50 protein-coding genes, 2 pseudogenes and 1 other annotated feature (2 of these 53 only partly in view) are annotated in these 57,671 nt (G+C 46.9%); of the genes and pseudogenes, 25 read left to right on the top strand and 27 right to left on the bottom strand.

Features of this window, described 5'->3' with window-relative positions; translation table 11 throughout:
- The 4 genes in view from ABR335_RS14680 to ABR335_RS14665 are tightly spaced (at most 15 nt apart) and all read right to left on the bottom strand, a layout consistent with a single transcriptional unit that may run on beyond the window.
- Positions 1-581, bottom strand: the 5' portion of a protein-coding gene (locus tag ABR335_RS14680; protein WP_035182477.1) for an ABC transporter permease. 97 nt of this gene lie to the left of the window's left edge; the window shows 581 of its 678 coding nt (coding positions 1-581); its start codon is at positions 579-581; its stop codon lies beyond the left edge, outside the window.
- 11 nt (positions 582-592) lie between these two features.
- Positions 593-1,501, bottom strand: a complete 909-nt coding sequence (locus ABR335_RS14675) for an osmoprotectant ABC transporter substrate-binding protein (protein ID WP_350346310.1) — start codon at positions 1,499-1,501, stop codon at positions 593-595.
- A 15-nt stretch (positions 1,502-1,516) separates the two neighbouring features.
- A complete protein-coding gene (locus ABR335_RS14670) occupies positions 1,517-2,170 on the bottom strand; it encodes an ABC transporter permease (RefSeq protein ID WP_014096131.1) in 654 nt (217 codons plus the stop codon).
- 11 nt (positions 2,171-2,181) lie between these two features.
- Complete coding sequence (locus tag ABR335_RS14665) at positions 2,182-3,327, bottom strand: betaine/proline/choline family ABC transporter ATP-binding protein (protein ID WP_350346309.1); 1,146 nt, start codon at positions 3,325-3,327, stop codon at positions 2,182-2,184.
- A gap of 184 nt (positions 3,328-3,511) precedes the next feature.
- Here ABR335_RS14665 and ABR335_RS14660 point away from each other — a divergent pair, with 184 nt between their 5' ends.
- A complete protein-coding gene (locus ABR335_RS14660) occupies positions 3,512-4,057 on the top strand; it encodes a GbsR/MarR family transcriptional regulator (protein ID WP_350346308.1) in 546 nt (181 codons plus the stop codon).
- Between the two features lie 14 nt (positions 4,058-4,071).
- On the top strand, positions 4,072-4,632 hold the full coding sequence (locus tag ABR335_RS14655; protein ID WP_013858384.1) for a maltose acetyltransferase domain-containing protein: 561 nt from the start codon (positions 4,072-4,074) through the stop codon (positions 4,630-4,632).
- Between the two features lie 273 nt (positions 4,633-4,905).
- On the opposite strand, the gene ABR335_RS14650 is transcribed toward ABR335_RS14655, so the two are convergent.
- The 3 genes from ABR335_RS14650 to ABR335_RS14640 form a co-directional block, all read right to left on the bottom strand.
- Positions 4,906-5,943, bottom strand: a complete 1,038-nt coding sequence (locus ABR335_RS14650) for an SDR family oxidoreductase (protein ID WP_110134284.1) — start codon at positions 5,941-5,943, stop codon at positions 4,906-4,908.
- A 351-nt stretch (positions 5,944-6,294) separates the two neighbouring features.
- Positions 6,295-6,588 (bottom strand): hypothetical protein, encoded by a 294-nt coding sequence (locus ABR335_RS14645; protein ID WP_013858390.1) that lies wholly within the window; start codon positions 6,586-6,588, stop codon positions 6,295-6,297.
- 150 nt (positions 6,589-6,738) lie between these two features.
- A complete protein-coding gene (locus ABR335_RS14640) occupies positions 6,739-7,311 on the bottom strand; it encodes a cupin domain-containing protein (protein ID WP_350346307.1) in 573 nt (190 codons plus the stop codon).
- Positions 7,312-7,743: 432 nt separating this feature from the next.
- On the opposite strand from ABR335_RS14640, the gene ABR335_RS14635 reads away from it, so the two are divergent.
- The 3 genes from ABR335_RS14635 (at position 7,744) to ltrA (ending at position 11,782) form a co-directional block, all read left to right on the top strand.
- Positions 7,744-8,559: an SGNH/GDSL hydrolase family protein gene (locus tag ABR335_RS14635; protein WP_350346306.1), complete on the top strand. Its 816-nt coding sequence runs from the start codon at positions 7,744-7,746 to the stop codon at positions 8,557-8,559.
- Between the two features lie 623 nt (positions 8,560-9,182).
- Positions 9,183-9,899, top strand: a complete 717-nt coding sequence (locus tag ABR335_RS14630) for an MBL fold metallo-hydrolase (protein WP_035182475.1) — start codon at positions 9,183-9,185, stop codon at positions 9,897-9,899.
- A gap of 440 nt (positions 9,900-10,339) precedes the next feature.
- On the top strand, positions 10,340-11,782 hold the full coding sequence (ltrA, locus tag ABR335_RS14625) for a group II intron reverse transcriptase/maturase (RefSeq protein ID WP_350346305.1): 1,443 nt from the start codon (positions 10,340-10,342) through the stop codon (positions 11,780-11,782).
- 348 nt (positions 11,783-12,130) lie between these two features.
- Here the strand turns inward: ltrA and ABR335_RS14620 are convergent, their stop codons facing one another.
- Positions 12,131-13,609, bottom strand: coding sequence for a carboxylesterase/lipase family protein (locus ABR335_RS14620; RefSeq protein WP_350346304.1), 1,479 nt, complete (start codon positions 13,607-13,609; stop codon positions 12,131-12,133).
- A gap of 150 nt (positions 13,610-13,759) precedes the next feature.
- Between ABR335_RS14620 and ABR335_RS14615 the strand changes: the two genes are divergently transcribed.
- The 3 genes from ABR335_RS14615 (at position 13,760) to ABR335_RS14605 (ending at position 16,548) form a co-directional block, all read left to right on the top strand.
- Positions 13,760-15,337, top strand: a complete 1,578-nt coding sequence (locus ABR335_RS14615; protein WP_071452371.1) for a YifB family Mg chelatase-like AAA ATPase — start codon at positions 13,760-13,762, stop codon at positions 15,335-15,337.
- Positions 15,282-16,256 (top strand): Rpn family recombination-promoting nuclease/putative transposase, encoded by a 975-nt coding sequence (locus ABR335_RS14610; protein ID WP_014096120.1) that lies wholly within the window; start codon positions 15,282-15,284, stop codon positions 16,254-16,256. The genes ABR335_RS14615 and ABR335_RS14610 overlap by 56 nt, the downstream gene beginning before the upstream one ends.
- A 127-nt stretch (positions 16,257-16,383) precedes the next feature.
- A complete protein-coding gene (locus ABR335_RS14605) occupies positions 16,384-16,548 on the top strand; it encodes a hypothetical protein (RefSeq protein WP_013858399.1) in 165 nt (54 codons plus the stop codon).
- A 203-nt stretch (positions 16,549-16,751) separates the two neighbouring features.
- Here ABR335_RS14605 and ABR335_RS14600 read toward each other — a convergent pair whose 3' ends face one another.
- From ABR335_RS14600 to nadB, 4 genes are all read right to left on the bottom strand, one after another.
- On the bottom strand, positions 16,752-17,834 hold the full coding sequence (locus ABR335_RS14600; RefSeq protein WP_168985885.1) for an iron-containing alcohol dehydrogenase family protein: 1,083 nt from the start codon (positions 17,832-17,834) through the stop codon (positions 16,752-16,754).
- A 235-nt stretch (positions 17,835-18,069) separates the two neighbouring features.
- Positions 18,070-19,167 carry a quinolinate synthase NadA gene (gene nadA / locus ABR335_RS14595; RefSeq protein WP_350346303.1) on the bottom strand — a complete coding sequence of 366 codons (1,098 nt, stop codon included), beginning with the start codon at positions 19,165-19,167 and terminating at the stop codon, positions 18,070-18,072.
- Entirely contained in the window at positions 19,164-20,015 is an 852-nt protein-coding gene (gene nadC / locus ABR335_RS14590) for a carboxylating nicotinate-nucleotide diphosphorylase (RefSeq protein ID WP_350346302.1), read from the bottom strand. Before nadC ends, nadA begins: the two co-directional genes overlap by 4 nt.
- Positions 19,984-21,576 carry an L-aspartate oxidase gene (nadB, locus tag ABR335_RS14585; RefSeq protein ID WP_348658272.1) on the bottom strand — a complete coding sequence of 531 codons (1,593 nt, stop codon included), beginning with the start codon at positions 21,574-21,576 and terminating at the stop codon, positions 19,984-19,986. Before nadB ends, nadC begins: the two co-directional genes overlap by 32 nt.
- Positions 21,577-21,659: 83 nt before the next feature.
- On the opposite strand from nadB, the gene ABR335_RS14580 reads away from it, so the two are divergent.
- The 5 genes from ABR335_RS14580 to ABR335_RS14560 all read left to right on the top strand — a co-directional run bounded on the left by ABR335_RS14580 (position 21,660) and on the right by ABR335_RS14560 (position 26,948).
- Positions 21,660-22,787 carry an IscS subfamily cysteine desulfurase gene (locus ABR335_RS14580; RefSeq protein WP_168985889.1) on the top strand — a complete coding sequence of 376 codons (1,128 nt, stop codon included), beginning with the start codon at positions 21,660-21,662 and terminating at the stop codon, positions 22,785-22,787.
- 86 nt (positions 22,788-22,873) lie between these two features.
- A complete protein-coding gene (locus ABR335_RS14575; protein ID WP_187287743.1) occupies positions 22,874-23,029 on the top strand; it encodes a hypothetical protein in 156 nt (51 codons plus the stop codon).
- Positions 23,030-23,159: 130 nt separating this feature from the next.
- Positions 23,160-23,699 carry an NYN domain-containing protein gene (locus ABR335_RS14570; protein ID WP_014096110.1) on the top strand — a complete coding sequence of 180 codons (540 nt, stop codon included), beginning with the start codon at positions 23,160-23,162 and terminating at the stop codon, positions 23,697-23,699.
- A 684-nt stretch (positions 23,700-24,383) separates the two neighbouring features.
- Positions 24,384-25,172, top strand: a complete 789-nt coding sequence (locus tag ABR335_RS14565) for a formate/nitrite transporter family protein (RefSeq protein WP_014096109.1) — start codon at positions 24,384-24,386, stop codon at positions 25,170-25,172.
- A gap of 492 nt (positions 25,173-25,664) precedes the next feature.
- Positions 25,665-26,948, top strand: coding sequence for a methyl-accepting chemotaxis protein (locus ABR335_RS14560; RefSeq protein WP_350346301.1), 1,284 nt, complete (start codon positions 25,665-25,667; stop codon positions 26,946-26,948).
- 187 nt (positions 26,949-27,135) lie between these two features.
- On the opposite strand, the gene ABR335_RS14555 is transcribed toward ABR335_RS14560, so the two are convergent.
- Positions 27,136-28,446, bottom strand: coding sequence for a transposase family protein (locus tag ABR335_RS14555; RefSeq protein WP_014096942.1), 1,311 nt, complete (start codon positions 28,444-28,446; stop codon positions 27,136-27,138).
- Positions 28,447-28,699: 253 nt separating this feature from the next.
- On the opposite strand from ABR335_RS14555, the gene ABR335_RS14550 reads away from it, so the two are divergent.
- Positions 28,700-29,017, top strand: a complete 318-nt coding sequence (locus ABR335_RS14550; RefSeq protein WP_350346300.1) for a hypothetical protein — start codon at positions 28,700-28,702, stop codon at positions 29,015-29,017.
- A gap of 134 nt (positions 29,018-29,151) precedes the next feature.
- Here ABR335_RS14550 and ABR335_RS14545 read toward each other — a convergent pair whose 3' ends face one another.
- The 9 genes and pseudogenes from ABR335_RS14545 to ABR335_RS14505 all read right to left on the bottom strand — a co-directional run bounded on the left by ABR335_RS14545 (position 29,152) and on the right by ABR335_RS14505 (position 41,114).
- Entirely contained in the window at positions 29,152-29,991 is an 840-nt protein-coding gene (locus ABR335_RS14545; RefSeq protein WP_350346299.1) for an energy-coupling factor transporter transmembrane component T family protein, read from the bottom strand.
- Entirely contained in the window at positions 29,942-31,690 is a 1,749-nt protein-coding gene (locus ABR335_RS14540) for an ABC transporter ATP-binding protein (protein WP_350346298.1), read from the bottom strand. Before ABR335_RS14540 ends, ABR335_RS14545 begins: the two co-directional genes overlap by 50 nt.
- 20 nt (positions 31,691-31,710) lie before the next feature.
- Positions 31,711-32,269 (bottom strand): annotated as a pseudogene (locus tag ABR335_RS14535) (ECF-type riboflavin transporter substrate-binding protein).
- Positions 32,270-32,281: 12 nt separating this feature from the next.
- Complete coding sequence (locus tag ABR335_RS14530) at positions 32,282-33,136, bottom strand: SAM hydrolase/SAM-dependent halogenase family protein (RefSeq protein ID WP_014096103.1); 855 nt, start codon at positions 33,134-33,136, stop codon at positions 32,282-32,284.
- Positions 33,137-33,184: 48 nt separating this feature from the next.
- Positions 33,185-33,448, bottom strand: a binding site (T-box leader).
- Positions 33,449-33,674: 226 nt separating this feature from the next.
- Positions 33,675-34,445 carry a 3-hydroxybutyrate dehydrogenase gene (locus ABR335_RS14525; protein WP_014096102.1) on the bottom strand — a complete coding sequence of 257 codons (771 nt, stop codon included), beginning with the start codon at positions 34,443-34,445 and terminating at the stop codon, positions 33,675-33,677.
- Positions 34,446-34,470: 25 nt separating this feature from the next.
- Positions 34,471-35,898, bottom strand: coding sequence for a GntP family permease (locus ABR335_RS14520; protein WP_168985892.1), 1,428 nt, complete (start codon positions 35,896-35,898; stop codon positions 34,471-34,473).
- Between the two features lie 249 nt (positions 35,899-36,147).
- Positions 36,148-37,605, bottom strand: coding sequence for a CoA-acylating methylmalonate-semialdehyde dehydrogenase (locus tag ABR335_RS14515; protein ID WP_014096101.1), 1,458 nt, complete (start codon positions 37,603-37,605; stop codon positions 36,148-36,150).
- Positions 37,606-37,997: 392 nt separating this feature from the next.
- Entirely contained in the window at positions 37,998-39,194 is a 1,197-nt protein-coding gene (locus tag ABR335_RS14510; RefSeq protein WP_350346297.1) for an iron-containing alcohol dehydrogenase, read from the bottom strand.
- Between the two features lie 141 nt (positions 39,195-39,335).
- The gene (locus ABR335_RS14505) at positions 39,336-41,114 is read right to left on the bottom strand and encodes a sigma-54-dependent Fis family transcriptional regulator (protein ID WP_017551925.1); all 1,779 of its coding nucleotides are present in this window, start codon (positions 41,112-41,114) and stop codon (positions 39,336-39,338) included.
- Between the two features lie 241 nt (positions 41,115-41,355).
- Between ABR335_RS14505 and ABR335_RS14500 the strand changes: the two genes are divergently transcribed.
- Positions 41,356-43,722, top strand: a complete 2,367-nt coding sequence (locus ABR335_RS14500; protein WP_026104659.1) for a TIM-barrel domain-containing protein — start codon at positions 41,356-41,358, stop codon at positions 43,720-43,722.
- Positions 43,723-43,867: 145 nt separating this feature from the next.
- On the top strand, positions 43,868-45,829 hold the full coding sequence (locus tag ABR335_RS14495) for a DUF2339 domain-containing protein (RefSeq protein ID WP_251459671.1): 1,962 nt from the start codon (positions 43,868-43,870) through the stop codon (positions 45,827-45,829).
- 385 nt (positions 45,830-46,214) lie between these two features.
- Here ABR335_RS14495 and ABR335_RS14490 read toward each other — a convergent pair whose 3' ends face one another.
- Positions 46,215-47,438: an IS110 family transposase gene (locus ABR335_RS14490; RefSeq protein WP_013858393.1), complete on the bottom strand. Its 1,224-nt coding sequence runs from the start codon at positions 47,436-47,438 to the stop codon at positions 46,215-46,217.
- Positions 47,439-47,670: 232 nt separating this feature from the next.
- Here ABR335_RS14490 and ABR335_RS14485 point away from each other — a divergent pair, with 232 nt between their 5' ends.
- A complete protein-coding gene (locus ABR335_RS14485) occupies positions 47,671-48,408 on the top strand; it encodes a class I adenylate-forming enzyme family protein (protein ID WP_350346296.1) in 738 nt (245 codons plus the stop codon).
- A gap of 90 nt (positions 48,409-48,498) precedes the next feature.
- Here the strand turns inward: ABR335_RS14485 and ABR335_RS14480 are convergent, their stop codons facing one another.
- Both ABR335_RS14480 and ABR335_RS14475 read right to left on the bottom strand, forming a co-directional pair.
- Positions 48,499-49,494, bottom strand: a complete 996-nt coding sequence (locus tag ABR335_RS14480; RefSeq protein WP_035182439.1) for an MBL fold metallo-hydrolase — start codon at positions 49,492-49,494, stop codon at positions 48,499-48,501.
- Between the two features lie 72 nt (positions 49,495-49,566).
- Positions 49,567-50,151, bottom strand: coding sequence for a TetR/AcrR family transcriptional regulator (locus ABR335_RS14475; protein ID WP_035182438.1), 585 nt, complete (start codon positions 50,149-50,151; stop codon positions 49,567-49,569).
- 189 nt (positions 50,152-50,340) lie between these two features.
- Between ABR335_RS14475 and ABR335_RS14470 the strand changes: the two genes are divergently transcribed.
- Positions 50,341-52,332 (top strand): FAD-dependent oxidoreductase, encoded by a 1,992-nt coding sequence (locus ABR335_RS14470; protein ID WP_035182437.1) that lies wholly within the window; start codon positions 50,341-50,343, stop codon positions 52,330-52,332.
- A gap of 154 nt (positions 52,333-52,486) precedes the next feature.
- Here the strand turns inward: ABR335_RS14470 and ABR335_RS14465 are convergent.
- Positions 52,487-52,773, bottom strand: a pseudogene (locus tag ABR335_RS14465) (ISLre2 family transposase); the annotation flags it as partial.
- A 171-nt stretch (positions 52,774-52,944) separates the two neighbouring features.
- Here ABR335_RS14465 and ABR335_RS14460 point away from each other — a divergent pair.
- The 7 genes from ABR335_RS14460 (at position 52,945) to ABR335_RS14430 (ending at position 57,166) form a co-directional block, all read left to right on the top strand.
- Positions 52,945-54,030 (top strand): M42 family metallopeptidase, encoded by a 1,086-nt coding sequence (locus ABR335_RS14460; protein ID WP_026104662.1) that lies wholly within the window; start codon positions 52,945-52,947, stop codon positions 54,028-54,030.
- A 334-nt stretch (positions 54,031-54,364) separates the two neighbouring features.
- Positions 54,365-54,769 (top strand): DUF5082 domain-containing protein, encoded by a 405-nt coding sequence (locus ABR335_RS14455; RefSeq protein WP_017551937.1) that lies wholly within the window; start codon positions 54,365-54,367, stop codon positions 54,767-54,769.
- 3 nt (positions 54,770-54,772) lie between these two features.
- Positions 54,773-55,060, top strand: coding sequence for a hypothetical protein (locus tag ABR335_RS14450; RefSeq protein WP_017551938.1), 288 nt, complete (start codon positions 54,773-54,775; stop codon positions 55,058-55,060).
- A 27-nt stretch (positions 55,061-55,087) separates the two neighbouring features.
- The gene (locus ABR335_RS14445; RefSeq protein WP_350346295.1) at positions 55,088-55,537 is read left to right on the top strand and encodes a T7SS effector LXG polymorphic toxin; all 450 of its coding nucleotides are present in this window, start codon (positions 55,088-55,090) and stop codon (positions 55,535-55,537) included.
- A 15-nt stretch (positions 55,538-55,552) separates the two neighbouring features.
- The gene (locus ABR335_RS14440; protein WP_258436656.1) at positions 55,553-55,855 is read left to right on the top strand and encodes a hypothetical protein; all 303 of its coding nucleotides are present in this window, start codon (positions 55,553-55,555) and stop codon (positions 55,853-55,855) included.
- A gap of 87 nt (positions 55,856-55,942) precedes the next feature.
- On the top strand, positions 55,943-56,689 hold the full coding sequence (locus tag ABR335_RS14435; protein WP_061086500.1) for a hypothetical protein: 747 nt from the start codon (positions 55,943-55,945) through the stop codon (positions 56,687-56,689).
- Between the two features lie 18 nt (positions 56,690-56,707).
- Complete coding sequence (locus tag ABR335_RS14430) at positions 56,708-57,166, top strand: hypothetical protein (protein ID WP_350346294.1); 459 nt, start codon at positions 56,708-56,710, stop codon at positions 57,164-57,166.
- A 111-nt stretch (positions 57,167-57,277) separates the two neighbouring features.
- On the opposite strand, the gene ABR335_RS14425 is transcribed toward ABR335_RS14430, so the two are convergent.
- A protein-coding gene (locus ABR335_RS14425; protein ID WP_260832243.1) for an IS1634 family transposase crosses the window boundary here: on the bottom strand, positions 57,278-57,671 show its final stretch. It continues 1,292 nt past the right edge of the window; only the last 394 of its 1,686 coding nucleotides appear in the window; the start codon falls outside the window, past its right edge; the stop codon is at positions 57,278-57,280.

Genomic DNA, 57,671 nt, shown 5'->3' with positions numbered 1-57,671 from the left:
ATCAAGGCAGTCGGAATGGCACCGGCTAAAATAATCGATGTGCCATTTGAGACGCTGGTTCCGCGGACGATGATATCTCCGAGTCCGCCTGCGCCGACAAATGTGCCCATGGCTGCAATTCCGATCGCAACGACGAGTGCGGTCCTGAGGCCGGCCATAATGACAGACAATGCAAGTGGAAGTTCCACCATCCGCATGATCTGGAACTTTGTCATCCCCATTGCCTTGCCGGACTCAAGCAAAAATTGATCGACGCTGAGGATGCCGGTATACGTATTTTTTAAAACCGGCAAAAGCGAGTAAAGAAACAGGGCAAGCACGACCGTATTGGTGCCGAGTCCCATAACGAGCATCAACATGGACAGCATCGCCAACGACGGGACCGTTTGGATGATATTGGCAAGTGTGAGAATCCAGGCGCTTAGCTTGCGGCGGCGGGCCATGAAAATCCCGAGCGGAATCGCGACGACCGCTGCAAACAGAACACCATATGCCGACATCAGGAAATGGCGGTAAAATTGTACCCATACATAGTTGCCGTTTTCCCCGTAATAATGAAGTACGCTCCTGATCGTTTCCATGATCACCCCTCCTATTCAAAGTAATGATGTTTTTCTAGAAATTCTTTTGCCACCGTCGACGGTTCTTTCATTTCGACGTCACTTTCATAATTCAACTGCTGCATTGTTTTCGTATCAATTTTTCCAACAAGCTTTTGTAAAACTTTCCTGAGTTCAGGATGTTGTTTTAACGTGTCGTCGCGTACGACAGGGGAGGCGTCATACGGCGGGAAAAAGTGTTTGTCGTCTTTCAGCATAACGAGGTTGTATGCATTGATTCTTCCGTCGGTTGAATAGGCAAGCACAACATCCGCCTTTCCGCTTTTGACGGCTTTATAAACAAGCCCGAGTTCCATCGGGTACGTTTTTCCAAATGTAAATCCGTACGTTTTCACAAAACCGTCGTAACCGTCGCCTTTCCGTTTCAGCCAGGAGTTATCCACGCCAAGCCGCAAATCTTTTGCCACTGGTTTTAATTGGGAAACTTTTGTCAAGTGGTCTTTGTCTGCTAAGGATTTGGTAACAGTAAAGGCATAGGTGTTGGCAAATCCGAAAGAGTCGAACCATGTTTGGTGGAACCGTTTTTCAAACTGTCGTTTGACAATTTTTAACGCTTTTTCCGGGTCGGTCACCGGTTCCATGCCGAGTGCGCCTGCTAGATCCGTCCCGGTGTAGCGGACAGCGGAAATATTGATCTGCCCGCTTGTCATCGCTTTATGGAGCACAATCGAGGAACCAAGATTGTTGACCATATCGACTTTTATATTGGTATAATGTTCGATCATATCTTTTTCCATATAACCGATAATTTGTGTTTCCGTTGAGTTGGTCATGCCGATTTTTACGGACTGGCTGTCTGCGGCACTTAGGCCTGGCAGCGTACAGCCGCCCGCAAAGATGCTTAAGCAGAAAACAAGCAAGAGGGCTGCTAATTTTTTCATGTGCCGTCATCCTTTCTAAGCGGCCTGTTTTTGTTTCCGGATGCCTTTTGGAGTAGCAATCGTTTCAAGCTTTCCAAACAGGTAGTCCACGATAAGCGCCAAAATGGTTACCGGTACTGCGCCGGCCGCGATCATTTCCGGCTGGTACAAATTGAGGCCGCTGAAAATATAGTCTCCGAGGCCGCCTGCACCGATAAAAGAGGCAAGGGTTGCCCAGCCGATTAAATAAACAGTGGAAAGGCGGATACCGGCCATGATCACAGGGATGGCAAGGGGAAGTTCCAAATGGATGACTCTTTCCCATCCGGTCATCCCCATCCCGCGCCCTGCTTCCACCAGTTTCGGGTCGATCCCCTTTACGCCGGTGTACGTGTTCCGCAAGATAGGCAGGACCGAATAGAAAAACAACGCCGCAATGGCGGGAAGCTTTCCAATACCGAAAATCGGAATGAAGAAGGCTAAAATGGCAAGGCTTGGGAAAGTTTGGATAACGCCCGCAATGCCCATCACAATATTTGCTGCCCGCCGGTATTTTGTCAACCAGATGCCAAGCGGAACAGCGACAACGATGCCTAAGATGACAGCCGTGATGGAGATATAGAAATGCTGCCATGTTTTGAACAACAGTTCGCTCCAATTGGCTTCCATAAACTGCATGAAGGCTTCCATGATTTTTCCTCCTAACTGATGATTTCAGATACGGGTTCCTCTTCGCCCCAGATGGAGTCGTAAACGATATCGACAAGGCTTGCTCTCGTGACAATGCCAACAAGCCGGTGTTCATGGTCGACAACAGGCACGTATTTAATGCCCCGTTTTAAAATTTTCCGGACGGTATCGCGGATGAGGGTATCTTTTTCCACTGCGATTAAATTCGTTTCCACCATGTCTTTGACAAGAACCGGTTTCCTGCGGTTTCGGTCGATGATTTCGACATCGATATAGCCGAGGAGCACTTTCCGGCTGTCCACGACAAGCAGGGAGTCAACCCGCCGTTCTTTCATGATTTGGATGGCTTCTGTTAATGTTTTATCGCCTGTGACTGTAACGGCTTTCGGACTCATGATTTGTTCAACGGTCTGGATATTCGGCCGGGCCTGAAGCAGCCGTTCTTTGCCGATAAACGCTTCCACAAATTCGTTGGCCGGTTCGCGGAGAATTTCATCCGGCGTGCCAGTTTGGACCAGTTTGCCGTCGCGCATGATGACAATCTGGTCGGCAAGTTTAATTGCTTCATCCATGTCGTGGGTGACAAATACGATGGTTTTGCCAAGTTCCTTTTGCAGCTTTTTCAGTTCGTCCTGCAGGCTGTCGCGTGTAATCGGATCGAGCGCGCCAAACGGTTCATCCATTAAAATGAGCGGCTGGTCTGCCGCCAGTGCCCGCAAAACGCCAATACGCTGCTGCTGGCCGCCGCTCAATTCATGCGGGTAACGGTCCAAAAATTCTTCAGGCATATCTACGAGCTGGAGCAGTTCTTTGGCCCGCTCCCGTTGTTTTTCTTCAGGCCATTTCAGTAATCGCGGGACAAGAGAGATGTTTTGCTGGATTGTCATGTGGGGGAATAAACCGATTTGTTGAATCACGTACCCGATTTCTCTTCTGAGTTTGACGGGGTCCGTATTTTTGATGTTTTTGCCATTGATATAAATGGTACCCTCTGTTGGTTCAATCAACCTATTGATCATTTTCATCGTGGTCGTTTTACCGCAGCCGCTCGGGCCGATAAAAACGATAAAGCGGCCGGATTCGAATTCGAGATTCAAATCGTCCACGGCGCGTTTGCCGCCCTTATAAATTTTCGAGACGTGGTCAAACTTTAACAATTTTCGCACCTCCAGTTTGTTTTGGTTAAAGATTGGTTACAATATTAGTATAACGTAAAATTTGTAAAATGAAAAGTTTACGTATTGTACTTATTATATAGATGATATATATTGTAATTGAAGGCAATTGGTTCATCATTTTTTACAGTACTTCGGCAAAGCGGCCAAAAGGAGCATTTCTGGAATGGAAGAAAAAACGTTGGACAAAGTTGTCCGGGCGAAAGAACAATATATTGAAAAAATTGCGGACCATATTCGTGCTTTCGGCATCCCGCCAACCGTCGGGCGTGTCCTCGGCATTATCTACATAAATCACCGGCCGATGACGCTCGATGAATTGTCCCAGGCAACAGGCATGAGCAAGACAAGAATGAGCCAGGTAGTCCGCGAAATGGTCGATATGAATATCGCGGAAAAAGTGTTTGAAAAAGGGGTCCGGAAAGATCTTTACAATGTCGGCCTCGATTTTTACGACACTTTTGTTGCCATTTTTACGTCCAATTTGCGGAAAATCATTCATCGCAACAAATTCTTCGAAAAAAAATTTGCGCGTGAGTTGGCAGAACTAAAGGACAATGAAGAGCTGCCGCCGGAAATGGAGAAGCAGCTGAATCATTTTTTAAATGAGCTTTTCAATCTTGCAGAATATTACGATTGGCTTTCGCGGCTTGTCGATTTTTTTGAGAGCGGAAAAATTTTTGAATATGTACCGAAGAAAAAACAGGGATAAACGGAGGCTGGCCCATGAGTACAGAAAAAGAAAAAATGATTGCCGGGAAGTTGTACAATGCGGGAGACCCGGAACTCGCGCAGGCGAGGCTTAATGCAAGACGCCTCGTCCGTACGTTCAATGAAACGGACGAAACCGATTTGGAAACCCGGACAGCATTGTTGAAAAAATTATTCGGTTCGACGGGGGAACGCCTCTTTATCGAATCTGATTTCCGCTGCGATTACGGGTTTAACATTCATGTCGGAGAGAATTTTTATGCGAATTTCGATTGTGTAATTCTCGACGGGGGACCGGTTGAAATCGGGAAAAACTGCATGCTGGCGCCGGGTGTCCATATTTATACGGCAACACATCCGCTTGATGCAAAAACGCGCGTGTCCGGCCTGGAGTTGACCAAACCGGTGAAAATTGGCGATAACGTCTGGATCGGCGGACGCGCGGTGATTAACCCGGGCGTTACGATCGGCAACAACGCGGTGATCGCTTCCGGAGCCGTCGTGGTCAAAGATGTGCCCGACAATGCAGTCGTCGGCGGAAACCCGGCGCGGATCATCAAGATGGCGGAATCATAAGGGAGGCGGCGCCTTCCTTTTTTGTCAATGCAAGAAGGGATGCAAGCCTGGTATCAACGAAACGCCATGGGAAACCCGGGAAGTTGGGAAAAACCGGGAGAGCAGTTAAAGCCAGGGAAAAGAGAGGACGTGGAAAAAAACACTCTCAAAATTGGGGTTATGTAAACATAACCTATCGAGTGACCAGAATCAGTGAAAACTGGCGGCCATCAGTAAAAAAACAGCGGAACGCCAACCATAACAAGCCACCCTGCGGTCAAGGTGGCTTGCCCCTTAATCTTTTTGCCTGGGTGAAACGGCAGCCCAGAGCGCTGCCCCGACAAATGCAGCTATGGCGGCTGATGCAAGCGGATATTTGCTCATCTTGACATAATAACTGTTTCTGCGCATCCAGCCTTTATTCGTGCCCCGTTCATGCAGGCCGTAACCCGGATGGTAGAGGGCGCTGTCCGCTTTCGACTTTGACGGCCGGTCGCTGTGCTGCGTCCGGTACATGGTCAGCTCCATTAATTTATCCATGAACCGTGGCAAGAAGCGGCCTAAGACTGCGACCATTTTTGCCTGCGATCCGACATACATATCCCGCTTCGGGTGCTCGGCTGCAAACAGGATGGCTTCCGCGACGGCTTGAGGCGGGTAAATCATGGACATATAATGCGCCGGTTGTTTCTTAAGGTAGCTGCGCGCATGCTCATTATACGGCGTATCGATCCGGCCGGGGTGAACGAGCGTAATCGATACGGGCGCATGCTCTTTTTCGAGTTCCATCCGGATACTTTCTGTAAAACCGTGCAACGCAAATTTAGAGGAAGCATAGGTGGACTGGATGACGGTTCCGCGGTCGCCGAACAGGCTGCCGATATTGATCACAGCACCGGGCACGCCGCGGCTTTTGTAGTGATGGACGGCTAATCTTGTCCCGTATACGGCTCCCCAGAAATTCGTGTCATACATGCGCTTCATATCTTCAATGCTGACGTCCATCGCTTCGCCGAAAATTGAAACGCCGGCATTATTCACCCAAGTGTCAAAGCCGCCGAACGTTTTGATGGCGGTTGCCGCAATATGCTTCACATCTTCCTCACGCCCGACATCCGCCTGCACCCAGACGGCGGAACCGCCATTGTCTTTTAACTCATTGACAAGGATTTTCAATGCATGCTCATTCCTTGCTGCGAGTACAAGCCGTGCGCCGCGGGCTGCAGCCATTCTTGCGGTGGCAAGCCCGATCCCGCTCGAAGCGCCGGTGATCACGATGACCTGGTCTGCCAGTTTTTTCAGTGATAATGGTTTTTCCATACTGGCATCCATACTGCCGTTGCCTTGTTGTACATAAGATTGGTCCAATGTATGCCCTCCTTGAAGTTTTTTTGCTGTGTTTCGTAATATATCTATACCCTGATTGCGGTTATTTTTGCAGCAGCAGGATTTGGAAATGGGAGGTTCCGGAATTGAAAAAGCAGGGAAGGCGCGGTTGGGCTTTTTTTTAAGGGATGCATGGGAGAAATTGCTGAAACCGCGATTGCGGAAATCATTTGGAGAGTATTGGCTTCCTTGGCCAAAATCGTTGCCCGGTTCGCGCTACATGGATGGAATAACAGAAAAACCTTGGAAAATCCAAGGTTTGAATGGAGCACGATGCTGTTTTTAAAAATCTGCCTTTTAAAATGGATCATTATTTTCCGTTCCAGAGAAAGACTCAATGGCATGCTCAAGGGCGTTGTATGCCTGGCCGAATGCGCCTGCCGCCGAATCAGTACCTGCATGGCGGTGTTCCGGGATCGAATGCTTCGCCTGTTCGATCGCCGTAATGGCATCTTCAATCATCGTCCCTTTGTCCCCGTACTGCTGGCGGGCATCCTGAAGCTGCCGGATGCAGGCATCTAAATCTGCTGAATCGGGATGATTATAAGCGTTTTCGAGCTTTTCCTTCACTTGTTCCAAAATTTCCTTCATGATTCACACCCATTTCTGTAAAGAATACAAGGCTAGTCTTTCAAGTTTGGTTTCATTTTATGCAATATGGAATGCAAACTAGAAAGAAATTTCATCTTTTGCGCTGGAACCAGCCTGCCCTGGCGGCCGTTTCTGCCCGCGAACTGCCGCTCATCCTGCTTTGCCGCCCGGTTCACGGGTCCAATAGGAAAAAAGCGGCCCGTTTTTTCCAAACACGGGATCGGTTTCCGGCATGCCGGTTTTGCGGATATTTTCGCGCAAGGTTTCATCTGCCCTCATTTGGGTATCATAATCCTGCCCGCCCGGATAACCCCCTGTCACCGCGAACCCGCCTCCTGACTCAATCCGTTTATGCCCGGTTCCGGCCGGCAACAGCACACAATCACCTTTAGATATTGTAAAGATTTTGCCTTTAGGGCCGCCAAGCTGCACTTTGGCATAACCGCTTCGTACCGCAATCACTTCATGGGAATTGCTGTGGAAATGATGGTAAGGGAAAATGGTCCATACCCAGTTGTTTCCCCAATTGTTTTTTTGAAACACTTTCTCAATTTCGTCTGTCCGTCCTTTAAAAACACCGTGGTAAATGAGTACAGGGAGGAACGGATTATTCGGAATCCCGTCGTTCTCCTCAAAATAAAATGCAGAAACATGATCGTTTGCTGCTGTCCCCCCTGCATTTTTGCCATCTGAAGCTGCCATCAATGGAAGCATCCGTTTCATTTTTGTTTTCCCTCCTCCTTCAATTAAGTTTCATGATTTTCCGGCTTCTCGTTCATTCTATCCGAATGCGTTACTCGACCGCCATAGTTATAGGCAGAATTTTCTTGCCTGGTTAAGTTCTATTCTTATCATTGTTTTTCCCTGTTTCTCCTATAGGAAACTTTCACTTTTTACCAAAAGTCCATGGGCTTTTTCTCAAAGTCATTCATCTTGTAAAGCTTGCGGCAACGTTAGTTTAGGATAGACGTCCATGCCACGATGAATGGAGCGTCATTAGGATAGACGACCATGCCACAATGAATGGGACATTAGCGGGAGAAAAAAACAGCCGCGCCATTTTTTAGGTTAGGATACTCCACATCATCTCCTTTTTCCCCTCTAACGCGCAATCTTGTATAATAGTTTAAGAAACCATTTCAGGAGGACGGCAGTTTGGGAAAAAAAGGATGGCTCGTTGTTTTATTGTTTTTCATTACGGTTGGCGTGCTGGGGACCGGTAACTGGTATTATCAGGCGAACACCGGAAAAACGATTGAAAAAGCACAGCAGCAATATAAAAAAGACTTGGCAAAAGAAAAGAAGCGCAGCCTGGAGGCAAAGGCAGCAAAGGAAAGCGCGGCAAAACAGATTTACGAAAAACATAAAGGGAAAGAACTGGTGTATTTGCCGGTCGGCTCCAGCCTGACAGCAGGGGATTTTGCAACGAAAAAAAGCAAAACGTATGCCGCTTTGTTGGCTGCGCGCATTCACCAAGGCCTTGGATATAAAGTGAAGACCATCAATGGCTACGGCAAGAGCGGGGCCGGCCTGAAGGAACATGGGGCAGACAGTCTTCCCCATATTATTTTCAATCATCCTGATCTTGTGACGATTGAGTTCGGTACGTTTGATCTGAACCGGAATGCCAAAAATACTTATGTTTCTACTGGCCAATTTAAGAAAGATCTTGAAAATTTTGTGGATGAAATCAGAAAGGGTACCGGTAAGAAAACAAAAATCATTTTGATCACCACCTGGAACAGCGGCCAGTTGTCCTTCACTTATGACCACGCCATTGAAGAGGTTGGGAAGGCAAAAGGGGTTCCTGTTGCCAATATTGAATCTGTTTGGCTAAACCGTTCCGATACACACGGCCCGAACGGAGAGAAAGCGGCCACGGGCAAAAGCGACGGCTGGCTCGCCAATGACAAAGGGCATAAAGAAATTGCAAATACGGTGTACAAAAAAGCGTATGGGCTGTTAAAGTAAAATACTGGCTGCTTTTCGGAAGGGCAACCCTCGGTCTTTTGGCAGGCGCTCAAGGATTGTGAATATATCGCCCTGTCTTTCAGAAGGCTATCTCTGAAAGACAGGGCTTTTTGCTGTTTTCGGATAAATCACCTCAGTGAAAAACGAATTGTTCGTAATATAAAACAATTTGTTCTTAATATATTTTTAAAAAGCAAGGAAAACAAAGGAATGTTGCGAAAAAGAAAGTATTTTGTTCGTTATTACGAAAAAATGGCGTCGCTTTCAGCTGCATTTATTTTGAGAGACAGTTGATGCAATGCCCATTGTAATTCGTTATCAAGAACTATCGAGATGCAAAAGGTTAACATGCCGTTTCCAATTGTGGTTTTATAAAGTTGGCGTTGCCGGCGTGGCCGGGAGTTCTTCACCGAGAAACGGATTTAGTACGGTGCTGCCTAATACGGCCACCCATGTTTTTAACGTTCTCGTGCCAGGAGTCCTCCTTTTTCTTATTGGTGCAGCGATGGCGCGCACCAGCGCCATAAGCTCCAGCTTCGGAAGGAATAGCGAAAGGCAGCAGAATAGGGCTGTCTGTTTTTTGTGATAAAATGGAAAAGACAATGCAGATGGGAGGGATTCAATTGAAAAAAATTGCCGAGGGCGTTGCGATGCTGGAAATCAACCTGAACCATTTTATCATTCACCCCACTTTGATCTGGGATGAACAGAAAGCGGTTTTGGTAGATGCCGGCATGCCGGGTTCGCTTGATTTGATCCATGCAGAAATGGAGAAGGCGGGCGTGCCGTTTGAAAAATTGGACGCAGTTATTCTGACGCACCAGGATATGGATCATATTGGCAGCGTGCCGGAAATATTGGCAGAGTCCGGCCATTCCATTACGGTGTACGCACACGGGCTGGACAAGCCATATATCGAAGGGGAGAGGCTTCTGATCAAAGCGGATCCGGAAAAGATCGATCCGGCAAGATGGGAATCGATGCCGGAAGAAATGAAACAGATGTATTTGAATCCGCCGAAAGCGAAAGTGGACAAAGTGATCGGGGATGGAGAAGTTCTGCCTTTTGGCGGCGGAATAGAGGTGATTTTTACACCGGGGCATACGCCTGGCCATTGCTGCCTGTATCTTAAAAAGAGCAAAACATTGATCGCTGCGGATGCGATGGTTGCAGACAACGGCAAACTGCATGGCCCCAGACAGCAAGTCACGCCTGATATGGGAACCGCAATGGCTTCATTGAAAAAGCTGCTTGATTTTGATATTGAATCCGTCATCTGCTACCACGGCGGCCTGTGCCATGAAAATGTAAATGAACAGATTCGCAAGCTTGCAGAATGAAATAAGAGCGTGACAAAAAAGCCACGTTCTTATTTCAGTGCGCCGTGCATGGCGATTCGCTAGGCGGTGTAAGTCCGCTATGGGGGTAGGTAGCGACCAACCATTAGCCAAGAGCAAGGGTGTCCATCGTGAGATGGAATCTGAAGGAAGCTGGAGGCAAAATTCTGACCCGAGGAACACGAACATCATTAGGCGTACTCTCACAGGGTAAGGCTGCTGAACAAGTCAAAGCCCAAAAGCTATCCGGATGTGGAAACGTAAATGGTGCGGGTACATGGAATGAAAGCAAATCACCTTACCACGGGAGGTCTCACGGACAGGTGGAAACAGAGTATGAAACCTGGTTGAAACAAGATTTGCCGTGAGAAGTCAGCAGAAGCCATAGTACGGAGATGCCTGGAGCATCGAAGGAAGGGCTGAACTAAAGGAAGTGGAAGTCAATGAAAGTTACCGAAGAAACGAACAAATGCAGAAAACAGGAAGAAACCTGCTGTCAAAAAGATACTGCGGAACAGGAAGGATATGGCAGAGGGCATAGTTTCAAGAGGATAACTGAAAACAACACCACTAACACCAACAGACAGAACGAATGGATGCTCGAACGAATCCTTTCAAGTAATAACCTGCACCGTGCCTATAAAAAGGTAAAGAAAAACAAAGGTGCGGGCGGTGTCGATGGAATGAAAACAGGTGAACTTTTGGCATACCTAACTGAACATCAGAGGGAACTCGTCCTCTCCATTCGAAATGGGACATACAAGCCCCAACCCGTTAGAAGGGTAGAAATTCCAAAAGACAACGGGAAAACAAGGAAACTTGGAATACCAACGGTAGTAGACCGAGTCATCCAACAAGCCATTTCGCAGGTCCTAGTCCCTATATATGAAAGAAAGTTCTCAGACAATAGCTATGGTTTCCGACCACATAGAAGTACACATCAGGCACTTCTCAAGTGCCAAAAGAATGTAAATGAAGGATACCAGTATGTAGTAGACCTGGACTTAGAACAGTACTTTGACACGGTAAACCATAGTAAGCTTATCCAGATATTGAGTGAAACAATTCACGACGGACGTGTAATCTCCTTAATCCATAAATTCCTAAATGCAGGTGTTATGATCAAAGGAATAAGGACAACAAATGATTTCGGTGTTCCACAAGGAGGACCACTAAGTCCGCTTCTTGCCAATGTAATGTTAAACGAATTGGATAAAGAAATGGAAGCAAGAAATCACCGATTTGTCCGTTACGCTGATGATGTGATCATATTCTGTAAAAGCCGAAGAAGCTGCGAAAGAACATACCATAACATTCTCCCATTCATTGAGAAGAAATTGCGACTCAAAGTGAACCGAGAGAAGACGATGATCACACATATTAGAAACATCAAGTTCCTGAGTTATGGATTTTACCTTTATGAAGGAAAATGCAAATTCCGGGTACACCCGAAGGGTGTTCAAAAATTAAAGGAGAAAATTCGCAGAATCACAGGAAGAAGCAACGGATTAAGCGTAGAGGAAAGAAAGAAAAGGCTAAACGACACTGTCCGAGGATGGGTAAATTACTACAAGCTAGCGGATATGAAAAGTCTGGTAACCAGACTGGACCAATGGACACGAAGAAGAATGCGAATGGTAACTTGGAAAAGATGGAAGAGAGTACGCACAAGATTTTATTGGCTCAAGAAATTAGGGATCAATAAAAGAAAGGCGTGGGAATGGGCTAACACAAGAAAAGGCTACTGGAGAATCTCCGGCAGCCATATCTTAGCTAGAACCCTTACAAACGAACTCTTCCGAAGAGCAAGGTATATATTACTATCTGTCTGTACGGTCGTAAACTTTAGAACCGCCGTGTACGGAACCGTACGCACGGTGGTGTGAGAGGTCGGTTAATCAAATAATGATTAGCCTCCTACTCGATTAAGCCAAACCGATGGCTGGAAAAGATGCCGGACATGGGGAAGAAAAGTCCCTGTCTTTCTGTTTTTTCCTTTTCTGGTGTGGGCCGTTTTTTGTCGTTTTTGAGTCATATAGCGGCCGACCTTGCCCCGCAGCCTTCCTTTTCTGGTGTGGGCCGTATCGCCGGTGTGTGATATAAAATGGGTTTTGTTGCCGCTCATGTTCCGGGCGGCCTTGTCATCCTGACCCCCCTGCCTGGTGCAGGTTCGCCGGCATGTTGATTTGAAAAATGCCCGCCGCCCGAGCTATTTTGCCTTTTGCCGCGGCTTCTCATTCCCCCAGGCCGCCCCACAATGCCCGCTCGGCTTGGTGCGGATCCTTTTCTACTCTGCAATCCTGGCCAAAAATCATCGCGGGCCGCTGCCTTGTGTTATATGGCGGCCATTCGGGGAGCAGACTGCAATTCGGATCGCCATTTTGGGCAAAAGCAATCCACGCCTGATGCATCCGGTCTGCAAGCGCATGCCGGCCGGGTGCATTTCCCGTTAAGTTTTCCGTGCCGGGTTGTTCCAGCGTATGCCACACAAATGGAATTTCCAGGGCATGGCAGGCTTTAAGCGTCCCGTTATAAACGGGGCTTTCCCAGTCAAACTGGTACATCCACACCTTTTCCCCGGTTTGTGCGCGGGTATCTGCCAATTTTAAGGCAGGACCGGTAAATACAAAGTATGTCATGATCCGGTCGTATAATTCCTGGGTAAATGCACTTGGATCTGTAATTTTTGCGGAAAGGGCGTCCCAATACTTTGCAAATGTTTTTTGGAAAACGTCCTGCATCTCTTTAGGGTCCTGCCTTTTCCACACCGGATTGAAAACAGTGAACAGCCGGTATTCGTCCTTATTTGTTCCGATTAAAACCGGAATGTCCTTTGCCGCATTTTCAAGAGCCCTTTCCGGATGTTCCGGCAGCACAATGCCATCTGTAACCGGAAGTAGGCTCATGAAAGGGAGCGAATTCACAGCCTCTGCTAGATTTTTTGCCGGCACCTCTGCCAGTTTTGCAACATCTTTTTTCTCCAGACCAAGCGTTTCCAGTATGCGTCGTGCATTTTTGGCTGCCCGTTCAGGTGTAGCGGTAAAATTGGCCGCCCCGCTTTCGAGAATGGCCTTATGAAACAACCCGCTTGCGGCAGGGGAAGAAAGCAATGCCGCAACACTCATGGCACCTGCAGATTCGCCGAAAATGGTCACGCAGTCCGGATCCCCGCCGAAAGCAGCAATATTTTCTTTTACCCATTTTAAAGCTGCGATCTGATCGAGGATCCCGCAATTTCCGGAGGCCTCATACTTTTCTCCGCCCATTTCGCCAAGATACAGAAAACCGAGCGCCCCGAGCCGGTAATTGATCGTGACCACAACAACATCCCCGTTTTTGGCAAAAGCAGAGCCGTCATAAGAAGGCGCTGAACCTGCCCCGTTAGCAAACGCGCCGCCGTGGATCCATACCATAACAGGACGCCTCTCCCCGTCTGCTCCAGGCGTCCAAATATTAAGATTCAGGCAGTCTTCGTCCATATTTTCAGCCGGATTCCCGAGAAAATCCATCAGTTCAACCGGCGGCTGCCATGCAATTGGCCCGAACTGCGTGCAATCTTTTACGCCTGCCCAGGGTTCGGGCAGTTCCGGCGGGCGGAAACGCAAAGGTCCGATTGGCGGTTTTGCATAGGGAATCCCTTTCCAGATTTGTACACCTTTTTCCTCGTATCCCCGGGCCTTTCCGAAAACGGTTTCAACAATTGCTGTCTTCATTTTTATTCTCCTTTCCGGAATGGATTTCTAAAGTATTCGACGGGAATGTGCAAATTTCCTTTCAGTTTTTTTGAAAAATAGATTGACAACGAACGTACGATCTTTTATTCTGTTTATAGAATGTAAGTTCGGGTGAAGGGGTGCGAAAATATGGCAACCATCATAAGCAGCATTGGCCTAAAGGGAATAGAAGGATATTGTGTTCATGCCGAAGTGCAGATGATGTTGGGGTGCGGGTCCGGGATCACCATTGTCGGGTTGCCGGATGCTTCGGTGAAAGAATCTAAGGAACGAATACGGGGTGCATGTTCATCGATTGGATGTATGCTGTTCCAAAGCAAAACGATTGTCAATCTTTCCCCGGCAGACGAGCGGAAAAACAGTCCTGCACTTGATCTGCCCATTGCAATCGGGCTGATGGCAGAAAACCACTTTTTTCATGCCAGAATTCCTGATCATACTGCCTTTTTGGGCGCGCTCTCACTGGACGGGTCTGTTCAGGCAGTGGCTGGGATGCTTCCGTATGTGATGGCAGCAAGGGGATTAGGCATGAAAAGATTGTATTTGCCAGCCGCTGCGGAACTTCCCTTTTCACAAATGGACGGGATGGATATTATATTTGTCCAGCATTTAAAGGACGTACTCGATTCATTGTCCGGAAAGAAGCTGCCGCCTGTCCGGAAAAAGAGGCAGCTGCAACCAGATGAGTATTCATTCGAAGCAGATTTCAGCATGATTCTTGGGCACCGGCATGCGAAAAAAGTACTGGAGATTGCCGCCGCCGGAAGCCACAATGTTTTAATGTACGGCCCGCCCGGAAGCGGAAAAAGTATGCTGGCTGAGGCTTTTCCTTCGATTTTGCCGCCGCTTTCGGAAACGTCTTCTTTTGAAGTGGCGGGACTCTATCAGCTTGCAAACGTGAAAAGGGGATTTCACCGGAAACCGCCGTTTCGCGCGCCGCATCACGCTTCATCTGCAGTTTCACTCGTCGGTGGGGGTTCCCGGCCGCATCCGGGTGAAATTTCATTAGCCCATCACGGGGTGCTGTTTCTCGATGAAATGGCCGAGTTTCCAAAAAGAACGCTTGATATGCTCAGGCAGCCGCTTGAAAATGGGAAAGTAACCATTAGCAGAGCCGCTTCCACGGTGACTTACCCTGCCCGGTTTATTATGCTTGCGGCCATGAACTTGTGCCCATGCGGTTATCTCGGGTCGCCCCATGCGTATTGCACATGCACGCCAAAACAAATTCAAGCTTATCAAAACCGGATTTCCGGACCGCTGTTAGACCGCTTTGACATATTTTTGCCAGTCGGGACAGTACCGTTACTGGAAGAGTCCGGGAAAATAAACGAAACTTCAGAACAGATCCGAACCCGCGTCACGGAAGCAAGGAAAAGGCAGTACGAAAGGTACGGGGCGGAAGTTTGTAACGGTACAGTGCCAAACGAAATCTTTCTACAAAAAAATCCGCTCGCAAACAGCAGCAGTTTAATGCTCAGGCAGTGGGCAAGCAAGGAAAACTTCAGCAGCCGGGCACAAATGAAAATTCTCAGGCTGGCAAGGACGATTTCAGATTTGCAAGGCAGCCGGGAGCTGTCAGAAGACGCGCTCTGGCAGGCATTGCAAATGAAAAGAAATCATCTTTTTGGAAAAAGAAAGGTGGATGCATATGCAACTTATAATGGAAGAAAAAGCGGAGTATTTGCCGCACGACCGCTTGTTTAAAGAACTTATCCAAACTTTTTTTGCAGATTTCATGGAAGCCTTTTTCCCGGAAGTAGCGCGGTGGATGGACTTTTCTGATGTGGAATTCCTCCAGCAGGATCTGTTTACAGACATCACAGCTGGTGAACAACGCAGAATTGATATTTTGGCAAAATTGAAATTAAAAGGGGAAGACACGGTTGTCCTCATCCATGTGGAACCGCAGTCTTATTATCAAATGGAATTTCCGGAACGGATGTTTATTTACTATTCCCGCATTTATGAAAAATATCGCTTGCCGGTTTTGCCAATTGCTGTTTTCAGTTATAATAAACGCAGGGAAACTCCTTCTCTTTTCACCGTAAGAATCCGCAACTTTGAGTCCATCCGTTTTCGTTATATGTCCATACACTTAATCAGGAAAAACTGGAAAGAATATATTCGAAGCAACAATCCCGTTGCGGCTGCACTGCTCAGCAAAATGGGGTATACAAAAAAAGAAAAAGTACAGGTAAAAGTAGAGTTCTTAAGAATGATGGCCCGCATGGAACTCGACCCGGCAAGAATGGCACTAATCTATGGATTTTTTGATTCTTATTTTAAATTAACGGATAAGGAGGATGAACTTGTGATGTCAAGCATTAAAAATCTGGATCCGCAAGAAGCCGACCAAATCCTGCGCCTGCCAAATTCCTTTTACGACAAAGGGTACAAAAAAGGGAAGGAAGAAGGAAAAGAAGAAGGAAAAGAAGAAGGAAAAGAAGAAGGATTGAAAGAGGGGTTGAAAGAAGGGGAAAGGAGAGCGGCATTAAGGATTGCCAAAAGAATGCTGGAAGAGAACCAGGATCTGGCATCAATCGCAAAATACACCGGGCTGGCAGAGGAAGAATTGAAAAAGCTGAAACAGAGCGGAGCAACCAGACTTAGGTGTGATCAATAAATACACTGGGTTGCCGGAAGAAGAAATTCAAAATTTTAAAATAGAACCGAGCAATCGGCTGCAATCGCATAAATTGTGAGCATCCGTGGAAAACTAGCCGCATCACTTCAATAAGGATGTGGAGAGAGTGGAAAAAGAGAACGGACGTGTTGAGCCGACACTTGCGACTGGCCTTGACGACCAGGAAGAGCTCGACCAAAAAGCAACGCCGGAAGAAATAGCAAAAGGTGAATATACGAAAGTGGTCAGATTGTCTCTGGATGAAGCAGATCCAAGTAAGGGTGAAGATTAATATGGCATCGAATTTTTTGGCAGGCCTAATTGCCTCCATAACCGCATTTTAAATGGCGATCCCGTATGAAAGTCCGCTACGGCGGCCATTTCTATTGCAAGTGATGCAAACAGAAAAGGCGGAAACTTTGAAAAAATGGTGCAACAAACGGATTGCATTTAAGCAGGGTGAAGGCGGCCTTGTTCCGGGGCCGCCCGTGCCAATCATTTGATATCAGCCTTTTCAGCCGTGAGCTGTTCGATTGTTTCCATTGCTTTTGCAATTTGCGCCTTCGTAAAGCTGCCAAGCAGGCGAAAGGATTCTTCGGGTTTTGCGGCATATGCTGCGACTTTTTCAATGGCCGCGCCATGATTTTCCGTCACATGCAGTGTATCCAGATTATAAGGAAAACCGAGTTTTTGATACAACGGAAGCAGTTTTTTCACTTCATTGATATCGCCTGTTGCCGCTAATTGGACAAGGATGCCGTAAGCCACTTTGGAACCGTGCAGAATGGAATGCGTTTCCGGCAGGAAGGACAGCCCGTTATGGATGGCGTGGGCCCCAGCCATTCTTCCGTATTCGCCGGCAAAGCCGCCGACTGTCCCGGCCGCGCCAATTATAATTTCAACTATATTGCGGAAAGCGTCGGTTATCTTCCCTTCGTTTCGGTCGTGTAATGCCTGCTCACTGTCACGCAAGATCCCTTCATAAATCGCTTTTGCGGAGCGGAGGCCGAGTTCGACCATCACCGGCAAATGTTTCATGGAACGGGTGATGCCTTCTGCTTCATACCATTTGGCTAAAGAATCGCCAATTCCGCCCAGCAAATATTCGGCCGGTGCGTTCAGGAGAATACGCAAATCGATCAGGGTTAAAAAGGCGGAACGTTTGTAATAAGCGACATGACTGAATGAGCCGTCTTCATGATAAACAGCGGATAAAGGCGTATAACCGGCACACGTTCCGGCTAGCGTTGGAACGAGCACGACTTCACAGTTGAGCAGTTCTGCTGTTCCCTTTGCCGTATCGAGCACTTTGCCGCCGCCAATCCCGACGATGACATCTGCACGGCCTGCCTGTTCCGCCAGTTTTGCCATGTTTTTCTCACTTGCAGTATGATCGTACCGGAGTACCGGCCAGTTTTGCGGTATTGACGCAAATTTTTGAAATGCTTTGAATGATTTTACCCCGGTAATGACAACCGGATATTTGAATTCTTCCAGCTTTTCTTCCAAATATTTGGCTGCATCTTCTTCACATATGTATTGGTTTGGACCGCTTCTTATGACTTGGCTTAGACGCATCTTACAGGACCTCCGTGATATAAAAATTTGATGTATGTCCAGCTTACGCCTAAATAAATTATATTTCAATAATTTTTTCATCATTCAGCTATTAATATATCAATGGTTCGACATACTGGAGTTGCAAAAGAAAAGCGTCGTTTTAAAGCAAACAGATTAAGACTTTGTCATAAAGACAAAAAGGGGCTCTCTGGACCCCTGAGTCTAAGCATTGATCAATCCGAAACCAGCATCATCAAAGTTTTAACATCCGCTCTAACGCCAAAACTGCATCTCGCGCTGTGTTTTCCGCTACTTTGATCACGTTTGTTTCTTTGCCCTCAATAATGTTTTCTAGCGACCATAAAAGATGCGGCAGGTCGATCCGGTTCATGGTCAGGCACGGGCACATGACCGGATTTAACGAAATAATCTTTTTATCCGGATGATTTTTGATCAGGCGCTGCACCAGGTTCATTTCAGTGCCGATTGCCCAGGCGCTCCCGGCCGGCGCGTTTTCAATCGTATCAATGATGTATTTTGTGGAGCCGCTGAAATCTGACAGGGCAACCACTTCATGCGCACATTCCGGATGGACAATGATTTGCATATCCGGATATTTTGCGCGCACGAATTCGATATTTTTGATGGTAAAGTGCGCGTGTACGGAGCAGTGCCCTTTCCATAAAATGACTTTCACATTTTCAAGTGCCCCTTCGTAGATTAGTTCGTTCCGGATCGGATCCCAGACTGCCATATCTGCGAGATCCACGCCCAAATCATAGGCGGTGTTCCGGCCGAGATGCTGGTCTGGTAAAAAGAAAATCCGTTCCTTTTGGGTGAAGGCCCACTTGACCATTTTTTTCGCATTCGAAGAAGTAACGGTTGCCCCGCCGTTGCGCCCGACAAATGCTTTAATCGCTGCTGTGGAGTTGACATACGTAAGCGGCAGCATCGTATCGCCAAACAAAGATTGTAACATGTCCCATGCCCGTTCCGTCTGGTGGATATCGGCCATGTCTGCCATTGAGCAGCCTGCACGCATGTCGGGAAGAATGACGGTTTGTTCCGCCGATGTTAACATATCCGCCGTTTCCGCCATAAAATGTACACCGCAAAACACAATGTATTTGGCATTGCGGTTTTTTGCCGAAATTTGCGCAAGCTGCAGCGAATCACCGGCAGCATCGGCAAACTGGTATACTTCTTCACGCTGGTAGTGGTGACATGGGAGGAAAAGTTGCGCGCCCATTTCTTTTTTGATGTCCCAAACCCGGTTTTCCATTTCTTCTTGCGAAAGAGACTGATATTTTTCCGGCAAAGTCGTAAGTTGTAACGTTTCCAGCAGGGTCATAAAGCAACCTCCTTCGTATTTTCCACGATTGCACTGATATCAAGTACTGGATAGGAATGGGTCAAAAATCCGAGCGAAATCCACTCGATGCCGGTTTCAGCATAGCTCCGGATCTTTTCCATTGTGATGTTGCCCGATGCTTCCGTCGCAATATGGGGCGGCACGAGCGGGAGCCATTCGCGAATTTCTGCCGGTGATCGGTTGTCAAACATGATGATGTCAGCACCGGCACGGACAGCCTCAAGCAGCTGGTCTTTTGTTTCAATTTCGACTTCAATTTTTACAGTATGCCCGATGGACGCTTTCACTGTTTCCACGGCTTTTGTGATGCTGCCGGCAAATGCGATATGGTTGTCTTTCAGCATGACACAGTCGTACAGCCCGTGCCGGTGGTTGAATCCGCCGCCTGCTTTAACGGCGTATTTTTCAAGCATCCGGAGGCCGGGGGTTGTCTTTCTTGTATCGCAAATCTTTGCATGGGTGCCTTTCGTCTCACGGACTGCAGCGTTTGTTGTTGTTGCAATGCCCGACATGCGCTGGACGAGATTCAGGATTACCCGCTCTCCGGAAAGGAGGCTTACAATGGGCCCGTGGATTTCTGCAATGACCGTACCTTTTTCAAGCCAGGCACCGTCCTGGGGGAAAATGCGGGGTCTCACCGTACTGTCCAGGATACGGAAACCTTCTTCTATCACATCTTTCCCACAGAAAATCCCGTTTTGTTTTGCAATGAACGTTAATTTGCCCGGCTGATCCGGCGAAAAAATATATTCCGTATTGATATCGCCTTCCCCAATGTCTTCCATGAAAAAATCTTTAAGCATGGATTGAAGTTTGAGCTTGTTCATAAAGTCCCCTCCTTGCGATCAAGCCTTTGTTTTTTGCATGAATGAGATGGATACCCTGCCAGTCGCTGCTTTCATCCGGGTAATCGGCGCGGATATGGGCACCACGCGATTCTTTCCGGAAAAGCGCCGATTGTGTGATGAAAAAGCTGTTGGTAAACATAAAGACTTTTTCTATTTCTTCCTTTGTAAGATGGTCGAGTGAAAAAGCGGAAAACGTATCAGCCCCGCGTGCTTCGAGCCACTGCAAAAGATGCCGCAACCCGGTTTCCGTACGGATCACACCGGTATTTTCCATCATTTTTTCCTTCAATGCTGCGGTGTCTAACCGACGGGCGATTTCCGGATTTAAAGGAGGGCGGACGATTTCTACTGTTTCGCCGCCCGATGCTTCAGGTTCCGATGCATTTAAAAACGCTGCGAGCCGTTTGCCGAATACGAGCCCTTCCAAAAGCGAATTGCTGGCGAGCCGGTTTGCACCGTGTACGCCGCTTGCCGCGGCTTCCCCGATGGCATACAGCCCGTTTACCGTTGTTCTGCCATATGTATCCACTACGATGCCGCCCATAAAGAAATGGCTGCCCGGGACAACAGGCAACAGGCCGGAATGGATATCAATGCCGCTTTCCCGGCAAATCCGGGAAATGGTCGGGAACCTTTTTTCAAAGTGTTTGATTTTACGGATGTCCAGAAAAACTTTCTTTCCGCTATGAATCGTTTGATGAATTTGGTGGGCGACCACATGCCTGGGTGCCAGGTCTTTTAACGGGTGGACACCCGCCATGACAGGCGATCCATTTTCGTCCACGAGTACTGCACCTTCTCCGCGGACGGCTTCGGACACAAGGCCTTTCGCGCAGCCTTCCGCATACAATAATGTCGGGTGAAACTGGACGAACTCCATATCTGCAAGTTCCGCGCCGGCCCGGTATGCCATTTGAATCCCGTCGCCGATGATTTCCGGGTGGTTCGAGGTAAAAGGATACAAGCTCCCTAGCCCGCCGGTTGCGATTACGGTATGATCGGAAAAATAACGGCGGATTTTACCGGCGGCCGTTTTTGTTTTTACACCGGTTACGCGTCCTGTTTCTGCGGATACGATTAGTTCAAACGCCAGCTCATGTTCGATCATCCGGACGTTTTTTCCAAGTTGCCCGAGAAGATGTTGAATGACAAATTTGCCGGTTGCATCGCCGCCGCAATGGAGAATACGGTGCACTGTATGGGCGCCTTCAAGCCCTAAATCAAGCCCGCCGTCCGGCCGCCTGTCTACGGGAAGCCCGCTTTTTATGAGTGCTTCCGCTACAGCCGCACCCTCTTTCACCAATTTTTCCACTTCTTTTTCATCATGGTGCCGGCAGCCCGCCCGGATCGTGTCTTTCACATGCAATTCAAAACGGTCTTCCGGCGAGAGGACGGCTGCGATCCCGCCTTGTGCTTTGTAGGAATTGCTCGTTTTTACCTGCGCCTTTGTGATGATCGTCACTTCGTAGCGGCTGCCCAAGTGCACGGCCAACTGTAAGGCGGCAATCCCGCTTCCCAAGATACATATTTTTTCTGTCATCGGTCTCCCTGCTTTACATCTGTCTTGACACCTATCTTTGCACAAAATTAAACTGAATACAAGTACTTTTTAGGAGGCTAGCTATGTTTTATTTTGATTATGCGGCAACGACAAAAATGAGTGAACGGGCACGGGAGACGTTTATGGAAGCGGCCGAATCTTTTTACGGAAACAGTGAAAGCCTGCATGACATCGGGACGGATGCGTGTGCGGTTCTTGAAAAATCGCGGGACTTGATCAGCAGCTATCTCGGCATACCGGCTGAAGGGCTGTATTTTACTTCAGGCGGGACGGAGGGGAATTTATTGGCGATTGTTTCGCTTGCAATGGGAGCTTCCGGAAGGGGAAAACATATCATTTCGTCGATGGCGGAGCATGCGTCCGTCCATTCGGCGCTCGGGTTTTTGGAAAGGCTGGGATTTGAAGTGACAAGGCTCCCGTTTACAGAAAAAGGGACGGTGGATGTTAAGAAGCTTGAAGCGGCGATCCGGCCGGACACGGTGCTCGTTTCGGTTCAGCATATTAACCAGGAAATCGGCACCATCCAGCCTATTGAGGAAATTTCCCGGATGGTAAGAAGGCGGGGGATCCTGCTTCATTCCGATTGTGTGCAGTCATTTGGCAAGGCCGATGTAGCGCGCATGATCCCTTACGTCGACAGCATCACCCTCTCTTCACACAAAATTCACGGGCCAAAAGGGGTCGGAGCAGTGTACATTCACCCCTCTTGTGTCATGGCGCCTGTTTTTCCGCATTTATCCCATGAAAAGGGGTTCCGCGGCGGGACGGTGAATGTGCCCGGCATTGCCGGATTTGCTGCCGCTGTCGAGGAAATTTTGATAGAAAGTGAGCGGGACTGGGAATACCGGACTGCATTAAAAGAGGCAACCGGCGGGGCGGTTGTTTTTATAGAAGGGGAACGGGCGATGCAGCTTCCTTCCATCGTCGGCTGTATGATTACAGGCGTTCAGGGGCAGCTTGTTTTATTGGAGTGTAACAAAGCGGGATTCGCGATTTCAACCGGGAGCGCCTGCCAGGAACATCATGAAGGCGGGAGCAAAGCGGTTGAAGCCATGGGATACCCGAAGGAAGCGGCTGATCAGTTTTTTAGAATTTCTTTTGGGCGCCACACAACAAAAGAGGAGATCTTTTCACTCGGAGAAAGATTGAAACAGATTGCGGCTGTGCACCGTGTCGGAACCGCGAGATGAAATCTATTTGCCCGCTGAACAAACATTGAGTGACTTATGGTTCAAGCAGTTGGTAATGTGGAAAGAGGGTATATGGAAGAACATGTATGGGTAGAATTTTACTTGAAGGGATAGATGAGTGGAAAAAATGGGAAGACACGCTGTTACTTAATTTTGCTGTTGACAGCTTCCCCGGTGTGGTGATATATTTACCTCGAATAGGTCAAGAAGCTCGGAAACTTAACCAAAAAGGGATATGGTAAGACCGTCAGTCGGAGGCGGTGTCTTTCAGTGTTGTGAGGTGCTTAGCAATCGAAGCTAAGTACAAGAGAATCAGAAAAGGCGTCAGCATCGAAGCTGGCGCCTTTAGTATGTCAAAGGGGGAAACCAAATGTGAAGAGAGTGATGGTCTTTATTGATGGCAATAATTTCGAAGCGGCTCTTACTGCCTTGTACGGGTCTCAGCAGAGGCTGGACTATTTAAAGTTGGCAGAATACGTGGCTGCCCGGAGAGATGGGATCCTTCAGCGCATTTATTATTACACAGCAGTCGGAAGTTTGGATAAAGAAAAAGCGGCAGCAACGAAATTATTTATTGATCATTTAAACAAAAAGGTTCCAAAATGTATCGCGAAACTGGGTTATTTAAGTGTTGTGGGAATAAATGCGCTAGGCAAGCCAATTTTTACAGAAAAAGGAACAGATGTAAATATAGCGGTAGATTTGGTGTCACTTGCTTTTAATAACGGTTATGATGAGGCAATTTTATTCAGTGCTGATACGGATTACGAAGCAGCCATTAAAATGGCCAGAAGTTTGGGGAAAAATGTGGTTGCCGGTGTCGTAGATCAACAAAAAGCGGGTTATATGAAGGATCTTTGTGATGAGTATATTACTTTAAAAAAAGAAGACTTTAATCAGTGCATGCGTTAATGAAAAAGTAAAGCTGCCCGGAGTCCGAGCCTCAAGGCAGCCAATGATGCGCTTGGCTGTATAGTTCGAATCTGTACAGCCTTCTAATCATGAGTATGAACGGACAACACGGGTTCATACCCATTTTCTTTCGACATTTTTATTCCCATTTGAAAGAATGAAAAAACCTGTCTGCCATGCAATCCGTGTGGGAATCGCTTTATGGATTAAAATACGCGTGGTTTCCGCCATAAGAGGAATAGCCTTCCTAAAGGGCACAACTTTTAATATACATAATATCTGAATTTTTTTAAAAGGGAACAAAAAGTTTCCTGCTTGTCTGTTTAAGCATGCGCCGAAGTGGGGAAAGGTATTTTGCAAAATGTACAGAAGCGCCAAAGTGCATTTGACTTCATTGAAAGTTTGGATATATTATAAATTAGAAATTTTTCCATCATGGAAGCTTCAAAAAATATCATGCAAAGAAAACTGGATAAAAAAATTTTGCTTATACATCCTAAAAGATAGCGATACCCGCCGGACATCCCGGGAAAAATACGGGTGTAGCGGGAAGAATCACGCTGGCACTTAAATATGGCCTGAGTTCGAATGATCTATTTTGCAAATTTGCGTTGATGCTGGTACGGTGAGCAGCAGCAGGAATGTTTTTATTCTCTATCATATAAGAAATGAGAGGTGGGTATGATGGACTTAAGTCCGAAAGAAATTGCGGATGTAGCAATTGAAAAAGGAATAGCGAAAGCGAACAGCTCGTTTTTGTCGATGGTGGTGCTTGGTTTTTTGGGCGGGGCTTTTATTGCAATCGGTTATTTGGCTTATATCCGGGTGACCGGCACGATGCCAGCGAGCTGGGGCAGTTTTGACACATTTATGGGTGCCGCAGTGTTCCCGACCGGCCTGATCTTGATTTTGGTTGGGGGCGGCGAGCTTGTCACCGGCAATATGATGGCCGTCAGCATGGCCTGTTTTGACAAAAAGATTAACATCTTGCAGCTTATCTGGAACTGGTTGTGGATCACCATTTTTAACCTGATCGGTGCGCTGTTTGTGGCCTACTTTTTCGGGCATTTTATCGGCCTGACAGAGGGGGATTTTTTGGCGAAAACAGTTCACACGGCAGAAATGAAGACAAGCGCACCTTTTTGGCAGGCATTTGTCTCCGGGATCGGTTGTAACTGGCTTGTCAGCATGGCAGTCTGGCTTTGCTACGGCGCCAAAACGTTTGCAGGCAAAATCCTCGGCATCTGGTTTCCGATCATGGCTTTTGTGCTAATCGGGTTCCAGCACGTTGTTGCTAATATGTTCATTATTCCGGCCGCTATTTTTGCGGGGCATCTTTCATGGATGTTATTTTTGAAAAATATCATTGCCGTTTTCCTCGGGAATGCGGCAGGCGCAGTTGTGTTTGTCAGCATGCTCTACTTTATCGCATATAAAAAAGAAGGGGTGCAAAAGACAGACACTGCACTTTGAAAGGGAAGGCTTCTCACAAAATGGGAAGCCTTCCTTTTTTGGTTTTCGGTAAAAACCGGATCAATTTTCCAGCCATTGCAGAAAAGGACGTAAATTTGAATAGGCGAGGCAGGATGGGAATGAGTCAGCAAGAATGCAAAGATCGGATAGAAAAAGCAGCAAAAACTTTGTACCCCGCCTGGTTCTACCGGAGAAAGAGCCATTACCAAGCCCTTCGTAATAATGGGTATCACAGTGCTTCCCGAGCAAAGCCCCACTTGCTTCCGCTCCCTATTCACACAAATTTTTAATAATTCTACAAAATTCCGCAAAGGATTGATATAATAGATACATAGTCTCAGACATTGGATCGTATTTGGAAAAACAACCTGTTCATAAATTGCAGATTGATGCTGGGTACATTGTCCTATGGATATCTTTACGGATTCCGGTTTGCAAGGGGATATCCATTTTAAAAAACAAATCTACCGCAGTGGAACCAGGGGGAAGAGGATGAGCAAACTACTACATACGACTGCAGCGAAAAAAGCACTGGCTAAAGTTGAAAGGGTGGCTGAAAAGGTAAGGCAGGTTTGGGATTCGCAAAAGTCCATTGAAGAGCAGGCCGATTCCATTCGTTCCCTGCTTGATCAGGAACTTGCGCGGGATGAATACTTTGTGATTGTGGATGAAAACGGTGTGGGTTATATCCATACGAACCGCCTCCGGGAAGGAACCATTTTTAATGACAAAGTGGGGCTGGCTGCTGCCAGTACCAATACTGGCCTATTACAGATGTACCCAAGAGATACGGGGGAAGTGCTCATTGATGCCTCGTGCCCGCTTTTGACTGAGCCAAATGGAAAGCGCTTTAATTTGCGGATGGGCAGGCTTGTTCATCAGCCGTTTATCGGTCTCCTTTTTGGGGGGATAGCGGTGGTGTCGAGCGTAGCAGCATCATTGGCCGCCTATTTTTTTCATCAAGACCTGGTGGAAACAGGCAGTGTGTTCGGAATTACCCTTATCGTCAGTCTTATGCTTAGTTTGGCCGCCTATTTGATCATCACCCATCAGCTGCGGCATTGGTATGCGGTTGCAAGAAAGATTTCTTCGGGGGACTTGAGCGCAGTGGTGAAAACAGTAGGGCTGCGCAATGAGTTCCATCAAATCGGCTATGAAATAAATAAGATCATTTTAGGCATCCGGGCAATGATCCGCGACTTTAAAAATGGAAGCGAAACGGTGGAACAGATAAGCAAGGAACAAGAAATGGAATTGCAGCACATTTCCGCAGCTTTTGAACAAATCTCTGCGGCTGTTCAAACTTTTCGGGGCGGCGCTGAGATTCAGGGCAATTCGATTGGAAATGCGAATGAGATGGTGGAAAAGATGATGGAAAAGGTATGGGAAATGCAGGAAGAAGCGGAGAATGCTGTTGCCGGGGCGGATGAAGCACTGAGAGATGCAAGTAAGGGAGAACAGGCTGTACAATTGGCGAAAAACCAAATGAAGGCGATTCAGGATGAGGCTTCAAATACAGCGTCTAATATCCGTTTGGTAGCCGAAGAAGCGAAAACGGTCATGGAAAAGGTGTCGGCCATTACGGAAATTTCCAAGCAAACGAATATGCTGGCACTTAATGCCTCGATTGAAGCGGCACGGGCTGGCGAGGTCGGAAACGGTTTTGCGATTGTCGCCAATGAGGTGAGAAAACTGGCGGAAGGAACAAATGTATTTGCCGAACATATCATGTCCTCTATGAAAAAAACAAGGGAAGATTTAGAAGCACAGTTCTGAAGAGTAAATTCATCAATTTTTAGATGTTTTATGATAAAATGACTTATCCACATTTAGAAAATTTTTCCATCTATTTTTTCTGCTTTCAAAGTCAAAAAGAGCCGAATTTGCAAATTTCTTTTTTAAAATTGTGGATAACTTCAAAAAAACCTTTTTTTACATCACATCCTTTGCTATAATATAACCATTAAGTAAACCTTACTTGTATTGGCTTACTTAAATGGGTGAAATCCTCGTCTGTTAAAATGCGTGTCCGAAACGATTCCAACAGATTTGAGGATTTTTCTTTTGCCGTTTTTTTGAGTGCTTTTAAGATTGACGAACCTTTTTCAAACAGCTGTCTAATAATATCTGTTATTTGAACTAATAAATAATGATTTTTCATGGCTGTGTAGTTTTGGCTATTGGCATGTTCTATATTGTAACGATTATTTTTTTGTTCGTTAAATCCTTGATTTTCAATCTTCCAGCGGCTTCTTCCTGCAGCGATGAGTCGTTCCACGTTCTTTTTCGTGATTTTAATATCCGTTATAAATACATACTCTTTCGATTTCCCATCCTCTGTTTTCATTGTGGCCTCCATCAGATTGACCGTTCTGTCTTTGTAGGCAATATCATTCACCCAAACTAATGAATTCTGATCCTTACTTTGTTCCAGCTCTTTTATTGCCTTAAACTCCGTCGAGATACTTTTAATTCTCCCTTCCTTAAATCTGCATATATATTTCCATTTGTGCGCCCTGCACAGATTAAATACCGTTTCACATGCATAGAGACTATCTCCCAAGATACAAATCGGTAGTCTTTTAAATATTTTTTTTATTTTCTTTGCCAGCCTGTCGAAGGCTTTTAATTCACAATCTTGCTTAGAAACATTTTCTGATTCATTTTCGATAAATTCGGAGGCAATACTGAAGACCATATCCCCCACGACAAGCTTGGCTTCAAGTACATGGTGCATATAAAGTACGTTCGTTTCTCCTGTTTCTTTATTTGTATATGCCCGTCTCAGGCAGTGTTTACAATGTTTCTTATGAAAGGTGTGTAATCCAGTTCCATCAATGATGACACCCCAGTACTTTCCTTCAATTCGATAAGACTCGAGAGACCTTTTTTTCAATAATTCTTTAATCATATACGTTCTAATTTTTTCTAATTCATTTACATCTAAGCCAGATAAAAAGTCGTTAATTGTATCATAATGTGGAAGTTCTTCAAGAAAATCTAAGCCTAACACCTTCCCTACATTTTTAATACATTCTTCTTTATTAAAACGCTCACTCATGTTTCTCATGGATTTTAGGCCGGTCATATTTTTCAACATCATCGTAAATAAAAGGACCTCTGGACCATAAGTGATATAGCTTTGATGTCGGTGGTCTGCTACCTTTTTTAGGTTATTCATCAGGTCTTTGAAAAAATGCTTCTGAATTTTAAGGAACTCGAAAAAATAATTTGCTTCTTTTTCACGATTTCTTTTTTCTTTTCTAGTAACCAAAATAAAAACCCCCTCAAAACAGCCAAGTTTAATTAGGGCTTGCTGAACGAATCAAATTTTAGCTTGTATTCGACTTGTCACTAAGCCATACCAAAATATTCGTCCAGCAAGCTCTAATTATTTAAATTATTACATATTTGGCCGTATTTTTGGGGGGGATACTTAAATTATCACGAAAAATTTTTACTCCTCAGAGCTGTTAGAAGCAGCTGTTGCGCAGGTTGAACATAATGTAAAGGCGATCGATAAGGGAATGGAGATTGTTTCGCAAACCGGTGAGACCATTATGCAATTAACAAAGAGCGCCGTCCGGACCCAAGACATGGTCATCCATAATCGTAAGTCTGTTCAAAACATCACGGAGGAGGGGGAAAAGCTTCAGGAAATGATAAAAGAAATAAAAACGATTACGGAAGATTTCACCAAAACAGTGGCTGAAACGAACGCCAGCATGGAAATTCAGGTGGAAGGCGTAAATTCAATCGCTCAGAATGCAACACAGCTGGCATCGGAAGCCAAGCATCTTAACCGCATTGTAAAAAGATTTCGGGATGGAAAAGACATTTTTTAAAAAGGGGACGCCCATTTCGCAAGCGCGACGTGGACGCCCATTCTGAAAATAGGGGGAGTGATTTTCATTTTTTACGGATGCATTCATTGCGGTATGGGTGTTCCTCCTAAAAAGAACCCCAAACCAAGCCTTAATCAAGATAACTTAAGAAACGGGTTATAAAAGCGGCTGCCGTTGTGAAAGGTGACAAGCAGTGAAGCAACCAAGATGGCCAAAAAGACAGCCATTGTTGCATAGTCCTTTAACTGAAAAGGGCGTGCACTGTACCAGGTGCGTTTTTTATTTTTTCCGAAGCCGCGTAGTTCCATCGCGTTGCTGATGGTTTCGATTTTATCAAGGCTCGACAAGATGAGCGGAATCAGGATGGTTGCCGCATTTTTTATCCGTTTCGGCAGCTTTTCTTTGCGTGACATATCTAAGCCTCTTGCCTGCTGGGAAAGGGCGATATTGTGAAAGTCCCGCTGAATATCGGGAATATAGCGGAGCGCTAGGGCAACCGCAAATGAAATCCGGTAGCTGATCCCGATTTTATTGAGCGATGCAGCAAACTCGCTTGGATGCGTCGTTACAATAAACAGAAGTGCGGCTGGAATGACCGTGAAATATTTGAGTGTAATGTTAAACTGGTAAAAAAGCTGTTCCCACGTGATATTGTACCGGCCGGCAATCGAGAACAGCACATGGCTTGTCCCGTAAATTTTTACACCCTGTCCTGGCGAAAAAATATAAATCGCAATGTTATTCAAAAGCAGAAAAGCCAAGATAAAAAGCAAAATAGATAATACTTCCCGGATCTTGATGCGTGAAATGTAAAAAATAACAAGGCTTAAAAGAAAAAGGAAAAGAAGCACACGTGTATCATAGGTAAGCATGGCAGCAAAAGACCACATCAAAAAGAGAATCAATTTTGTCGCGCCAGTCAATTCATGGACGGGGGATTTCCGCTCGATATAAGACAGCATTTCGGTTGCCATTTGTCTGTAGCCCCCTTTCGTACGTGATAAAGCGTTCCGTGAAACTTTCCGGGTTCAAATGTAGCCGGTTTGCAAGCGCATAGAGGGATGTCTCTTTTAAATTGGCACGTCGGATTATGTCAGGATGAGTTAAAATTCCGGCAGCCGAACCGTCGGCAATTTTTTCTCCGTCTGCAAGTACAATGGCGCGCGGCGTATACTCCAGCATGAGGTGCATGTCATGGGTGATGAAGAGAATTGTGATGCCTTTTTTGTTCAGTTCCACCAAAAACTCCATGATTTCATGGTAATGCATATAATCCTGGCCGGCAGTTGGTTCATCGAGAATCAAAATATCCGGTTCCAGTACGAGAATAGAAGCAATGGTCACCCTTTTTTTCTGTCCGAAGCTGAGCGCGGAAACAGGCCAATTCCGAAAAGGGTAAAGACCGCAAAGCCGCATGGCATTTTCTGTGCGTTTTTTGATCTCTTCCGGGGAAATTCCCCGGTTGGCCAGACCAAGCGCAATTTCATCGAAAATCATATGTTTTGAGATCATCTGGTTCGGGTTTTGCATGACCATGCCAATCCGAAGCGACCGTTCTTTAATGGTGTCGTTTGTGACGTCTTTCCCTTTGTAAAAAATTTTTCCGGAAGAAGGTTGTTCAAAGCCGCAGATCAGACGTGACAATGTTGATTTTCCTGCACCATTTTTCCCGACAATGCTTACCATTTCCCCTTTTTGGATGGTGAAAGAAAGGTTTTTGAGCACAGGCTGCCCGGGTTTATACGAAAAAGACAAATGATGGATTTCAAGCACCGGCTCTGTTTCGATGCGGGCAACCGGCTTTTTGGCATGTTTATACCAGTTTAAAAGGGCGTCTTTGCACCGGCTGAGTTGAAATGTATCCAGGTGGGCCGGATGCATTTCAGGTGTAATGCGGCAGCCGGCATATTTTGCAGCTTTGACATAAAGCGGCTCCCGGATATGGCACGTTTCCAGCACGGAAGAAGAAAGCAATTCATCCGGCGTACAATCGCTGATCATGTTGCCTTCATCCATCACAATGACTCGGTCTATTTTTTCAGCCAGTACATCCTCAAGCCGGTGTTCAATGATTATGACGGTCACGTTTGCTTTTTTTCGGATGTCCGAAATAAGCTGAATGGCTTGCTTTCCGGTTGCCGGGTCGAGATTTGCGAGCGGTTCATCAAACAAAAGAATTCCTGTATGGTCCACCATTACACCAGCAAGAGACACTTTCTGCTTTTGGCCGCCTGATAATTCATGTACACGTGCTGAAAGCTTGTTTTCAATACCGACTGTCCGAGCTGCTTTATCAACGGCATTATGCATGTCACGGAGCGCGAGACCCTCATTTTCCAGGGCAAAAGCGATGTCCTCGCCGACGGTTAAGCCAATGAACTGTCCGTCCGGATCCTGTAGCACTGTCCCGACTAATTTGGATATGGAGAAAATGTCCATATCTTTTGTTTCTTTTCCGTTTATCTTTAGACTTCCGGATACTTTGCCTTTATATGAAAAAGGAATGAGACCGTTAATGCAGTGGCCAAGTGTGCTCTTCCCCGACCCGGACTGCCCGAGGATCAGCACGCTTTCCCCCTCATAAATCGTTAAATTGATATCATGCAGGGTAGGGGTGGCCTGACTTCTGTATTGAAACGTATAATTCTGGAATTCAATGACGGGCTTTTTCATCTTTTCCTCCCGGTATTCTATCATTCTTTTCGGAGACTACCGCTTTTGCTTCTCGTTTTCGCGTAAGCAGCAATCAGCAATGTTCCGATAATCCCGACTGTCACCATGTTGGACACACCCGCGACAATGCCTTGTAAAAATACTTTATTGGCAGGTTCCGCATAGATAAGGATGTCGAGCAAAGGGGCAACAAGAAACCATCCGATTGCTTGGGCAATGACTTGTACGATATTAAACAGAAAAATCTTTTTGCCGTTTAGAATGCCGGATTCGATGTCTATTTTTTTCGAAACAAGGCCGAATAAGAAGCCGACAAGGGTAGAAACGATCACCCAGCTCCACCAGATAGACCCGTAAGAAATGGCATCCTTTAAGGCATGCCCGATCAAGCCAATCAGGGCGCCTGCAACTGGGCCGGCCGTATACAATCGACATAAGGGCAAGAAAAGCATAAGACGTTTCAATGGTCGTATTCGGGATGCCGGTCGGGATGGAAACAAACCTGCCCAAAATAATAAAAACGGCAGCGCCAATCCCGATTGCAACAATTGTGACGATCGATCTTCTGTTTGATTGCATGTCGTGTTCCCCCTATTTTTGATATACAATTTTCGGTGCTTTGCGGATGGTAATGTTCCATTTGATACCGGTATCGATATGGTAGGCTTTTGCGAAAGAGCCCTGGTTGATGGCGATGCCGAGTTTGTACAGGGAATTGATGTACAAAAGCGGTTCGCCAATATGGCTGTCGGCAAAAGAATGGCCGAATGTCATAATGTTTTTATAATGCTGGCGGGATTCGTTAAAAATCGTGACTTCGAACGAATCGCCGTAGTTGACGTCCAATTGCCTGAACAAGGAAGAATCAATATTGGTCCATAAATTGCCGAAACGGACATCCAGCGTATCGATCGTGCCTGTAATCACGCCATCCTGAAGCTCCGGTGCTTTTCTCGGCAGTTCAATAATGGAGTCAGCCGGAATTTCCGGCCCGATTTCTTCAAAACGGATCACCCCGGCAGCCAGCTTTGCGCCGGTGTAGGCATATACATCACGGCCGTGAAACGTATACGATTCTTCTGAATGCGGGAGCCGGTTGGTGGTTTCGTCAATTTCTCTGGCGGCCACAATCGTGTCTTTAATGTGGGTCAGGGTGCCGTTATCCGGTGTGATGATGTACTGGCCGTTTGCCGTTTTGGCGGCAATGCTGCGCCGATCGGATCCGACACCGGGGTCGACCACGCTCACAAACACGGTATCCGCCGGCCAGTAGGAAATCGTCTGGTACAGCCGGTAAGAAGCTTCCCAAATATGGTAGGGTGGAATTTCATGGGTCAAGTTAAAGATTCGGAGCGCTGGGTCAACCGAGACTGCTACCCCGTTCATCGCGGCTACGGCGCCGTCGCATAATCCGAAGTCTGTTTGAAGTACCAATGGTTTTGTCATATCATTTCCTCCTTGAATTTTGAAAAATAAAAAACCACGCCCCTATACGATAAGGGCGTGGTTTGAATTCACGCGGTACCACCTTCGTTCACTGTTTACTCACATAAACAGCCTTAGCCAGTACGGGAGCCTGCAATCTCCTTATACTGCGGCGCTTTAACGGGCGCTCTTCCCGCCGGAACCTACTTACGGTTAAGCTTTCAGCACGGAACTCCAAGGCCATTTTTCCGGTTCGTCCTTTTGCTTCTTTTCAGCAACCGAAGCTCTCTGTGAAAATTCGTGAACCGTACTTTTCCTTTTCCTCGTTTTTGGAATGAACTTTGAATTCATTATAGGATTAATCATTTGAAATTTCAAGATAAAATTTTATAATTTTGCTTTTTCATCAAATCCCGTCTTCTATCCTGAAAATATACATCAGCTGATTTTCGTCTTTTTGCTGGTGCCGCGCTCACTGCTGTATTGGCGTCTAATTGCGGCCGTGCCGTTTCCGGGTTGGTTGCAGATGAAAACGGCACGATTTCTGACGCTCCGCCGGTTATTGCGCCGTATACCCTCCGTCAAGCACGGCTGCCTGGCCGGTGATACCTTTTGCTTTATTGCTAACCAAAAAAACGGCATAATCAGCGATTTCTGTGACAGAAAGCAGCCGTTTTTGCGGGACAAGGGGATAAATCACTTCCTCAAGTACTTTTTCAAAAGGCACTTTCCGCGTTTCTGCCAGGTCTTTCAGCTGGTTGCGTACAAGCGGCGTGTCGACATAGCCCGGGCAAATGGCGTTGACACGAATGCCATGCTCCGCCCCTTCCAAAGCGGCTACTTTCGTCAACCCGATCACCCCGTGTTTGGCGCTGTTGTAGGCGGCTTTGCCGGCAAACCCGATCAGACCGTTAACGGATGCCATGTTTAAAATCGTGCCGCCGCCCTGTTTTTTCATGATGGGGAAAGCATATTTGATGGCCATAAAAGGGGCTGTCAGCATGACTTTAATCAGCAACTCAAACTTCTCTGTCGGAAAGGCTTCAATCGGCGAGACGTACTGGAGCCCTGCGTTGTTGACGAGAATATCCAGACGGCCGAATGTGCCTGCCGTTGTTTCAATCACTTGCTTCAAGTCTTTTTCGATCGTAACATCACACGGTGCAGAGACAGCGCCCAATTCATCAGCTGCTTTCTGGCTTGCTTCGGCGTTTTTATCGGAAATCACGACATTGGCGCCTTCTGTTTTAAAAGCGCGCGCAATGGCAAGGCCGATGCCGCTTCCTGCCCCTGTCACAAGCGCGGTTTTTCCTTCAAGGCATTTTTCCATCCCTTTTTCCTCCCTGTAATTCGGATCAAATGATGCCAAATATGGTGTAGAGTGCAATGGCAAAGAAAACAGAAACGGTTTTAATGATGGTGACGGCAAAAATATCACGATAAGACTGCTTGTGCGTCAAACCTGTAACGGCAAGCAGCGTAATGACCGCACCGTTATGCGGAAGGGTATCCATACCGCCGGATGCCATGGCAACAACACGGTGCATGACTTCGGGCGGAATATGGGCAGCGGCAATGGCTTTGTTGTACTGATCCGCCATCGCGCTCAGTGCAATCCCCATGCCGCCCGATGCCGAGCCGGTCACCCCGGCAAGCGTTGTTGTTGTTACAGCGCCGTTTACAAGCGGATTTGTAAACGTATGGGAAATACCGTGGCTGATTGTTGTAAAACCGGGAAGCGAGGCAATAACGCCGCCAAACCCGTATTCAGCTCCGGTATTCATCGTTGCGAGCAGAGATCCGCCGATACTTGCATTCAATCCTTCTTTTATATTTTTCGTTACCCTTTTCCAGTCAAAAGCAACCGTTGCCAAAATGCCCATGACAAGCGCCATTTCCACCGCCCAAATGGCAACCACTGCGTTGATGTCCACCGTGCCAAAAGCGTCAAGGCCGATTTTGGAAAAATCGAATCCGTCCGGGTACCATTTCGGGATATAGGTGGTAAAAACTTTGTTCATGACACCGACAAGAACGAGCGGGACAAAAGCAAAAATCTGCCTAGCCAGCGATTGGCTTGCGGAAAGATCCGGTGCTGGTTCCTGTTCGGCTTCAAGCGCCGCGGCCGTTTCTGAAGAAAAACCGTAATAGCCCTCGCCGGATTTTTCTGCTTTTTTCCGCCTGTATTCCAAGTACAATAGGCCGCATATCAGCACGAATGCACCGCCGAGCAGACCGAGAACCGGTGCTGCATAAATGTCTGTTTTAAAGAAAGTGGTGGGGATCACGTTTTGGATTTGCGGCGTGCCAGGCAAAGCATCCATCGTAAACGTTAATGTTCCTAAAGCGATTGTCCCGGGAATGAGCCGTTTCGGAATATCCGCTTCCCGAAACATTTGGGCGGCAAACGGATAGATCGCAAACACGGCTACAAACAGGCTTACACCGCTGTAGGTCAGAATCGCCCCAAGCAGCACGATGGCAAGCATCGCCCGTTTTGCGCCGATGAGCTGGACGATCGTTTTGGCAATAGATTCTGCAATCCCGCTCATTTCCACCACTTTGCCGAAAATGGCACCTAAAAGGAAGACAGCAAAATAAGATTTAATAAAGCTGACCATCTTTTCCATAAACACATTTGAAAAGAACGGGAGCACATATTCCGGCGCCGTCAATAGTACGGCGAGCAGCGCGCACAAAGGGGCAAACAGGATCACCGAGTACCCCCTGTATGCAACAAATATTAATAGGCCCAGCGATAATAAAATGACGAAAAAGTCCATCTTCATCCCCCATTTTTCAATTTGAGAAAACGGTTACATTTATGAGCGTATCCGATTTGCCAGCAAACCTGTTTCCATAATCATAATAAAATGCAGCTGCCACAGTTGAATCAGCTTTCGATTGCAAGCATTACCCCAAAGTATTGTTGCAAAAGCGTCCGAGGATCTGCCCGGGTTTTTCAACTCATTCGGACAACCGGACTGCAAAAAAGAAAGCAGAAGCCGCCACGCCGGGCAGCTCCTTGATTTTTACCACCTTGCTGTCAGCATTTTCCGGCGGGTGTAGAATTCGACGCCGTCTGTGCCATTTGCGTGAAGGTCGCCGAAGAAGGAATTTTTCCAGCCGGAAAACGGGAAAAAGGCCATGGGCGCAGGCACACCAATATTAACGCCAAGCATGCCGGCCTGGATCTTTTCCCTGAAGTAGCGGACATTGCTGCCGTCTTTCGTAAACAGACAGGCGCCGTTACCAAACTCAGACTGGTTTGCCACTTCAATGGCTTCTTTCAGGCTTCCCACGCGCACAACGGAGAGGACCGGCGCAAAAATTTCATCTTTCCAAATGCGCATATCCGGGGTGACTTTGTCAAAGATGGTCGGCCCGAGGAAATAGCCATCGCCGTGCGTAGCCGCATCTTTTCTGCCGTCCCTCACCAAAACGGCGCCTTCTGCTATTCCGGTTTCGATATATTTTTCCGTACGTTCTTTATGTTCTTTTCTGATAACCGGTCCGAGGAACACACCTTCATCGAGGCCGTTGCCGATTTGGATTTCATCCGCTTTCTGCTTCAGTTTTTGCAAAAGCGGTTCGGCTGTGTTTCCGACAGCGACCACAACCGAGCAGGCCATGCACCGTTCGCCGGCTGACCCGAAAGCAGCGCCGATTACTTCTTTTACCGCGGTGTCCAGATCGGCATCCGGCATCACGATCGTATGGTTTTTGGCGCCTGCTAATGCCTGCACCCGTTTTCCGTTGGCTGCCGCGGTTTTATACACATATTCAGCCACTGGTTTTGACCCGACAAAGGAGATTGCGGGCACGTCTTCGTGTTCCAATAGACGGTTGACAACATCATGTGCGCCATGGACGATATTGAGCACGCCATCCGGCAGACCTGCTTCCCGGAACAATTCTGCAAGCCGGTTGGCAAGAAGTGGTGTGCGTTCCGACGGTTTCAGGACAAAGGTATTCCCCATCGCGATAGCCAGTGGAAACATCCAGCACGGCACCATCATCGGAAAATTGAACGGTGTAATGCCGCCTACAACACCGACCGGGTAGCGGTACATGCCGGATTCCATATTGGTTGCAATATCCGGCAGCTGTTTTCCCATCATGAGTGAAGGGGCACCTGCGGCAAACTCCACACATTCAATGCCGCGCTGCACTTCCCCGTAAGCTTCCGTATAGCTTTTTCCATTTTCCTCGGTAATCATTTTGGCGAGTTCATCCCAATGGTCCACAAGCAGCTGCTGGAATTTGAACAAGATACGCGCACGTTTCGGAACGGGCGTTGTACTCCACGTTTTGAAAGCCTCTTTTGCTGCTTCTACCGCTTCATCGACATCAAGCGCAACGGAGAGCGGCACTTCTGCAAGCAGGTCGTCTGTCGCAGGATTCGGGACAGCCTGGTAACGGGTTGTTTGCGGCTCAATCCATTTGCCGCCCACATAGTTTTTTAAAATATTTTTCGTCGTTGTGTTCAACGTCAACAGCTCCTTTTTAGAAATGAAATACAATATGTTTTCAATGATGGGGCACAGCTGCAATGGCAAATCAGCTGTGAATTTGTATTTAAGTTTTGCCCCAGTTTGCACGATGGTTGATTTTTGACAAAACAGGGTACAGCGTAGCAATGATCCGGCCATTTTATACCGAAAAAATTTTCAGAGTGAGCGCTCATGCCGCTTTTTCCCGTTGTAAATTTTCCGGATAAGCACGCCGTCCGCAAATCAGCGGCCACAATTTTTCAGGATAGGCGCCCATTTAACGCGGTGCCAGCCGAAGATTAAAAATCAGCCGCTGCAAACTTCCAGCACCGGCCAGCCTAAAAAATGGCCTGGCATGCAGCATATGGAATCTGAAAAGGCCGGCTGCTCTATCCCCGAGCCTGCACTTCCCCCGAAAACTGGTAATCATAGCAAACAAGATATAAATCTTCTATTTCCTTTTGCGAAGGAACCCGTGGATTGTTTTGCGGGCTGCCGCTGGCAAGGGCATCAGAAGCCATTTTGTTTATGGCGCTTTCAAACGGTTGCTGTGGAATGCCCCAGCCTCTTAAATTCGGGATATTTAAATCAAGGCACAGCTGCTTGACGGCACGGACGGCAAGATCAGCCGCTTCTTTGCCGGACAGGTCTTTCGCTTCCGGTGAAAAAATTTTCCCGATATCCGCGAGCCTTTCCAAACAGACGGATTTACTGAATTCAAGCACGGCAGGCAACAGCATGGCATTCGATACGCCGTGCGGGACGTGGAAGAGTGCGCCGATCGGCCGGCTCATTCCGTGCACAAGGCAGACAGAAGCGTTGGAAAATGCCATCCCCGCTTGCAAAGAACCGAGCGCCATGGCATCGCGAGCTTCCATATTTTCCCCATCTTCGTAGGCACTTTTTAAGTTCGGGATGATCAGCCGCATAGCGGACAGGGCAAGCGTATCGGTTAACGGATGCGCCCTTCTTGAAATATACGCTTCAATCGCATGGCTTAAGGCATCTACACCGGTTGCCGCTGTCACCGATTTCGGGGAAGACTTTGACAAAACAGGGTCCACAATCGCGACAGCCGGCATAAAGGCAGGCTGCTTGATCATCATTTTGACATCATTGGCAGTATTCGTAATGATCGTGGCGTCTGTCGCTTCTGACCCCGTTCCGGCCGTTGTCGGAACCGCAATATGCGGGACAGGCGGCTTTTCTGCTATTTTCCTTCCGCCCATGTAATCGCCGATATAACCACCGTTCGTTGCGACAACGGCAACGGCCTTGGCTGTGTCAATGCAACTGCCGCCCCCGAGAGAAACCAGCAGGTCGCAACTTTCCTGTTGAAAAAGGGCGAGCGCTTCAGAGACATAGTGGTCAACCGGTTCTGAATGGACACCTGTATATACGGCGCTTTTCACACCGGCTTCCTGCAAAATGCGCTGGCACGCATCCGCGTTTCCAAGCCCGGCCATGATTTTATCTGTGACAATTAAAGCTTTTTTTCCTCTTCGGGCCGCCTCTTCACCGATTTTTTCAAAAGCTTGTTTTCCGTAAAGAATGGTTTGCGGGGTCCGGAATACGGCTTGCCTCATTTTATTTTCACTCCTTTTGTGATGCTGCCTTTTTAAATGCAAAAAGCATGCCAAAAGCGTCTCGCAGAACTGGGCCTGTTTCATGCCGGGAAAGTGTAGGAAAAACACGACAATTGTAGCGGACTGGCTACACTACAGGCGCTACAAGTTATATTTTTTGATTTTCTGGTAAAGCGTTGTGCGGTGGATACCGAGCAGTTCCGCCGCTTTCGTCTTATTGCCGCCCGCATTTTTCAGCGCCCGGATAATGAGTGCTTTTTCTTGCGCCTCGCCCGCTTCTCTGGCGCGGCTGATCAAAGATTCAGCGTAGATGTCTTTTGCCGGTTGAACCTCATGAATCGCTTCCGGCAGATCGCCACGGCTGATTTCCGGCCCGTCGGCGAGTGTCACAAGCCTTTCCACCGTATTGGCCAGTTCCCTTACATTTCCTTTCCATCCGTAAGCCATCATCGCTGCAACTGCCTCTGAACTGATCCTTTTTTCAGGCAAATCGTAACGCCGGCAAAACGCCTTCAGAAAATGGGAAACCAAATCCGGTATATCTTCTTTTCGTTCGCGGAGCGGGGGCAAATGGATCCGGATAATATTCAGCCGGTAATATAAATCCGCCCGGAACGTGCCGGCTTCTACCATTTCTTCAAGATTGCGATTGGTAGCGGCGACAATCCTCACATTCGTTTTATATTTTTTTACGCCGCCAACCCGCTCGGCTTCTTTTTCCTGAATGGCACGCAGCAGTTTCGTCTGCATGGCGGGCGATAATTCCCCGATTTCGTCCAAAAACAGCGTGCCATTTTCCGCCAATTCAAATTTCCCGGGCTTCCCGCCTTTTTTTGCGCCGGTAAACGCGCCTTCTTCGTAACCAAACAGCTCGGATTCAAACAAAGGCTCCGGAATCGCGCCGCAGTTGACGGTAATAAACGGCCCCCGTGCATACGGGCTCAATTGGTGGATGCTTTTGGCAAACAGCTCCTTTCCAGTTCCGCTTTCCCCTGTTATCAAGACCGTTGCCGAAGTCCGTGCCGCCCTTCTTGCCAGCCGTTTTACGCGGGAGATGCTTTCGCTCGTTCCTAAAATTTGTGTGAAGCCGGCTTGATCCGGCATCTTTTTGGAACCTGTTTTTTCTTTCCGGGCGGACAAAGTATCCTGCTGCAGCCGCTCAAAAATTTGATACAATTCCGAGACGCCTTCAAAAATCAGCATGCCAATCGCGCCGACTACCCGGCCCCCTTTCCAAATCGGGATACGGTGGACGACCATTGCCTGCCCCTGAATATATTGGATGACACCGCGCTCAGGGATGGCCGTTTTAACAGTGACATGCAGATTGGTATTTTCAATGACTTCGGTGACATGCCGCCCGATCGCATCTTCCCGTTTGATGCCTGTAAACCGGCTGTATGCCTCGTTGAATTCGATGAGAATACCGTTTTCATCAACAACGGCAATGCCTTCATAGGCGCTCTCCAATACGGCGTTTAAAATCTCTGCTGTGTTTTTTGTTTGCGCCATTTGCCGGATATAGTGCGCAAGGCCGTCCAATAGATCCTGCCTTGTAAGGATGCCGGTGCATTTCCGGTTTTCATTCACGACCGGAAATGCAGTAAAAGGCAGGGACAACAACTCAAGCAGGCTGTCTTGTTCAGAGATTGCAACAAAATTTCTCTTCGGCAGGGCGCGCAAGACCGGTTCATTTTCCATATGATCCAACAATGCGGCGAGGACATGATGCAGCGTCAGCATCCCGACTGGCTGGTCGGTTTCATCTGCGACCACAAGGCTGCTTAAATTTTGCTCGCGCATGATGCATGCTGCTTCCCGGAACACGGTCTCCGGCCGGATGATATAAGGGCAAGGGGACATCCAGACACCTGCTTTTAACATGCTTTCCGTTTTTTCATAGTAAAGCGGTTTTGCCATTTCTCATTCCCCTTTTTGAAACGAAGGCTGCCGGCATACCCGGCACCATTCCGTTTAAATCGTTTTTAAGCATGCAACGAATAACTTCTTCTTTTCTTGCCGATTTCCTTTTGAAAAGTGCCATTTGTAAAATTTTTTTGCCGGATCAGCATGATTTATCATGGGAAAAAGTTTGCTGTTTGGAGGAAAAAGGGAAAAGGTTGCATGAGCGTATAGTAAAATGAAAAAAGGGTGGTCCGTGATGAAGGAAGAAAAAATGCGTTTTCCATTAAGCCCTAAGGCCAATCCGCAGGCTGTTATAACTGGGGAGCATTACCGGTTTACCGTGCTGACGCCGAAGCTGATTCGCTTGGAATATGCGGAAAACGGCATGTTTGAAGACAGGGCGACACAAACCGTGCTGAACCGGGCGTTTCCGGTACCGGCATTCCGGAAGTTGGAAAACGATGTTTCGCTTGAAATCATCACCGAAGCTTTCCATCTGCACTACCTTAAGAAAGGCCCGTTTTCGCCGAATGCACTTTTTATTGATGTGAAAAGCAATTTTACAAACCACAAGAACCGCTGGTATTTCGGAACACCGGTGGAAACATTGAAAGGCACAGCCAGAACGCTGGACCAGGTGGATGGGGAAATCGATTTGGAAGAAGGCATTCTTTCTAAAAAAGGTTACGCGGTGCTGGATGATTCGGAATCTTTTATTCTTGTTGATGAAGAGACGATTGAACCGCGCAAGAACAAAGGCGTGGATCTTTATTTTTTTGCGTACGGCCGCAGTTATCTGGAGGCATTGCGTGATTTTTACAAACTGACAGGGGCGCCACCGCTTTTGCCCCGGTTTGTGTTCGGAAACTGGTGGAGCCGGTACTGGCCGTATAAAGAGCAGGAATATAAAACGCTTGTGGAGCGGTTTGAAAACGAGGATATTCCTTTTTCTGTCGCCGTGCTGGACATGGACTGGCATCTTGTGGATATTCCGGCAAAATACGGGAGCGGCTGGACAGGCTATACGTGGAATAAGGAGCTGTTTCCGGATCCAAAATCGTTCTTGGACTGGCTGCATGCACGGCATTTAAAAGTAACGCTCAATCTGCATCCGGCCGACGGGGTGCGTGCCTATGAGGAAATGTATCCGGAAATGGCTGTAAAAATGGGCATCGACCCGGAGACGGGAGACCCGATTTTATTCGATATCAACAACCGCTTTTTCCGTGATGCGTATTTTGCGTACTTGCACCATCCGCAGGAAAAAGACGGCGTTGACTTTTGGTGGATTGACTGGCAGCAGGGGACAAACAGTTCGATTGAAGGGCTTGATCCTTTGTGGCTTTTGAATCATTTCCACACCTTGGACAGGTTGAAGTCCGGAAAGCGCCCGCTCATTTTATCACGCTACGCCGGCGCCGGCAGCCACCGTTATCCCATCGGTTTTTCCGGCGATACCGTTGTATCCTGGGACTCTTACCGGTTTCAGCCGTATTTTACGGCAACAGCTTCAAATATTGGCTACTCATGGTGGAGCCATGATATCGGCGGCCACTTCGGCGGGGCGCGTGATGACGAACTGGCTGTGCGCTGGGTGCAGTTTGGCACTTTCAGCCCGATCTTGCGCCTGCACAGTACGCAGAGTGAATTCATGGGGAAAGAGCCGTGGAAATACGGGAAAGAAGCGGCGGATGCAATCAAGGCATTTCTACGGTTAAGGCACCGGCTGGTTCCGTATCTTTACACGATGAACTGGCGGACGCATCATGACTTACTGCCGCTTGTCATGCCAATGTATGATTTGTATCCGCTTAATGAAGAAGCGTATGATGTCCGGCACCAGTACTTTTTCGGCAGCGAACTGGTCGTTGCACCGGTGATGGAAAAAAGAAATCCGGCGCTTGGTCTCGCGTGTGTAAAGGTATGGCTGCCGTTTGGCACGTGGTACGACTTTTTTACCGGCCACCGTTATGAAGGCGGCACGAGGTTAAACGTGTACAGAGGGCTTGGCCGTTTGCCTGTTTTTGCGAAAGCCGGCGCGATCATTCCACTTGCGGGGCACTGCCCACATAAAAATGGAACCGGAAATCCGAAGCAACTGGATGTACTGGTTTTTCCGGGGAGCACAAATACCTTTGTACTGTATGAAGATGACGGGGAAACGCTGGCATATGAAGATGGGGCGTATGCCTTGACGAGATTTGAACTCGACTGGGAGGAGCAGAAATTTATTGTGCATCCGGTTGAGGGCGACTTGCGTGTTTTGCCTGTTCCAAGAGAGATCCGGATGCTGTTTCGCGGATTCGGAAACATCGAAATATCCGGGTATTCGGCATCCTATGACGAGGCAACAGATACAATGATTGTGCGGATTGCAGCATACGATCCGAAAAAAGGGGCTGCGGTTTCATTTTCGGCCGGCACGCACGATGTTCGCGCACGCCGCTTGCAGGATTTTTACGGGCTGCTAAACGCGGCACAGATTGCTTATCGTTTGAAAGAGGAGATTTATACTTTGGCCCGGGAAGAAGAGGCGCCTTTGAAAATACTGGCCCGGCTGCGCACCATGAATCTCGACCCGGATTTGTTTGATGCGGTGTTTGAGCTGATCTACAGGGAATAAAGCGGCTGCCTGCCGGGGACAGTTTTTTTGGTGCTGCCTGATGTATTTCATAGGTGTGCTGATTGGATTTGGCGGGTAATTCCCGGAAGGCATACTATTAGATTTGGCAAATGAATTTTGAATGTAAAGTATAAGGATAGAAAAGATGAGTTCAGAAAATCCGGAACTTAAGCCAGGGGAATTATTGCCATTGGGAAGGGAACTTGCAGTTGGGTTATCCGGATTTGGAAAACGGTACGCTTGCTGGTTGCGGGTCAACCGGCAAAATCCGCCTCAACCTGTCGAAAAAAGACAAAATGAGAAGGAAACCAGACTGCCTGCTTCGAATATCTTTAAAGAAGAAGAGAAATTGAGGGGGGACCAAATGGACCGGATTGAACAGCTTGAACTAAGAGTGGCCGTTTTGGAACAGGAAGTGGCAACATTAAAAACTGACCTTGCAGCGAAACAAGGAAACCAGCCGGCCAAAAGGGAAGCCGCTCAAAGCACCATACCAACCACAACCAGCACGCCGGATAAACGGGTTGAGAAAACCGCACCACGCATAGAGGATGCTGAGACACCGGTGCAGAAAACACCGGTTCAGGCGAAGTCGGAACCGGTTGATTGGGAATACCGACTCGGGAGGGTGTGGCTGCCGAGAATCTTTATTTTCGTGCTGCTTCTGGGCATCATTTTTGCCTTTACCATTGTGGCCATTGCGGGGACGGAACTAATCAGGGTTTTGCTCGGTTTTGGCGTGGCCGCTGTGCTGTACTTTTTTGGGGAGAGACAGATTAAGAAACAAATGGTGGCACTTGGAACCGTGCTGCTGTCCGGCGCCGTTTCCGTTGCTATTTTGACGACGTTTGCGATGCATGTTTTGTACGGTTTCGTGCCGCCTTTCATTGCATTTATCCTGAACCTGATCTGGATCGGGCTTGGGCTGTTTCTTTCTGACCGGCACCGTTCGGAAGCGATTGCGATTTTAACTGCATGTGCCGGGTATCTTGTGCCGTTTTTGGTTGAAGGAAAGGAACATGCCGCCCATTTTGTTATTTGGTATGAAACGGCATTTTATGCGCTTTTGCTCTTGTTTGCCGTCCGGAAATCTTACAAAGCGCTGTTTTATATGGCAAGTGGGCTGTGGCATGCCGCCGTTTTTATCCTTTATATCAATCTTTTGATCGATCAAGTTGGTGCAGGGATCTCGTATTCTGTTGTGCTTGGGGCGATCATTCAGCATGCGCTGCTTTGCTGGGTCGCTTTTTACAAGAAGGGAATGGGAGAGGCAACGGTGCCGGTCTTATTCTCAAGCTTTGTGCTGACAACCGGATGGGCTTATAGTACGCTGGAGGAAGTGCCGGGCATATTGCTGCAAGCATCGCTTCAACATGCGCTGTTTAATCTATACTTATTGGCCGCTGCAGTCGCTTACGGCTGGTTTGCCTACTACGGCCGGGAAAAACAAAACCGGGAGCAGATCTCTGTCTCCATTTCCATTTGTACAGTAAGCGTTGTTTATTTCCTGTACCAAATTTTGCCTGATCATGTGTTAAATCTTGCCGTGTATTTTATTGTAGCCACGGTCGCCATTTATCTTGGCTTTCATTTTAAAGCAGTCATTCAGCAGGTTATCGGGTTATTGCTTTATATTTTTACAACTTTTCAATTATTTTCCACCGTATGGATCCGGGATGTGTTCAGTGCGGAGACTTTCGTGTGGCTTGTTGTGATCGGGACGATGCTGTTTTTCTACCGGATGCTGGCTGCAGCTTCGTTGAAACAGGAAGGGCTGAAAAACTTTATGATCGCCGTAAATGCCTTTTTTCATCTTGTTTTTCTTACCCAGCTGGCAGGTGCGGTTGCAGAAAGCTGGTCCGTCAGCCTGCGGATGATGCTCCAGTCTTTTGTCTGGATGGTATATGCTGCAGCTGGAGTGGCGCTCGGGGTTTGGAAAGACAATAAGAAGATCCGGCTCGCGGGGATGATCCTGCTTTTGATCACGCTTTGTAAACTGATTTTTGTCGATATGCATACCGTCAACCTTTTCATCCGGACGATTTTGTTTATTGCGCTCGGGACGGTCGGGTTGATTGTGTCAAGGCTGTTCTATGTGAAAAAATAGTGTGTTATTGCCTTGCACCTATCACCTGAAAGAAGGCAGGTGATAGGTGCAGTTTTTTTAAAAAAATATGGCTGAAGAGGCGGGCAGTTTCATACGAAACCTGCGCAAAAACAGGGCTGTGCCGGGCATTTCCGGTACAGCCCTGTCCTATTTTCCAAGTATATCCGCCTGGACGATGCATATATTGTATTGATAAACGATGGAATGAAAGCGTAATCATTATTAAAAAGTCCTACGGTGTGATGTCAAGGGTTAAAAACAAGTGAATTGGAAATTTTGTTGGCTCTATGTCGTAAAAATGGCAATACTGAACTAAGCCTCCAGATAATTGGAATAATCTGGAAGTTTTCAAGTTCAGGCTATCGATGATGGTTACCTGGTTACCTCATCGCGTCACCTTCTTTTTCGGCGCATAAATTTGATCGTTGCGGAGCAGCGCATCGATCAGGCGCACCAGTTTTCTTGCCGTTAAGACGAGGGCGCGTTTGTGTGAGTGCTTATGCACCTCACGATATTTCTTTTGGTAAAAGGCGCGGTACTCAGGTTCGTGTCGCCGGACCAGATTGGCAGCCTCAACCAGGTAATACCGGAGATAACGATTGCCTGTACGCGCAAGCATTTTGTCATCAGCCTCAAAATCACCCGATTGGTGGCGGGGCCAGAACAATCCAGCAAATTTTGCGATCGCGGCTTGGTCGTCAAAGCGCTCAATGTCGCCGATTTCAGCGAGAATCCCAGCACAGCTCACCGGGCCTATTCCCGGAATGGTCTGGAGGGTATTCGGGATTCCATCAAGAACGCGGGCAATCGCCTTATCCAAATCCTTGATTTGGCGTTTAAGATGCCGGATGATCTCAATAGAACTGCCCAGGACCAAGTCAATCGAATCCTCCACACATTTAGAAAGCCGGTAAGAGGACCGGGCAGCTTTTTGGATGGATGCGGCCAAATCCTCGGGATCGCTAAAGCGGCCATGGCCTTTGGTCTGGAGATACATCGCTAAGTCCTCCAGAGGCATTTGGGCAATTTCATCGAGGCTATAGGCCTCAAGCAAAAATTCCGTTATGGCATGGCCGAAGACCGGTGTATCCACTTCAAGGTTAAAGGCACTGAATTTGAAAAACAGATGATTCAAAAATACCTGTTGTTCCCGGGTTAAACTTTGAATCAGGTGATAGCGCATCCGTGTTAACCGTTGAAGGGCAAGGTATTGTTCTGACTGAATCACGGATTTCGGCAATCTCCCGAAACGCAAGCGGTCCGCAATTACCCAGGCATCTTTGGGATCGGTCTTGTCCATCTCGGCATAAGCCTTTTTGAAATTTCTCACCAGCTTCGGATTCAGGGTAAACACCTTTGTACGACGCTGTTTCAGCTCGGGATCTTCATGGAAAAACATTGCCGGGTGCCAACTATACACAGATGTGGCCTCCATGGCGATCTGGATGGTGTCATCCGCCTCCGCATGTTGGAGGATGGCGTCTCTTAACTCAGAGGCACCGGGAAGATTGTTTGTCACCGTTTGGGTGGCCAACGTTTCCCCCATTCCATCCATCAGGCAGGCATCGAGGTTTTTGGAGCTCACGTCAATACCGACAAATAAGGGCATATGATTTCCTCCTCTCTGTATTGGGATCGATGGAATCGGACGCTTCGGGATATCCCCAGATGGCTTGCCGATCTGTCAGCCTCGCGTATGAGAACTCATCCGGGCCGTGGGCTGCCTGGAACTGCTCATTTCCAGCACGGAGATCCGGAGGAACGGCCTACGGGTTAGACGTTCAAGCAAGAACCTGGGGATGCAGACTTTTCGAGTAGTCAGGCTACAAGGAGGGGAAGCATTGACCCAAACGATCCTAAGACCATTATCCGGGAACATCGCGAAGCGTCCAAGTCCGAACTTGTATTCCGGGCGAGCCCGGAATACAAAATCTTATATTCACTTGTCAATGAGCAGCAGAATGAACTGGAAATTGACATCCACTTTGGATTTAAACTTATTATACGAGGAGGGTATGCCGTATAAACCAGGGTCTGTCGGTGTGCCGATCCCTGGCGTTGAGATTAAAATTGTGGACCCGAATGATTTGGAAGTGCCGGCTGGCGAGGTCGGGGAGCTGGTGGTCCGCGGCGATAACATCACCCCTGGCTATTACCAAAATAGAGAAGAAACAGCGCGGGTTTTAAAGAACGGCTGGCTTTATACAGGGGATCTTGCGAAAGTGGATGAAGACGGATATTTGTATATCGTCGACCGTAAAAAAGATTTAATCATTCGTGGCGGTTTTAATATTTACCCGCGTGATATCGAAGAACTGCTTGCCCGCCACCCCGCTGTGCTGGAAACGGCAGTGATCGGTGTGCCGGATGAGCGGATGGGGGAAGAAGTGCTCGCTTTTATCGTGAAGAAGCCGGGAGACGAAACGTCAGCGCAGGATTTGGCCGCGTATTGCCTCAAGCATCTCGCGAAAAACAAAGTGCCGAAAAAATTTGTCTTTCTAGATGACCTGCCGCGCAACGGGGTCGGGAAAATTTTAAAAACGCAGCTGAGGAAACAAGCTGCCGATTTGCAACCGTAATGGCGGTTGTTTTTTTTGTGCAAGCGCTGTGTCCGGCACATAAAAAGGCTTTTACAGGAAAAATAGCGGCGAAGCGGGCGCCGCTACTTGTTATTGGAGTTGTGTCGGGACAGAAGATGTGTGATAGAAAATATTTTCCCTTGTTAACTGAAAGTGCTGCAAAAATGCTTCAAAATAAGCTTCAAACGGTTCCCCATTACGCACAAGCCTGTCGAGGTGCTTGGCGATGCCGACGATTTCGGAAATCACAAGTTGCGGGTTCTGTTCTAGATTTTTCCGAAAATAAAAAATTTCTTCGTAGATCATTTCGTCCGGCGCCACACCCCGCTTTACAGCAGACCGCGTTTTTTCTTCGCGCTCGTAAATTTTGTTGATATACCGCTTCAGCAATTCTTCATATGTTTTTCTGTCCACCACCCCTTTATGGTGTGAAGTGATGAAAATTTGCGCATCTGTTTCCAACGTGGTTTTCGCGGATGCGATAAAGGCGTCAATGTCAGAGTCGGCGTTGTTGTACCACGGTCCGAAAGAGGCCAGGTCAAAATCGCCGGCAAACAGGACACCGTGTTCCGGAAAATACGGGCAGCAGTATCCTTCCGTATGGCCGGGCGCATGGATCATCAACATTTTCGTCCCATATACATTGAGCTCTTCCCCGTACGGATACCATTTTTCCGTAAGGTTCAGCACCGGCTGCCAGTGCGGGCGGTCCCAGTTTTCAGGCGGTTTCTCAAACAGCTGCTTCATCCACTTTTTGCGGCTCTCCGGGTCGGCCGGGCTCAGCATACCGCTCGCTTTTGCCAGCTCTTCAACATCATTCAGTTTTTTTACATCATATGGATTGATTTGAATTTCGGCGTCTTTAAACAGGTACGCGCCCCAAATATGGTCCAGATGGTAATGGGTCAAATAAACAGACCGAATGGCGTATTCCTTTTTTATTTCATTTAAAATTTGAAAGCCGCTGCCGCAGTCAACCAGCGCCGCCCCCTGCCCGCCCTCGACGAGAAGCGAGGTACTGAACGGAACGCGGCTGCCGTTTTCCCCCGTAATGACGGTAAGCGGCCCGAATTTCGTATATGCCATGGGTAAGGCCCCCTTTAAAATGAATGATCATTCATTTTTCTTTATTATAATGAATTTGAACTATTTTGTCTATTAAAAAAATACTTTTAACAATCTTCCCATATACGCTCTCATTGCCTTTTCCAAATCATAACCCCCATCATGCAAGCACCAGTCATACGTGACGCCCCGTGCTGCAATGAAGAGGTACTCCGTGATTTTTTCTGCAGGCATATCACGAACCATTTCTCCTGCTGTCTGGCCGTCTGCAATGATTTGTGCAAGTGTCTCCTGCATGCCGCGCCCCTTTTGGATAAACAGGCGGTTTTCTGCATGGTAAAGCTGCTTCATCATACTGATTCCTGTTTTTTCATTGTATTGTGCATAAATGGCAAAAAAGGCTGTGATCTTGTGTGGAAAATCGAGGTGTTTGAGACGTTCGCGCACTTGTTCTGCAAAATACACATCTGCCCGGCTGTACATTTCAAGAAGTAAGTCATTTTTCGAGGGAAAATAATGATAAAAAGCACCGACTGAAACGCCGGCCAGCCGGCAAATATCTTCAATTTTAATGTCTTTGTATCCTTTTTTGGCAAACAGCTCCATCGCTGTTTCGAAAATCCGGTTTTTCGTTTCCATCGCCTGTTTTTTCCTTTTGGTCAACGGCTTTTCATCCATCTTTCATTCCCCGATTCTTCATGATATGTAAAAAATTATGAAAGCAAGCCGCGGCCTTTGTCAATGCTTCCTCTACATATGTGAAAAATTTCACATTTTGTCTACCGATTTTTTATTATACCCATTCTATAATGAAAATGTTCACCGAATCCATTCGATGAAAATGGAAAATCCGGGGAGGCCTTTAAAATGAAATACAAAAAGCTATTTGAAACTGTGAAAATAAGGAATGTGGAACTCAAAAATCGTTATGCAATGGCACCAATGGGTCCGCTAGGTCTTGCCGATGCAGAAGGCGGTTTCAACCAGCGCGGGATTGAGTATTATACAGCCCGTGCGCGCGGGGGAACCGCTCTGATTATTACCGGCGTCACTTTCGTTGATAATGAAGTGGAAGAGCACGGAATGCCAAACGTACCTTGCCCGACCCATAACCCTGTCCATTTTGTCCGGACTTCCAAAGAAATGACAGAGCGCATCCATTCATATGATTCGAAAATTTTTCTGCAAATGAGCGCCGGTTTTGGCCGGGTGACGATCCCGACAAACCTTGGCGAGTACCCGCCGGTTGCACCGTCGCCAATCCCGCATCGCTGGCTGGATAAAACATGTCGCGAACTGACAGTTGAAGAAATTCATTCCATTGTCCGCAAATTCGGGGATGGGGCGTTCAATGCGAAGCGCGCCGGATTTGACGGGGTGCAAATCCATGCTGTGCACGAAGGCTATTTGCTCGACCAGTTTGCGATTGCGTTTTTCAACAAACGTACCGATGCATACGGTGGCCCGCTTGAAAATCGCCTTCGTTTTGCCCGGGAAATTGTCGAGGAAATTAAACAGCGCTGTGGCGAAGATTTTCCTGTGACGCTCCGCTTCAGCCCGAAAAGTTTTATCAAGGATTGGCGGGAAGGGGCACTGCCTGGCGAGGAGTTTGAAGAAAAAGGCCGCGATTTGGATGAAGGCATCGAGGCAGCAAAGCTGCTCGTTTCCTACGGCTATGATGCTCTGGACGTCGATGTTGGTTCTTATGATTCATGGTGGTGGAGCCATCCTCCGATGTACCAGAAGAAGGGGCTTTACATTCCGTATGCCAGGCTGGTGAAGGAAGCTGTCGATGTGCCTGTCCTTTGCGCGGGCCGCATGGACAATCCGGATCTTGCACTTGCCGCACTGGAAGACGGAGCATGTGATATTATCAGCTTGGGCCGCCCGTTATTGGCTGACCCGGATTACGTCAATAAGCTCCGAACCGGGCAGGTTGCCGATATCCGCCCGTGTCTGTCATGCCATGAAGGCTGCATGGGTCGGATCCAGGAGTATTCTTCCTTAGGCTGCGCAGTGAATCCGGCTGCCTGTCGAGAAAAAGAAGCAGCATTGACACCTGCTTTAAAAAAGAAACGCGTACTGATTGCAGGCGGCGGCGTGGCCGGATGCGAAGCTGCCCGTGTGCTTGCATTGCGCGGCCATGAACCGGTCATTTTTGAAAAATCGAACCGTTTAGGCGGCAACTTGATCCCTGGCGGCGCACCTGATTTTAAAGAAGATGACCTGGCGCTTGTTGCCTGGTATGAGCATACGTTGGAACGCCTTGGCGTAGAAATTCATTTGAATACTGCATTGACAAAAGAAGAAATTTTGGCTGCAAACGTGGATGCCGTGCTGATTGCAACGGGTTCGAATCCGAAAATTTTGCCGCTCGACGGAAAAAACAAAGTATTTACAGCAGAAGATGTTTTGCTCGATAAAGTGGATGCCGGGCAACATGTTGTCATTGTCGGCGGCGGTCTTGTCGGCTGCGAACTGGCTTTGAACCTTGCAGAAAAAGGAAAAGATGTCTCGCTTGTGGAAATGCAGGACAAACTGCTGGCAGTTAATGGTCCGCTTTGCCACGCTAACTCGGACATGCTGGAAAGACTCGTACCGTTTAAAGGTGTTCAAGTCTACACTTCTTCAAAAATAGTAGATACGACAGAAAAGACAGCCGTTGTGGATGTTGACGGCGAATTGCGTGAAATTGAAGCAGACAGCATTGTGCTCGCAGTCGGCTACTCGGCTGAAAAATCACTCTATGAAGATTTAAAGTTTGAGGTTGCCGATCTTCATGTGGTTGGCGATGCCCGCAAGGTCGCAAACATCATGTATGCCATCTGGGATGCTTACGAAGTCGCGGCAAATCTGTAAAGTTTAAGGAAACCCGCCAAAGATTTTCCGGCGGGTTTCCTTGTTTTTAAAGCAGGAGACCTTGTGGTTATTTTGATTATTTTTGTTTTTGCTGATTTTTTTCATAACAGTCATCTTCAAAAAACGGACGGGAAGATTTGCCGTATCTCGGCGTACCTCCATCACTGTTTGTAATAATATGCGCTTTTTCGAGGGAATAGGTGTTGGCAGCTGTGGCTTGGACTTCATCCCAAAATATCTGAATGGCTTCCGTCCTCATGATGACTGTGGGGCTGACGCAGGAAGCCCCTTTTGCCATTGATTTCCCATCCCTCATAGAGAATGGCGTGGTGGACTTCCATATGCTGTTTCTTTTTCAGTCCCTGAATTGCCATCTGCTTCAGAGAACAGGTAGTCTGCCTTCTTCCCATCAGGCAGTGAAGCAGCTATTTCCAGCTCTTCTTGGTTGGATGAAGCTCTCTAAAGCATGCTGCTTCTGACATATAAAAAGAGTATCAGGAAATACCCGGCATAGTCCGACGTGATATAAAATAGAAGGCTGAAACTTTTTACACTTTTTGCGATTTTGATTATAATAGGCTTTGTACATATCGGGACGAGGAGGAAATGCCAGTGGCAAAGTTAGATGAGACATTGTCCATGTTGAAAGATTTAACCGATGCAAAAGGGATTGCCGGCAATGAAGCAGAAGTGCGTGCCGTTGTCAAAAAATACATAGAGCCGTATGCCGATGAACTTGACACAGACGGCCTCGGCAGCTTAATTGCAAAGAAAACGGGGCAGGCGGACGGCCCGAAAATTATGATCGCCGGCCATATGGATGAAGTTGGTTTCATGGTGACACAAATTGATGAGTCGGGCTTTCTGCGCTTCCAAACGATCGGCGGCTGGTGGTCACAGGTGATGCTTGCCCAACGCGTTACGGTTGTAACAGATAAAGGTGATGTGACAGGTGTGATCGGATCGAAGCCACCACATATTTTATCACCGGATGCACGCAAAAAATCGTACGAAATCAAGGATATGTTCATTGATATTGGTGCCACAAGCCGGGAAGAAGCGCTTGAATGGGGCGTAAAACCGGGCGACATGGTGGTGCCTTACTTTGAATTTACGGTTATGAAAAATGAAAAAATGCTGCTTGCCAAAGCCTGGGATAACCGGATCGGCTGTGCAGTTGTCATTGATGTGCTAAAAAATCTGCATAAAGAAAACCATCCGAACATCGTTTACGGTGTAACAAATGTCCAGGAAGAAGTGGGCTTGCGCGGCGCGAAGACGGCAGCCAGCAAAGTGAAACCGGATATTGCCTTTGCACTTGATGTCGGGATTGCCGGGGACACCCCAGGAATCTCCGAGAAAGAAGCACTCAGCAAAATGGGCAAAGGTCCGCAAATCGTGATTTACGACGCTTCAATGGTGGCGCATAAAGGCTTGCGCGATACGGTTGTGAAAGTTGCTGAAGAGTTAAATATCCCGTACCAGTTTGAATCGATTCCGGGCGGCGGAACAGACGCCGGCTCCATTCACTTAACGGGCAGCGGCATTCCATCTCTTGCCATCACGATTGCAACACGCTATATCCACTCGCACGCCGGCATCTTGCACCGTGATGATTACGAAAATACTGTTAAACTAATAACAGAAGTGATCAAACGTCTCGACCGCAAAACAGTAAACCATATTATTTTTGACTAAAATCATAAAAATTCCGGGCACTTTTTGATGTCCGGATTTTTTTATGAATAAAGTTTTCCGATAGTCCACCAAAAAGCTCTTTATGCAAAAATTTGCCACCAAGTATTCTCTTCTTTTGTCCGCCTTTCCTCTTATTGGTATCTCATGGGGATGATGATTGCCGCCACCATCTGAATATCCTGGTTTTAGTTAGTGGAGAAAGGGAAATAAGTAACCAAGTTAGCTCAAAAGACCTAATTTTTGAAAAAATATTAAAACGAGAAGCTGGTTGATAGAAAATAGTGGTAAAATAAACCGTTTGTACACTCGAACAAGGGGAGGCGGTGAGCGAAGGATGGATAAAAGCGATCTGATCCGCAAAAGGGAAAACATGCAGGCTCAGGCAGCAGCAGCGAGGCAGGATGCTGCACTGCTTGAAGAAAAAATCGAGCGGCTGTATCGGGCAAAGGGGCGAATGGAGGGAGTCATTGAAGGCGCATGGCAGCACGAAAGGAAGGTGGCGCATATTGATTTTCATCCACCCTCTTGGAAAGGCACAACGAAAAATAAGTATTTGAATCACTTGCATAAAATAGAGTCGTCTGTACGCCAATATGTGCATCATCTCCGAAATACGGAGGACAGGCTGGAAGAAGAAATCCGGCGCCTTGCGAACCAGCTGAATGAGGCACAAAGCAATTTATCATATTTGCAGTCGTATATTTCTAACTTGAGCCAGGAAATTGTGGAAGGGGATTAAGTGATGGGAGAAATTGCGATCAATCAAACCGTCTTCCGTGCAGTGCTCAGCCAAGCGGACAATACCAGGTCTACGCTTGAAGGCATTAAGCCGGTAAAAATAACACTGCAGCAGCCGCCGGATTTAAAAAGCATGAGAGAACAGCTTGAAATAGTGGGGAAACTGCAGAACACGTTGAAACTGTACAGCGCGCTTCTCGATGCGGACTTGCGGAAACTGGAACAATTAGGGAATGAGATGGTACAGCAGGATGATCACATCGGCCAGTCTTTTCACAGGCTTGAGAATTAAAGAGGGGAAAGGGTTGAATGTTGCACCATGAAAGTTGAATTTGAAGAACTGCTGCATCTGCAAAAAGAAATCGACCGGAGCACAAAAGAAATGGCGGCAAGGCTGGAAACTGTAAGGCAAAAAACAAACGCGATCAGTAGGCTGCAATCTTTTAAAGGGAAAGCGGCAGATTCAGCAAAACCTTATTTTCACACTACCCACGGTGAAATGATTGAAGCACTGGTGACAGCTGCCCGGCAAGTTCAGCACCGGTACAACCAAATCATTTCCGAATTTGAGGGTACAGTGGATGATTCGCCAGGCGCGGTACTGCACGCTGATTATATGCATGACCTTAATCAAAAAACGCGCATATTGAAAAAACAAATGATGGACATCCACCATGAAGGCGCACAAGTTTTGCACAGCATTTTGGATATCGTATCCATTCCGGCACCGGACTTGGACCATTTCATAGAAAGCGCTGAAGCATCATAAAAATTTGCGAATGAAGTGAATGAAAAACTCCACGCCTTTGACCGCAAAGCCCTGCAAATCGTCGAAGAAAGCCGCCGCGACGTGGACAGGGTAATGAAGAAAGTGATGGAAGCAGGAGAAAGGAGTTTGGTTGGGGGCGGACCAGCTGAGCGTTTGAATGATAATGATTCGTCACTACATGAACAACAAGCGTTTGTCGATAAATTAGCAATATTTATTTTAATGAGCAATGGCTTTAAAGCAATGCAACGTACTTATAAATACATTAATAAGTCTAACACCCTGTTGACTGCTGCTATCCAGTTCTATATTTATTAGAAACTGGATAAGGGGAGGCGCAAAGCATTTAAAAGTGATCTTTTTTATAATTTTACAAAGGGAGAGTATCGAACATTTAATAATTATATGAATAATACAATCTATAAAATAAATGGAAAAGCTCTTTTAAATCATCTGGCTAAATACAAAGGGAAGGCACTTTCAAAAGAAAATTTTAATCATTTACTTGAGTCTATTGAAACGTTTGGCAGAGAACGTGGGAAACTTGCAATGAAGAAAGAATTTGAAAACCTTTATGGAATAGATAAATTTAGAGAGATGAAGAAACTATCTCCAATTAAAAAAGCTGTGAAAATATCAACAACATTTGTAGACGAATTTGCTGGAAAAAAATATAAAGCAATTAAAAAAACTGTCAGATCTCTCCCAGAGTGGAAAAAACCAAAAGTTGCATACAAAAATTTGACAGAAGAAATAAAAGAAAGTTTTAAAGGCCTGAATACATTGGGAAAAGGGGCAAAAGTAGCCGGAAAAGCACTAGGCCCGCTAGGTTACGGACTTATAGCTGCGGATAATTACAAAAAGTATAAGGGTGACACGCAAAAAGTTGTAGTTGGAACTGTTGTAGACGGTGCTTTTGGCACGGCAGCTACTGCGGCAGGTACAGCAATTGGTTCCGCATTCTTTCCTCCGATTGGCACGGTAGTTGGATTTGGAGTTGGGACAATGGTTAGTTACTTGATAAATCATAAGTGGGGGAGTCCATCCAAGAATATAGCTGATCGAAGTAAAGAGGTTATAAACAAAGGAGTAGATTCGATTGAAAAAGTCAGCAAAAGTATAGGAGGCAGTGTAGCGAGATGGTTTAAATAAAAATTAAGGGGGTTAATAATGGAACATTTTGAATTGGTAAAAAATGAAATTATTCATGGTAGAATGAATTTTAATGAGATGAGATACCATTTAATTCCCGCATTTTTCGTATCTGGTTTTTTTGTGGGATTATCATTTTGGGTTGCCCATGCCGACACAATTGGATGGAAAAATCTATCAGGATTTTGGCATAACATATTTTATATTGAGGCGGTTTTGTTTCTTGTTCAAATCGCCATTATTCTATTTTGCAGAGTTGAGAGTATTTTTAATTTAAAAATTGTTAGTCTGGCAATTACTTTTTATTTGTTCAAATTAAGTTTAGAACCATTCTTAGGGATGGCTATGTTTTTTAAAGATGCTGGTGTCTATGGTATTTATGGTCCTTTTATTTTTCTTATTATTGTATTAGGTTTTTTGTTTCATATTATAACCCACATTTCGCACGTCTTAAATATAGTTCATTCTAATTTTTGAATGAACTATATTTAAATGGCTTGGTGGGATGATATCTTCTTATTTTTGAGGAATTTTCGATAAAATTCTTTTCAATTCGACATTCTTTTCATGAATTCCTCCTATTGTGTGTTATTCTCCTTTGTTTTCGACATTTTTTGACACGTATATTGATACATCATACCCGCATAATTCAATGATTTTTTTGGCTTGTGAATCAATATTATCGGGTAAGAGCCTTATTTTTTGTTGATTTTGATTTATAAGGATCACGGTAATATCTTCTAATTGCTCTAACAATGCTTGGCCTGTGGGTTGATAGAGTTTCCTTTTTCCTTTCAAGATTAGAGATAGGTTCTTTTCTTTCAGTTCTTTTCTAACTCGATATTCTAAAATTCCATAGATTAATAAAGCCATCACATACACAATACCTAAGGCCTCAACCCTTTCCGGGGTTTTTAAGTAAATGGCATCAATCATTTGTGAATCTTTGATTAATCGGAAACGGGTCTCAGCGGCCGACTGT

The organism is Heyndrickxia faecalis (assembly GCF_040267745.1).
GTDB lineage: Bacteria > Bacillota > Bacilli > Bacillales > Bacillaceae_C > Weizmannia > Weizmannia faecalis.
This window is presented reverse-complemented; position numbering and strand designations above follow the sequence as displayed.

What these genes read in the sequence shown, in the direction of transcription:
- ABR335_RS14660 (WP_350346308.1), top strand. Translation starts at nt 3,512, where the DNA reads ATGGAAGAAAAAACGTTGGACAAAGTTGTCCGGGCGAAAGAACAATAT.
- nadA (WP_350346303.1), bottom strand. Translation starts at nt 19,167, where the DNA reads ATGACCCTGCTGGAAACGTTACAACTTACGACTTTGCCGGAAAAATAT.
- ABR335_RS14475 (WP_035182438.1), bottom strand. Translation starts at nt 50,151, where the DNA reads ATGGATGAAAAGCCGTTGACCAAAAGGAAAAAACAGGCGATGGAAACG.
- ABR335_RS14600 (WP_168985885.1), bottom strand. Translation starts at nt 17,834, where the DNA reads ATGCGTCTAAGCCAAGTCATAAGAAGCGGTCCAAACCAATACATATGT.
- ABR335_RS14615 (WP_071452371.1), top strand. Translation starts at nt 13,760, where the DNA reads ATGGCAACCATCATAAGCAGCATTGGCCTAAAGGGAATAGAAGGATAT.
- ABR335_RS14455 (WP_017551937.1), top strand. Translation starts at nt 54,365, where the DNA reads ATGGATAAAAGCGATCTGATCCGCAAAAGGGAAAACATGCAGGCTCAG.
- ABR335_RS14610 (WP_014096120.1), top strand. Translation starts at nt 15,282, where the DNA reads ATGCAACTTATAATGGAAGAAAAAGCGGAGTATTTGCCGCACGACCGC.
- ABR335_RS14495 (WP_251459671.1), top strand. Translation starts at nt 43,868, where the DNA reads ATGAGTTCAGAAAATCCGGAACTTAAGCCAGGGGAATTATTGCCATTG.
- ABR335_RS14675 (WP_350346310.1), bottom strand. Translation starts at nt 1,501, where the DNA reads ATGAAAAAATTAGCAGCCCTCTTGCTTGTTTTCTGCTTAAGCATCTTT.
- ABR335_RS14510 (WP_350346297.1), bottom strand. Translation starts at nt 39,194, where the DNA reads ATGAGGCAAGCCGTATTCCGGACCCCGCAAACCATTCTTTACGGAAAA.
- ABR335_RS14435 (WP_061086500.1), top strand. Translation starts at nt 55,943, where the DNA reads ATGAATAATACAATCTATAAAATAAATGGAAAAGCTCTTTTAAATCAT.
- ABR335_RS14490 (WP_013858393.1), bottom strand. Translation starts at nt 47,438, where the DNA reads ATGCCCTTATTTGTCGGTATTGACGTGAGCTCCAAAAACCTCGATGCC.
- ABR335_RS14430 (WP_350346294.1), top strand. Translation starts at nt 56,708, where the DNA reads ATGGAACATTTTGAATTGGTAAAAAATGAAATTATTCATGGTAGAATG.
- ABR335_RS14640 (WP_350346307.1), bottom strand. Translation starts at nt 7,311, where the DNA reads ATGAAACGGATGCTTCCATTGATGGCAGCTTCAGATGGCAAAAATGCA.
- nadC (WP_350346302.1), bottom strand. Translation starts at nt 20,015, where the DNA reads ATGAACAAGCTCAAACTTCAATCCATGCTTAAAGATTTTTTCATGGAA.
- ABR335_RS14480 (WP_035182439.1), bottom strand. Translation starts at nt 49,494, where the DNA reads ATGGCATATACGAAATTCGGGCCGCTTACCGTCATTACGGGGGAAAAC.
- ABR335_RS14450 (WP_017551938.1), top strand. Translation starts at nt 54,773, where the DNA reads ATGGGAGAAATTGCGATCAATCAAACCGTCTTCCGTGCAGTGCTCAGC.
- ABR335_RS14655 (WP_013858384.1), top strand. Translation starts at nt 4,072, where the DNA reads ATGAGTACAGAAAAAGAAAAAATGATTGCCGGGAAGTTGTACAATGCG.
- ABR335_RS14620 (WP_350346304.1), bottom strand. Translation starts at nt 13,609, where the DNA reads ATGAAGACAGCAATTGTTGAAACCGTTTTCGGAAAGGCCCGGGGATAC.
- ABR335_RS14530 (WP_014096103.1), bottom strand. Translation starts at nt 33,136, where the DNA reads ATGACAAAACCATTGGTACTTCAAACAGACTTCGGATTATGCGACGGC.
- ltrA (WP_350346305.1), top strand. Translation starts at nt 10,340, where the DNA reads ATGAAAGTTACCGAAGAAACGAACAAATGCAGAAAACAGGAAGAAACC.
- ABR335_RS14550 (WP_350346300.1), top strand. Translation starts at nt 28,700, where the DNA reads ATGGAGATTGTTTCGCAAACCGGTGAGACCATTATGCAATTAACAAAG.
- nadB (WP_348658272.1), bottom strand. Translation starts at nt 21,576, where the DNA reads ATGACAGAAAAAATATGTATCTTGGGAAGCGGGATTGCCGCCTTACAG.
- ABR335_RS14445 (WP_350346295.1), top strand. Translation starts at nt 55,088, where the DNA reads ATGAAAGTTGAATTTGAAGAACTGCTGCATCTGCAAAAAGAAATCGAC.
- ABR335_RS14580 (WP_168985889.1), top strand. Translation starts at nt 21,660, where the DNA reads ATGTTTTATTTTGATTATGCGGCAACGACAAAAATGAGTGAACGGGCA.
- ABR335_RS14670 (WP_014096131.1), bottom strand. Translation starts at nt 2,170, where the DNA reads ATGGAAGCCTTCATGCAGTTTATGGAAGCCAATTGGAGCGAACTGTTG.
- ABR335_RS14575 (WP_187287743.1), top strand. Translation starts at nt 22,874, where the DNA reads ATGGGTAGAATTTTACTTGAAGGGATAGATGAGTGGAAAAAATGGGAA.
- ABR335_RS14525 (WP_014096102.1), bottom strand. Translation starts at nt 34,445, where the DNA reads ATGGAAAAATGCCTTGAAGGAAAAACCGCGCTTGTGACAGGGGCAGGA.
- ABR335_RS14520 (WP_168985892.1), bottom strand. Translation starts at nt 35,898, where the DNA reads ATGGACTTTTTCGTCATTTTATTATCGCTGGGCCTATTAATATTTGTT.
- ABR335_RS14540 (WP_350346298.1), bottom strand. Translation starts at nt 31,690, where the DNA reads ATGAAAAAGCCCGTCATTGAATTCCAGAATTATACGTTTCAATACAGA.
- ABR335_RS14650 (WP_110134284.1), bottom strand. Translation starts at nt 5,943, where the DNA reads ATGGATGCCAGTATGGAAAAACCATTATCACTGAAAAAACTGGCAGAC.
- ABR335_RS14545 (WP_350346299.1), bottom strand. Translation starts at nt 29,991, where the DNA reads ATGGCAACCGAAATGCTGTCTTATATCGAGCGGAAATCCCCCGTCCAT.
- ABR335_RS14505 (WP_017551925.1), bottom strand. Translation starts at nt 41,114, where the DNA reads ATGGCAAAACCGCTTTACTATGAAAAAACGGAAAGCATGTTAAAAGCA.
- ABR335_RS14565 (WP_014096109.1), top strand. Translation starts at nt 24,384, where the DNA reads ATGGACTTAAGTCCGAAAGAAATTGCGGATGTAGCAATTGAAAAAGGA.
- ABR335_RS14470 (WP_035182437.1), top strand. Translation starts at nt 50,341, where the DNA reads ATGAAATACAAAAAGCTATTTGAAACTGTGAAAATAAGGAATGTGGAA.
- ABR335_RS14500 (WP_026104659.1), top strand. Translation starts at nt 41,356, where the DNA reads ATGAAGGAAGAAAAAATGCGTTTTCCATTAAGCCCTAAGGCCAATCCG.
- ABR335_RS14560 (WP_350346301.1), top strand. Translation starts at nt 25,665, where the DNA reads ATGAGCAAACTACTACATACGACTGCAGCGAAAAAAGCACTGGCTAAA.
- ABR335_RS14645 (WP_013858390.1), bottom strand. Translation starts at nt 6,588, where the DNA reads ATGAAGGAAATTTTGGAACAAGTGAAGGAAAAGCTCGAAAACGCTTAT.